Origin of the sequence: Trinickia diaoshuihuensis, assembly GCF_003390925.1 — a bacterium.
GTDB lineage: Bacteria > Pseudomonadota > Gammaproteobacteria > Burkholderiales > Burkholderiaceae > Trinickia > Trinickia diaoshuihuensis.
Map to the genome: position 1 here is coordinate 56,870 of NZ_QUBS01000014.1, position 44,856 is coordinate 101,725.

Here is a 44,856-nt window from a genome sequence, read left to right on the forward strand (position 1 = left end):
ATTGGATCATGGCCATATTTGTTTGGCAAGGCGGTGTGAGGTAATTTTCAAAAAAATGGATATCGCATACGTGATCGACTGTTCGGCGATGCCCCGACGTCTTATGTCGATTTTTGAACCCTGCTGCTATTGCCCTAACGGCAATCTAACGGGCTCACTTGTTGACAAGAACGGATAACGAAATCAATCAAAAAAACACATAATTCGTCATCGCCAACGCCTTTTGAAACGTCCCGAGCGACTGGATGTCGAGCGTGTAGTCGTCGCTGGCCGCCCCGAGCGCGGCGAACACCGGCAGCAAGTGCTCGTCAGTCGGATGCATCAAAGCCGCGTGCGGCGCGCGCAACCGATAGTCGAGCAGCGCTTGAACATCACGCTCGGCCAGCCGCGATTCAAACCAATCGGTGAATTGCGCGACGCGCGGATCCGCATCGCCCGGCTTCGCGCCGAAATCGGCCGCTCGCAGGTTATGCGTGATCTGACCGGAGCCGACGATCAGCACACCATCGTCCGCCAGCGGCCGAAGCGCTCGGCCCACTGCATAGTGGTGCGCCGGATCGCGGTGCGGCTGAATCGACAACTGCGCGACGGGGATGTCGGCTTCCGGATACATCAACAAAAGCGGCACCCAAGCGCCGTGATCGAGCCCATGCGGCTGAGTTTGCGCGGCGATACCGGCCGCATCGAGCAGTGCCGCCGCTTGTCGCGCCACATCGGGCGCGCCTGGCGCGCGGTATTGCAACTCATACAGGGCGCGCGGAAAGCCGTAAAAATCGTGGATCGTTTCAGGTGCCTCGGCCGTGCTGGCGACCGGAATGTTCGTGCCCCAATGGGCCGAAAGGACCAAGATCGAACGGGGGCGCGGCAACCGGGCGCCGAGCGTGGCGAATTCGCCCGACGGCATCGACGGATCGATCGGCAACGTGGGCGCACCGTGGGATAAGAACAGGGAAGGCAAGCGTGACATGGGATAACGGCGCGCAAGCGCGGCCGGCGATCAGTAGTGGGTCTTGACGCGACTATATGCCCCCGGGCGGCGCCGGGAAACCTGCTTTCGCGAAACGAACCGTATCGCGCCAGTTACGGATCGAAGCGCCCTCGGGACAGCGGCTTACGCGTCCCCGCGCAGACCGGTCCAGGCCGTGGCCCGTGCCGGACCGAGCGCGAACATATCGAGCACGCGCGCCACCGTATCGTCGACCATCTCGTCGATCGACGAGGGCCGGTTGTAAAAGGCGGGCAGCGGCGGGAAGATGACGCCGCCCATCTCGGTCACGGCCGTCATGTTGCGCAGATGCGCGAGGTTCAGCGGCGTTTCGCGGGCAAGCAGCACGAGACGCCGACGCTCCTTGAGCGTAACGTCCGCGGCGCGCGCGATGAGGTTATCCGAGAGACCATGGGCGATGCTCGCCAGCGTCTTCATCGAACACGGCGCGACGATCATGCCGTCGGTGGCAAACGAGCCCGACGCAATGCTCGCGCCGACCTCGCGCACGCTATGGGCGACGTCGGCTAGCGCATGGACGTCGTCCTTCGTCAATCCGAGTTCGTGCTGAAGATTGAGCCAGCCGGCGCCGGAAACGACGAGATGCGTCTCCAGCCCTTCGATGCGCCGCATCGTTTCGAGCAGGCGTACGCCATAAATGGCGCCGGTGGCGCCCGTGATCGCAACGATCAACCGGCGCGGCGCGGCACTGGGGAGCGGCATGGCTAAAGCGAGGAGAAAGCGAGGCGGCCGGCACTCGTCGCGCCGGCCAAGGTGCGCGGTTGGCAGGCTTGGAGCGAGCGCATCAACGCGCTCGAGCCGCTCATGCCACTCACGCCGCGGCGAACAACTGCTGCAGCTCGCCCGACTGATACATCTCCATCATGATGTCCGAGCCGCCGACGAATTCGCCCTTCACATAGAGTTGCGGGATGGTCGGCCAGTTCGAGAACTCCTTGATGCCCTGCCGGACTTCCTCGTCCTCCAGCACGTTGACCGTCTTGAACTGATCGACGCCGCACGCCTTCAGGATTTGGACGGCGCGGCCCGAGAAGCCGCACATCGGGAATTGCGCATTGCCCTTCATGAAGAGGACGACAGCGTTTTCGTCGATGATTTGCTTGATGCGTTGTTGCGTATCCATGACTGACCTTGGCTTAGCGCACAGGAAAATGTTAGGGGGCAATGATAGCGGATTTCAGCCCGGCAAGCCGGGCGCGCCTATTGCGGCGCGGCGGGCGCGCCGCCGAGCATCCGGTTCAATTTATCGGCCAATTCGGCGTACGTAAAAGGCTTCGACAGCAACTGAATTCCGGCATCGAGCCGGCCGTGGTGCACGATCGCGTTGCGGGCGTAGCCCGTCGTGAACAGTACCGGCAATTCGGGGCGATTGGTCCGCACGGCGTCGGCGAGTTGGCGCCCGTTCATGCCGCCCGGGAGTCCCACGTCCGTAAACAGCAGCCGGATCTCGGGCCGCTCGCCGACGAGGCGCAAGGCGGTAGGGCCATCGGGCGCCACCACGACGCGGTAGCCGAGTTCGCGCAGCATATCGCTCGTCGCCGTCCGTACGTTTTCATCGTCCTCGACGACCAAAATCGTTTCGCCGGTGTGGCTCGCGGGCACGGGCCGGTGGTCGGGCTGCTCGTCGACGGTTACGTCGCCCGCAAGGCGAGGGAGGAAGAGCTTGACCGTCGTGCCTTCCCCGACCTCGCTGTAGATCCGCAGGTGCCCACCCGATTGCTTGACGAAACCGTAGACCTGGCTGAGCCCCAGCCCCGTGCCATGGCCCACTTCCTTCGTCGTGAAGAACGGCTCCATGGCTCGTTCGAGCACGTCCTTCGTCATGCCCGAGCCGGTGTCGCTGACCGCAATCATCGCGTATTGCCCCGCGTCGAGCCCCTCGAAGCGCGAAACATACGATTCGTCGAGCGTGCAATTGGCCGTTTCGATCGTCAGCTTGCCGCCGGCCGGCATCGCATCGCGCGCATTGACGGCCAAGTTCAGCAATGCGCTTTCGAGTTGGTTCGCATCCACCAATACACGCCAAAGCTCGGCGCCATTGACCGTTTCGATCGCGATGGATTCGCCGAGCGTGCGGCGAAGCAGCTCGGACATCCCGGCAACGAGCTTGTCTACGTCGGTCGGCTTCGCGTCGAGCGTTTGGCGGCGCGAAAACGCGAGCAAACGCCGCGTCAGATTCGCGGCGCGGTCCGCCCCGCGCAGCGCGTTCTCGACGAAGCGCGACATATCCACCGCCTGCTGCGTCTGCCCCAAGCTCGCCATGCGCCGCTGGAGCCCTTCGAGGCTGCCGATGACGACTTGCAGCAAGTTGTTGAAATCGTGCGCGATACCGCCCGTCAACTGGCCGATCGCTTCCATCTTCTGAGATTGCCGAAGCTGCGCTTCGACATTGCGCTTTTCGGTCAAATCGCGCGTGACCTTCGCAAAGCCGATGACTTCACCTTCGGCGCCCATGATCGCGTCGACCAGCACGTTGGCCCAGAAATGCGTGCCGTCCTTGCGCACCCGCCAGCCTTCGCCTTCGAACTTACCGGTGCTCGCGGCGCGCGCGAGCACCGCGCTCGGCACGCCGTTACGCCGGTCTTCGTCCGTATAAAAACGCGAGAAGTGCTGGCCGATGATTTCATCGGCTTGATAGCCTTTGATCCGTTGCGCGCCCAAGTTCCAACTGGTGACATAGCCGTCGCGGTCGAGCATGAAGATCGCATAGTCGACGACGCTATCCACGAGCAAGCGAAACCGCTGTTCGCTTTCCTGCAGGCGAGCCGACGCCTCGTGGCCGCGATGCGCTTCGGCCCGGCTCGCAACGAGCGCCGCTTCGTCGCTGCGCTGCTGCGTCGCTTCGCGTGCTTCCACGAGAACGAACGCGACGCGTCCGGCGTCGTCGCGAACCGGGCGCAGCGTCGAAGCGAGGATGAGCGCGGGCGCGCCCTGTGTCGCGGGCGCCACGGGCAGATCGAGCGGCACGGTCTCACCGGCGGCAGCGTGCGCGATGGCTTGGGTCAGCGCTTCACGTGCGTGGTTATGCCCCGCCGCATAGGGGAATGCGGCGGCCAGCGGCCGGCCGATCAGTTCGCTTTGCGGCGGCAAAAACGTGGCGCGGCCGTGATCGTTGCAATCGATCACCTTGCCCGACGTATCGAGCAGGGCGACAAATGCGGAGATCTCGTTGACGATAATGTGAGCGAGCTTGTTTCGCGTAAGCTCAGCCGGCTCGTCCGGGTGAAGCTCAGTACCGCGAACGGTCACATGTTCGCCGATATACGGCAAGGGACACTTCACCGTGGGCTCCGCTTGAAATTCGGTTTAGACGCGTCCGCGGTAAGTCCGTCGCCCGCGCGCGAGCAAAGATAAATCATACCAGCGTGGACGATGCATCAATTCATCTTAGGTGGCGATAGCGGGCTTTGGAATGCACGGCTCGCAAAATGGGACGCCGCGGTTCCCGTCAAACGCGCCTTCCACCCGTCGTACGTTCGATCCCGGCCAAATCTTGGAGCGATCGAACGTCCGCGAACCCGGCGGCGGCGAACAAAGCTCGCACCTCGGCGGCTTGATCGTAGCCATGCTCGATCCATAAAGAAGCACCATTAGCTAAAAACGGGCCCGATCCCGTCACAATGGCGCGAATTGCTGTTAATCCGTCCGATTCGTCCGTCAGTGCGCCTCGGGGCTCGAAGCGCAGGTCGCCTTCGTCGAGATGCGGGTCGCCCGACGCGATGTAAGGCGGGTTGCTGACGATCAGATCGAATTCGAGGAGGGCCGGCACGGACGCACGGGCGGATGATGGACCGGCATCGAAGGCACCATACCAATCGCCTTGCAACCATGCGATCGAGCCGCCGGGTCGGCGCGGATCGAGCAGCCTTGCGGCGTTGCGCGCGGCAACGGCGATGGCGGCCGCACTGCGATCGACGGCCCATACGCGCGCATCGGGTCTCGCCGATGCGATCGCCACCGCGATCGCACCGCTGCCGGTGCCGAGATCGAGCACGCGCGCACGCGGTACCGATCCGATCGCCGCGAGCGCCGTTTCCACGAGCAATTCGGTTTCCGGACGCGGGATCAGGACATCGGGCGTGACCTCGAAGTCGAGGCCATAGAACTCGCGCACGCCGACGATCTGTGCGATGGGTTCACCCGCGACTCGTCTGGCTTCCAGCGAGCGGAACGCATCCACGGCGTTCGGATCGAGCGGTTCGTCGTTGCGCGTAATGAGCTCGGTGCGCCGCCAGCCGAGCGCATGCGCGAGCAGGACGCGCGCGTCGAGCGTCTCGAGCGGCGTGGCGCGCAGCAACGCGCTGACGGTGATCGCAGGCGGCAAGGAGCCGGAGGTCATGGCGCGGCTTCAGTCCGCGTCGCCGAGCGAGGCGAGCAGTTCGGCTTGATGCTCGCTGACGAGCGCGGCGATCAATTCGTCGAGATCGCCGTCCATGATCGCGTCGAGCTTGTATAGCGTCAGATTGATCCGGTGATCGGTCAATCGCCCTTGCGGGAAGTTATAGGTGCGAATGCGCTCGGAGCGATCGCCCGAGCCGACCAAGCTCTTGCGCGTGGCCGCTTCCTTGGCATGTTGCTCTTGATACTGTTTGTCCTTGATGCGGGCCGCCAGCACCTTCAGCGCCCGGTCCTTGTTCTTGTGCTGCGAGCGATCGTCCTGGCATTCGACGACGATTCCCGTGGGCAAGTGCGTCACGCGCACGGCCGAATCGGTCTTGTTGATGTGCTGACCGCCGGCGCCCGACGCGCGGAAGGTGTCGATGCGCAGATCGGCCGGATTGATTTCGACTTCGCCGATCTCGTCGGCTTCCGGCATGACGGCCACGGTACAGGCCGAGGTGTGAATCCGGCCTTGCGTTTCGGTGGCCGGCACGCGCTGCACGCGGTGTCCGCCCGATTCGAATTTGAGTCTCGAATAGGCGCCTTGGCCGGCGATGCGCACGATCACTTCCTTGTAGCCGCCGAGGTCGGACACGCTCTCCGACATCATCTCGACCTGCCAGCGCTGCCGTTCGGCATAGCGCAGGTACATCCGCAGCAAGTCCCCGGCGAATAGCGCCGATTCGTCGCCGCCCGTGCCGGCCCGGATTTCGAGGAAGATGTTCCGTTCGTCGTTGGGATCCTTCGGCAGCAGCATCTTGCGCAGGTCGTCCTCGAGCTGCGTCATGCGGTCGCGAGCGGTGCGCACTTCTTCTTCGGCGAATTCGCGCATCGAGGCATCGGCGAGCAACTCTTGGGCGGTGGCCGCGTCGAGCCGGGCCTGTCGCCACAGCGCGTAGTGCTCGACCACGGGACCGATTTCGGCGTGTTCGCGCGTGAGCTTGCGGTATTGCTCGAGTTTGGCCGTCACGTCGGCGCGGCTCAGAAGGTCGTTTAGTTCGGCCAGCCGCGTCGTCAACTGGTCGAGCTTGTGTTGCATGCTCGTTTTCATGTGCGGAGCGAGGCTCCCCGGAAAGAAGTGGAAAGGCGGACTTGAGGGCGCCGGACGCGCCCGAGCGGGGGAGGGCCGCTAATGTTCCGACGAATCGGGGCGTTTCGCGTGGCCGTAGAAACCGCCCAGCAGCTCCACGAGCGTCGCCCGCTCGCCGCTCGTCGCGCGGTTCAGCGCATGCGTGGGGCCGTGAATCAGCTTGTTCGTCAGCGATTGCGACAGCGCCTCGAGGACGGCGGCCGGATCGTCGCCGCGCGAGAGCATCTTCATCGCGCGCTCGAGCTCGGCTCGGCGCAAGAGATCCGCCTGCGTATGCATATGACGGATCACGGGAACGACGCTGCGTGCATCGAGCCATTGCATGAAGCTTTGCACGCGCGTCTCGATGATGGCCTCGGCCTGCGCGACGGCGGCTTGCCGCGAGGCATTGCCTTCGCGGACGATCGCGCCCAGATCGTCGACCGTGTAAAGGAAGACGTCTTGCAACTGGGCCACTTCGGGCTCGATGTCGCGCGGCACGGCTAAATCGACCATGAAGATCGGGCGGCGGCGCCGCGCCTTCACCGCGCGCTCGACGGCGCCGAGGCCGATGATCGGCAGGGTCGATGCCGTGCACGAAACGATGATGTCGAACTCGTGCATGCGGGCGGGAAGATCGGCCAGCGGCATCGCATGACCGCCCAGACGTTCGGCGAGCTTGGCGCCGCGCTCCATCGTCCGATTGGCCACGACCAGTTCACGCGGGTCTTGCGCGGCGAAATGCGTCGCGCAAAGTTCGATCATCTCGCCGGCGCCGATGAAGAGCACGCGCTGGCTCGAAATCTTGTCGAAGATGCGCTGGGCCAGGCGCACGGCGGCGGCGGCCATCGATACCGATTGCGCGCCGACCGCCGTGTTGCCGCGCACTTCCTTGGCCACGGCGAACGTGCGCTGAAAAAGCTGGTTCAGGTAGGTGCCGAGCGCGCCCGCTTCGGATGCCGAGCGCACGGCGTTCTTCATCTGCCCGAGGATCTGCGTTTCGCCGAGCACCATCGAGTCGAGGCCCGAAGCGACGCGGAAGGCGTGCCGGACCGCTTCCGACTGCGGCAGGGCGTAGACGTGGGGTGCGAGCTCGTCCACCGAGAGGCCGTGGTAGTTCGACAGCCATTGCAGCGCGGCCTCGCGAGCGGCGCGGTCGTCGGTGGCGCAGTACAGCTCGGTGCGATTGCAGGTGGACAGAATTGCGGCTTCCGGGGAGGCGAGCGACGAGCGCGTGCGCCACAGCCCTTGGAAGGCGTCGAGCGCCGGTTTCAATTGCTCGAGCGGAAACGCCACGCGCTCGCGCAATGCAACAGGCGCTGTGTGGTGATTGATTCCGATCGTGAGCAGTTGCATACGTGGGGTGCCATGTCCGCCCTCGATAGTGGGGCGGCGCTGATATTTCAGCCGGTTATTATAGCGGGTCCGCTTCGAGGCTCGCTGAGCTAGCGCAAACCGGCGCCTGCTCAGGGACCAGCCCAGGCAGGCCGCGCGCACGGGTTGCGCCGTGCGGCCGGCGCCCCTACACTCGGCCGCTTCGCCCCGTGGGGCGGGCATGGGCGGCCGGGCGCCGGCACTTGGGATATCTGGCCCCAATAGCCGGTAGGCGTTCTCGCCTCGGATCTCCTTAAATAGACACAATAAGAGACGCACCATGCAACTTGGCAGTATTGCCCGGGGCCTCGCCCCCGATCTCGACGCGATCGCCGGCGTGGGCCAGCGCTGATGGGCTGGCCTGGAACCATTGTCTTGGGACTCGCCGTCGGCTTGGCCGGATGGTGGCTGCATCCGCTGCGCCGCGCGAGCCGCGCCGGTCTCATCCTCGCTTGGGTCGCGGGCATCTTGGCTGCCGCGGCCGCCAAGATGCTGGGCGACATCTCGGGTCTTTTCCATGACGGCGAGACGCTCCAATGGCCGGTATGCACCGGGTTTGCGCTCGTTGCCGTGGCTATGACGGTGGCGCTCAAGTCTCGCCGATGAACTCAGGTATTTTTTGATGAACGATCGTCTCTCACATGATGCCCCGCCGGGCGAACCCGATGCCCCGAGCGCTGACCGGCTGGCCCGGTTGCGCGAGGCGATGGCGGCGGCGGGGCTTGCCGCCTATATCGTGCCTTCCTCCGACCCGCACCTGTCCGAGTACCTGCCCGAACGCTGGCAAGCGCGTCAATGGCTGTCGGGCTTCACGGGTTCCGCGGGGACGCTCGTCGTGACCACCGATTTCGCCGGCGTTTGGGCCGATAGCCGGTACTGGGTCCAGGCGCAGACGCAACTAGCGGGAACCGGCGTCGAACTCGTGAAGCTCCTGGGCGGCGCGCAAGGGCAGGCCCACGTCGAGTGGCTGGCCCAACGGCTCGACGCGGGCGCGCGCGTCGGCGTGGACGGCGCCGTGCTCGGTCTGACGGCCGCGCGTACGCTGCGGGACGCGCTGGAGGCGCGAGGCGTCACGCTCGTGACCGGCTTGGATCTGCTCGATTCGGTCTGGACCGACCGTCCGGCGCTGCCTGCGGGTCCTGTCTACGAGCACGCGCCGGAGCACGCCTGTGCCTCGCGATCGGAGAAGCTCGCCCTAGTGCGGGCGGCGATGCGCGAATGCGGCGCCCAGTGGCATTGGATTTCGACGCTCGACGACGTGGCTTGGCTCACGAACTTGCGCGGCGCCGACGTCAGCTTCAATCCGGTGTTCGTCGCCCATGTGCTCGTCGGATTGCACGATGCGACGCTGTTTGTCGGGGCGGGCAAGGTTTCCGCCGAAATCGGCGACGCCCTGGGGCGGGACGGCATCCGGATCGCGCCGTACGAGCAAGCTCGCGCGGCATTGGCGGCGCTGCCCGAAGGCGCGACGCTGTTGCTCGATCCGCGGCGCGTGACCCTCGGATCGCGGGAGGCCGTGCCCGCAACGGTGGCTGTCGTCGAGGCCGTGAACCCTTCGACGTTTGCGAAATCGCGCAAGACCGAGGCGCAGGCGGCGCACGTGCGGCGCACCATGGAAGAGGACGGCGCGGCGCTTGCCGAATTCTTCGCTTGGTTCGAAAGCGCGCTCGGCCGCGAGACGATCACCGAACTGACGATCGATGAGCGGCTCACGGCCGAGCGCGCTCGCCGCCCCGGGTTTATTTCGCCGAGCTTCGCCACGATCGCGGGTTTCAACGCGAACGGCGCGATGCCGCACTACCGCGCGACGCCGGCCGAGCACGCGAGGATCGAAGGCAACGGTTTGCTCCTCATCGATTCCGGCGGTCAATATGTGACGGGCACGACGGACATCACGCGCGTCGTTCCGGTCGGCACGGTCAGCGAGGCGCAGCGGCGCGATTTCACGATCGTACTGAAGAGCATGATCGCGCTATCGCGGGCGCGCTTCCCGCGCGGCATTCGCAGCCCGGCGCTCGATGCGATCGCGCGTGCGCCGATGTGGGAGGCCGGGTTCGACTACGGTCACGGCACGGGGCACGGCGTCGGCTATTTCCTCAATGTTCACGAGGGCCCGCAGGTGATTGCCCACTATGCGCAGCCCGAACCGCATACGGCCATGGAAGCGGGCATGATTACGTCTGTCGAGCCGGGCGTGTACCGGACCGGCCGATGGGGCGTGCGCATCGAGAACCTCGTGCTGAGCCGCGCCGACGGAGAAACCGAATTCGGCGCCTTCCTCGCGTTCGAAACCCTGACGCTATGTCCGATCGATACGCGCTGCGTGACGGTGTCGCTTTTGCGCGACGATGAACGCGAATGGCTCAACGCTTATCACGAAATGGTCCGCACGCGAGTCTCGCCGCTGGTCGGCGCCGGTGCGAAGGCGTGGCTGGATGCACGCACACAACCGATCTAAAGCCAAAACAACAAGGAGCTTTGCATGAAACCGAGGGTCGTCGTCTTCGATTTCGGCGGGGTGCTCATCGATTGGAACCCCGACTACCTGTATCGCAAGCTGATTCCCGATGCGGACGAGCGCCGCCGCTTTCTCACCGAAGTGTGCACGATGGACTGGGTGATGCGGCAAGACGGCGGGCATTCGATCGCCTCGGGTACCGAGGAACTGATCGAGCTGTTTCCGCACGAGGCCGAGCGGATCCGCGCCTTTTACGACCGGTGGCAAGAAATGATCGCCGGCGTGTTCGACGATAGCGTCGCGCTCGTCGATAAGCTGGAGGCCGCCGGGGTGCCGCTGTTCGGGCTCACGAATTGGTCGGACGAAACCTTTCCCTATGCGTGGGAGCGCTACGATGTCTTGCGCCGGTTTCGCGACGTGGTCGTGTCGGGCCGGGTGAAGCTGGTCAAACCCGATCCGCGGATTTACGCCGAAGCGTTTTCCCGCATCGACCGTCAACTGCCCGGCGTCGCACCGGCCGAGATCGTCTTTATCGACGACAACCTCAAGAACGCGCATGCCGCGGCGGCGGCCGGCTGGCATGCGATTCACCACACGAGCGCCGCGGCGACCGAAGCGAGGCTGCGGGAATTGGGCTTCGCCTTCGGCGAGTAAGCGGCGCCGGCCCCTTTGGCGGGCGCCGGCGCCGATCGATCAGCGCGTGATCGGCTTATAGCGCAGGCGCTTGGGCTTGGCGCCTTCTTCGCCGAGGCGCTTGCGCTTGTCGGCTTCGTACTCCTGGTAGTTGCCGTCGAAGAAGACGACTTGCGAATCGCCTTCGAACGCCAGAATATGCGTGGCGATCCGATCGAGGAACCAGCGATCGTGCGAGATCACCATCACCGAGCCCGCGAATTCGAGCAGCGCGTCTTCGAGCGCGCGCAACGTTTCGACGTCGAGGTCGTTCGACGGCTCATCGAGTAGCAGCACGTTGCCGCCCGCGATCAGCGTCTTGGCCAGATGCAAGCGGCCGCGTTCCCCACCCGACAGGTTTCCGACGTTCTTTTGCTGGTCGGCGCCCTTGAAGTTGAAGCGGCCGATGTAGGCGCGCGACGGCGTTTCGTACTTGCCGACCGTAAGCACGTCGGCGCCGCCCGAGATTTCCTCGAAGACGGTCTTCGAGCCGTCGAGGGCGTCGCGGCTTTGATCGACGTAAGCGAGCTTGACCGTCGGCCCCATCTCGATCGTGCCCGAATCGGGCGTTTCGCGGCCCGTGAGCATGCGGAACAACGTCGATTTACCGGCGCCGTTCGGGCCGATGATGCCGACGATCGCGCCGGCCGGCACCTTGAAGCTCAGATTGTCGATCAACAGCCGGTCGCCGTATGCCTTGCTGACGTTCTTGAACTCGATGACTTCGTTGCCGAGGCGATCGCCCACCGGAATGAAGATTTCCTGCGTCTCGTTGCGCTTTTGGTAGTCCTGGCTCGACAGCTCCTCGAAGCGGGCGATCCGTGCCTTCGATTTCGCCTGGCGCCCCTTCGGGTTTTGGCGGACCCACTCCAATTCCTTCTTGATCGCCTTCTGGCGCGCCGACTCGGCCGCTTCTTCTTGCTTCAGGCGGTCTTCCTTCTGGTCGAGCCAACTGCTGTAGTTGCCCTTCCAGGGGATGCCGTGGCCGCGGTCGAGTTCGAGGATCCATTCGGCCGCGTTATCGAGGAAGTAGCGATCGTGCGTGACGGCTACCACGGTGCCCGGGAAGCGCGTGAGGAACTGTTCGAGCCACTCGACCGATTCGGCGTCGAGGTGGTTGGTCGGCTCGTCGAGCAGCAGCATGTCCGGTTTTTCGAGCAGCAGCTTGCACAGCGCCACGCGGCGTTTTTCACCGCCCGAGAGGTGTCCGACCTTCGCATCCCAGGCCGGCAGGCGCAGCGCATCGGCCGCCACTTCGAGTTGCTGCTCGGGGCTGCCGCCGTCGCTGGCCGCGAGGATAGCTTCGTACTTCGCCTGCTCGGAGGCGAGCGCGTCGAAATCGGCATCGGGTTCCGCGTAGGCCGCGTAAATCTCGTCGAGCTTCTTTTGCGCTTGGAACACGTCGCCGAGGCCTTCCTCGACGGCCTCGCGCACGGTTTTTTCCGGATCGAGCTGCGGTTCTTGCGGCAAATAGCCGATGTTCAGATTCGGCATCGGCGTCGCTTCGCCTTCGATGTCGCGATCGACGCCGGCCATGATGCGAATGAGCGTCGACTTGCCCGAGCCGTTGAGGCCGAGCACGCCGATCTTTGCGCCGGGGAAGAAAGACAGCGAAATGTCTTTCAGGATCTGACGCTTGGGCGGCACGATTTTGCCGACCCGGTTCATGGTGAAGACGTATTGGGCCATGTGCTTGAATGAACGAAACGAGCCGCCGCCTTCGCGGAACGGGGCGGCGTGCGGGTGAATGGAGGTGAAACGCGGACGCTGGTCACCGCTTGCAACGCGTCATTTTATCAACCGGGCCGGCCGTGCGTCCCGGCCCCGTCCATGAAGAGCGCAACCATTTGCGTGAACTCCTCGCGCAGCGCGAGCGTCGGCTGCAAGAGCCAGCGCATCAACGTTCCGAGATATAGATGGTGAAACCAACTCGTCAGTTGAGCCGCGGAGAAGCGTTCGCTGATTTCGCCGGCCGCTTGCGCCTCGGCGATCAACGTATGCCATAGCCGTGCGATATCGCCGCGGTCGGGGTCGGTCCGCGGCGGCGTGGGCAGCGGCGCTTCGCCGAGCGACAGGAACCGATGCCGCAGATACGCGGCAAGGTGAGCCGGATGTCTCCCGCACCAGTCGGCCGACGCATCGAGTTCGGCCGACACGCGCGAGACGAAGCCGTGCCGCCGTTGCAACTCGGGCGCGAGTCGGTCGAGATCGCGCTTCAGTTCCGCCTCGAGCCAATGCGCGAGCAGGGCTTCTTTCGTCGGAAAGTGGTTATAGAGCGTGCGTTTGGCCACGTCGGCCTCGAGCGCGATTTGTTCCATCGTGACGCTGCCGTAAGGCTGAGTCTCGAATAGGCGTCCGGCGACCCCGACCAGATGGGCCACCATTTGTAAGCGCTTGCGCTCCCGGCGTCCCATGTCCTCGACAGTTGTCATGCGTGATATTCTCTGAAAAAATGCACGACGTGCATTAATATACATCGTATTCTTTTGAGCTTGGGCACGGTCCGCGACGAGTGGCCGGCGACAAACTATGAAATTTACCGTAGCTACGTATGGGACAGAAGGCGATACTCGGCCGCTGGCCGCACTTTGCCGGGCGCTGATCGACGCGGGCCATGAGGCGCGCCTGCTCGCGGATCGCGCGACGCTGCACTCGGCTCAGGCGCTGCATGTGCCATGCGCGCCGCTTTCCGGTGACATCAAGCAAGCCTTGCTGCCTGGAGAGAGCTTGGGGGCGCTCATCAAGAAGCGGAGCGGGGCGCAGGCGACGGCGAACGCGCTGGCGGCGATCGCGAACGCCAATACGGCCGCGTGGATGCGGGAAGTGAAGGAGGCCGCCGAGGACAGCGATGCCGTGATCATGTCCGCCCTCGCTTCGTTCGTGGGTTTATCGGTTGCCGAGCACTTGAGGATTCCCGCGATCGGTGTGTCGATGATCCCGATCACCCCGACGCAGGAATTCGCTTCTCCGTTCTTGCGGCCCGGTGCGGTGCCGGGTTTTATGAACCGGATGAGTCACACCTTCGTCAACGGCATGATCTGGCGCGCGTTTCGCCGGGCCACCAATGCCGCGCGCGTGGATGTTTGTTCACTGGCTCCGCGCCGCCGGAACTGGACCGACCATCCAATTTTGTATGGCGTCTCGCGGACCTTATTGCCGCAGCCGGCTGATTGGCCCGCGCAAGCGATCGTTTGCGGACAATGGACGTCGCCTTTGCCGACCGACGCTCAATGGTCGCCACCCGAGTCGCTTTCGGCGTTTTTGCAGGCCGGCGAGCCGCCGATTTACGTTGGCTTCGGCAGTATGGCCGGGTTCGATCAGGCGCGACTGCTGCCCGCGTTGATCGAGGCGATCGGTGGGCGGCGTACCGTGTTCTATCCGGGGTGGAGCGGTATCGATGCGTCGCGGTTGCCGTCGAACTTTTGTGTCGTCGGGGAAACGCCGCACGCATGGTTGTTTCCGCGGGTGGCGCTCGTGGTGCATCACGGCGGATCGGGTACGACGCATTCCGCGACCCGCGCGGGCAAGCCTTCGGTTGTCGTGCCGTTTGCGGGCGATCAATGCTTTTGGGCCGACCGGCTGCATCGGCTCGGCGTTGCGGCGCCGGCGGTGGACGGCAATGCGCCTAGCGCGCGGTCGTTTGCCCGGGCCATCGAATTCGGCTTGCTGAGCGAGACGCAAAGGTGTGCGCGGCAACTGGGCGACGCAATGCGGCAAGAAGATGGGACGCGGGCGGCCGTTGAGGCAATCGAGCGATTAGCCGAGGCCGGGCAAGAATTGAGGAATGTGGGGATTTGCCCGGTCAATGCGCATGCCTAGGGGCGAGGCTTTCGCGCGTGTGGTTGTCTATTCGTCGTCCGGCGAAAGCGGAGCCTCGAGGTCGATTTCGACATCTTTGGTGATAGCCCGTACGCGTTGTGCGAACTCGGGCGTAACCGGGCGAACCGCCTCCGGGTGCAATTCGATGTCCCGTGCGAGGAAGGCGAGGAACGGATCCAAGGCCGTATCGTTATCCCACTCGGCTGCGCAGCTCATTGTGAACCGTCCCCATCGATGAAATGAAAAGCGAGCGGCCGTGCCGCTCGCGCTGTCGTCACACGTTAAACAAGAAGTTCATGACATCGCCGTCGTGCACGACGTATTCCTTGCCTTCGGCGCGCATCTTGCCGGCTTCCTTCGCGCCTTGCTCACCCTTGTACGCCACGAAGTCGTCGAATGCGATCGTCTGCGCGCGAATGAAGCCGCGTTCGAAATCGGTGTGAATCACCCCGGCCGCTTGCGGAGCCGTATCGCCGATATGAATCGTCCACGCGCGCACTTCCTTCACGCCTGCCGTGAAGTAAGTCTGTAGACCGAGCAGCTTGAAACCCGCGCGGATCACGCGGTTCAGGCCCGGCTCGTCCATGCCCATATCGGCCAAGAACACTTCCTTGTCCTCGTCGGCCAGATCGGCGATCTCTGCCTCGATCGCGGCGCACACCGCGACGACCGGCGACTTCTCCGCTTCCGCGTGCTTGCGCACGGCGTCCAGATGCGGGTTGTTCTCGAAACCGTCTTCTTTCACGTTGGCGACGTACATCGTCGGCTTCGCGGTGATCAGGCAGAACGGCTTGAGCAGCGCCGTTTCATCGTCGGTGAGATCGAGCGCGCGAATCGGCTTCGCGGCGTCCAATTGCGCGCGCGCTTTTTCGAGCACGGCGGCGAGCTTCACCGCTTCCTTGTCGTTGCCCGACTTGGCGGCTTTCGCGTAACGCGCCAGCGATTTCTCGACGGTCGCCAGATCGGCGAGCGCGAGCTCGGTGTTGATGACTTCGATGTCGGACAGCGGATCGACCTTGCCCGCGACGTGAATCACGTTTTCGTCCTCGAAGCAGCGCACGACGTGCGTAATCGCATCGGTTTCGCGGATGTTCGCGAGGAACTGGTTGCCGAGGCCCTCGCCTTTACTCGCACCCGCGACGAGACCGGCGATGTCGACGAACTCGACGACGGCCGGCACGATCCGCTCGGGCTTGACGATTTCGGCCAGCGCCTTGAGCCGCGCATCGGGCACCTCGACGACGCCGACGTTCGGCTCGATCGTGCAGAACGGATAGTTCTCGGCGGCGATGCCGGCCTTGGTCAGCGCGTTGAACAGGGTGGACTTGCCGACGTTGGGCAAGCCGACGATGCCGCATTTGAGGCTCATGAAAGACCTTGTATATCGACGGTTTGCGGCGAGTCGTCAGGTAGGTATCCGGGCGTAACCGGATAGCGACGGCCGCAAGGTGAATTCGGGGGCGGGACAAACGGTGCCGAGCAGCGCGTTCGAGCTGCGATCTTGTGTCCGTTTGGCCGGCGGAAACCGCAATTGTAACGCGTTCGAACCGTGGGATCGGGCAGGGGCGGTTCTAGGTCCCTATCCACTTGGACAGTGCATATTACGGTCTGATCTGTTTACACCGGCTTCGGGACGTACTACCTTGCGGTGGTGCCAACACCTCACCTACCTATCACACGCTTGGCCGGGCTAACCGCCGTCAACTTCTTCAGAATCGGCTATCAGTTGGTCGTAGCTGCTTGGGCGGCTGTCCAGATTACCGGCCGCGCCGACGCCGCCCCCATGCTTTTGCTGATTGCAACCGTCGCTAGCATGGTCCTTGCGCCGATCCTAGGCGCCATGGTCGATATCGTCGCGAGAAAGAAGACGATGCTTCTTTCCGGCCATCTCGGTATCGCTCTTGCCGGGGCGACACCGCTTTTCGCCGAGAAGATGCTGGCCGGCCGCGCAACGTTCGTCGGCATCGCCGCTACCGTGGTCCTGGCTAACGTCTTCAGCGTCGTTTCGGGCGGCGCAATGGACTACTTCCTGAAGGCGCACCTGCCTCAGCCCGAGCGAACGCGCCAACTTGCGACACTGAATTCGACCGCGCAGATTGCTCTAATTGTGGGAACAGGGTTTGGCGGCTTGGTGATCTCTCGAGCCGTCTCAAGCCACGCCTTCCTCGTCGTTTCGCTATGCGGGGCAGTATTGGCCGGATGCAGCTATTGTCTGCTCCCCTCGTTGAACGTCATACGCGATGAAGCCCGATCGAGCTGGAAGCGCGGCGTGTTTTCCGCGGGACCGGCGCTTTATCTAGCGCATCGCCGCTTGTTTCTAATCGCAAGTTGCGCCGCCCTCGCGTTTTCGATCGGACAGGTCACGAATACTTTGCTGCCGGGGTTGGTCAGTGTTTATTTGCATGGCACGAGCGTCAATTATTCGATGGTCGAAGGCGCTTGGTCGGTCGGGGCGCTTCTTACCGGTGTTTGGCTCGCGAGGTTCTCGACGCATGCATCAAGCTCGATCCACCGCGATTTCATGGTGATCGGCGCGATGGCGGTAGTCCTTGCCGCCATTCCGTTTTGTCCATCTTTCCCCGCACTGTTACTCATGCATTTCCTTCTCGGTGCGGGATTCGCCTTGGTGCGGATTAGAAGCGAGACGCGATTCTTATCCGAATGCCCGGCGCAATTGCTTGGCCGCTTCCGCGCCAACAGTTCACTCATGACGAGCAGCATCGGGTTGACAATCTTCGCCGCGCCAACGCTATGTCGCGGCGCCACCGCAGCCGGTCTTTACGTCGCAATGGCCGGCGCCATAGCCATCACGGTGATCGGATTGCTCTTAGCGACACGCCAATCGGTCGTCGTGGGCAGCCCCGCGGCAACCGGCTATTGCGCGAACAAGTCCGGCCCGAATACCTCGTAATGAATTCGCGCTTCGCGCACGCCCCTGCGTTTCAACACATCGTGTTGCATCGCCCATGGTGCATCGCATGAACGCGGGCGCAATGCCCGATGCTAAACTTGCCCGCATGCGCGCGCAGATGCACCGACAGACGTCCATCGATCATGGGGCCGGCATGCAAGGAACTGGCGAGGATTCTTCGACCACTCAAGCTAGCCCGCGTGGTTTGTCCTGGCGGCGACTCCGGTTCAATCCGCTGGCGCCGCCCGCGATCGTCGCGGGTGCGATGCTCATCGCCTCCTTTATGGTCACGCTCTGCGGCGTCGTGCTGTATCAGTCGCGCGCCGACGCTTTCGCGCGCGCGAGCGAGACCTCGCGGAACGTCGCGGTGATCGCCGAACGCGATATCGAACGAAACATCGAGCTTTATTCGCTCTCGCTGCAAGCGGCCATCGACGGATTCCACGATCCCGAGATCATGGCGCTGCCGCCTCGGCTGCGGCGCGAGACGTTGTTCGATCGCGCGGCGTCGGCCAGCTACCTCGGTGCGGTCCTGTTGATCGATGCGAGCGGGCGCGTCATGCTCGATTCGCTCTCCGATACGCCTCCGGCCCTGAACTTGGCGGACCGGCGCTACTTCACCATCCAGCGGGACCACCCGAACGCGGGACTCTACATCAGCGATCCGTACGCGTCCCGGCTGCGCGGCGGCTCGCCGAGCATCGCTTTGAGCCGCCGCGTTTCGGCTCCCGACGGTTCGTTCCAAGGCGTCGCGATGGTAGCGGTCCAACTCGCTTACTTTCACGACTTGTTCTCGGGTCTGCAACTCGGGCCGCAGGGCTCGGTGGCTTTGATCGGTGAAGACGGCGTCATGGTCATGCGCCAGCCGTTCGATCCGGCGATCATCGGGCGCAATATCAGCCATGCCAGCACGTTTCGCCGATTTCTGATGGCGCAAGAAGGCACGTTTTCCGATACGTCGGCCATCGATGGCGTGCGGCGCTTCTATTACTTCAAGCATCTGCGCCATCTGCCGCTCATCATCATGGTGGCGCAGGGCGAATCGGATATCTACGCGGCGTGGAAACGGCGCGCCCTCATCATCGGCTCGTTGATGGCGACGTTCGCGCTGGCCTTCGTCGCGTTGGCCGGCGTGTTGGCCGCGCAATTGCGCCGCCGGATGCGGGCCGAGAGCGAGTTGGCGCTGCTCGCGCGCACCGACGGCCTGACCGGACTGAACAATCGCCGCACGCTCGGCGAGGTCCTCGATGCGGAGTGGCGCCGGGCGCGGCGCACGCGCAACGTGTTTTCGTTGCTGTTCGTCGATGTCGATCGCTTCAAGGCGTACAACGACTTTTACGGCCATCAAGCCGGCGACGATGCGTTGGCGGCGGTTGCCAGGTGCATCGGCGAGAACATCCGCCGGCCGGCCGACAGCGCGGCGCGTTACGGCGGCGAGGAGTTTCTGATCGTGCTGCCGGATACGGCGCAGGAAGGCGCGCTCGCCATTGCGGAAAACATCCGAACCGCCATCAGCAATTTGGGCATCGAGCACGCGGCCAGCGAGTACGGGCGCGTGACGGCCAGTATCGGCGCGGCCGCTTGGACACCCGAAACGGATGACGACGTGGCCGAAATCATCCGCGCCGCCGATCGCGCGCTCTACGACGCGAAGGCGACCGGGCGCAACCGGGTGTCGCTGTGCGGCGCGGCACAGGCGCACGCTCCGGTAGCCGGGGTCCATGAGTAGATGGATCCATCGGGGGGATTGCCGCCGCGCGATAGCATCGGATGGCAGGAATTGATTTCAAGTTGTCTCGAAAGGCGATTTCGGCGCGCGGCGGCTTAGTCGACAATGACCGTCCGGCATCGGCCATCGGCCGCTACGTCGCCACACTCCGCCTGCGAAGGACAAAGAATGAACATCATCGAAAGCCGTGCATTCACGGCATCGCGCGCCTGGGGCGCGCGAGACATCGCCACCATGAACGGCATCTCGGTGCGCTTGCACTGGACCGACGCGCCCTACGAATGGCACGTCAATGACGGCGAGGAAGTCTTCGCCGTCATGGATGGACAAGTGCGCATGGATTGGCGCGAACAGGGCGACGTGCGGTCGGTCCTGTTGAACGCCGGCGACATCTTCTTCGCCTCGGCCGGCATGGAACATGTTGCGCATCCGGTCGGCGAAGCACGCATTCTGGTCATCGAGAAGCAGGGCAGCGTTTAATCGAAAGCGTCCACGCACCGAAGCGTTCGGTGCGTGGACGCGACGGTCGCAACGGTCACGCCAGTAGGCCGCCCCGACCCCGCCTCAGTGACCGCTCGCCACGCTCACGCCGGGCGGGGGCTTGATGCCGTAGGCTTCGAGCGTGCTAGTGAAGAACTGAATCGCATCGGTTTGGTCGCTCTTGTCCGTCGGCCATTTCTGCTCGAAATCCTTCAACTGCGTCGCCACCAAGTCGGCTTGGTGCGGCGTGAGCGTATTGAGCCAGGACACCATGTCCGAGTCGGACAAATGGGCATTCTTGAAATAGCCGGCCAAGAACGGCCCCGCGCTCGGTGCGTTCGTGCTGAACGAGAATGAGTGCTTCGCCAATTGCTCGGCGATATCGGAATGCACGCCCATCGCTTCGAGTAGTGCCTGATCGCTGCCATCGAACTTGTGCGAGTGCGATTCGGCGTTGCCGATCGTGTAGATGCCCGCGCCCACCAGCATCAACGCGGCGCCCACGCCGGTCCATCCGACGGCGCCCGCGCCCAAGCCGAGGAACGTCCCGTCCACGCCCAGCACGCCCGCATCGACGGCCGCGCCGGTCAGGAAGGCCGCATCGCCGAGCGCGCTGATCGTGTCGCCGGTGCCTCGAAGGTAGTTCGCCGCCGAACCGCCTTGCGTGTAGTAGTAGATGGCGTTCGCCGTATCGACGCCGAGATACAGTCCATCGACGGTGTCTTTGGCCATCGTGCCGAGCGCCCCGTTTAGCGCGGTCTTCATCGTGTCGTTCAGGCCCGAGGCCATCACCCGGTCTTGCTGCTGGGCAATGAGCTTTTGGAACGCGGTATTGCCCGAGTAAGGGCGCACGGTGTCGAGGTTGCTCGGCAGCACGGCGTTCAAGGACTGCGTCGCGCCGAAGAACAAATGCGGGCCCACGTAGCTGCCGTCTTGGATCAGGTTGCCGATGTTGTGCGGCTCGCCGGCGAACGCGTCCATCAGGAATTGGCCGTTCGCGAGGAATAGGCTTCCGCTCACGCCCTTGTTGAATCGCTCGGCGAGATTGACGACCCAACTCGCCGCCGCGGAGCCGTCGCTGGTGAACAACTTCGACTTGATCGCATCGGGGATCAGGTTGCTCTTGCTGAGGTTGCCGATCGTATTGGGATTCAGTTCGAGATAGGCCTTGCTCGCTTGATAGGCCGCATTGCGCGTCGAGCGCATGAGCCAGAGCATGTTGGTGGGCGGCGCGTTGCCCGAGGTCGGCGACGTGGCCGCGTTCGTCGTCGATTGCATCTGCGGCGAGCTGTCGAGCGCCGAGAGTATGCTTTTCGACGACGTATGCAGCGTCGGGTTCGTGTAGCGCCCGTTGCCCACGTTCACGTTGAAGCCTTCCACGCCGTTCAAGTCGGGCGAGAATGCCGCGATCGCCGTACGCATGCCGTCGAGGCTTTCTTGCTGCGCTAAGTCGGCGAGGCCGTCGTCGTTGAGCGTCTTCGCTTGCGTGGGGTTGTCCTGCAGCATCTTTTGCAGATACTTGCTTTGCTCGGCGGGCGAACTATTGCCCCCGAAGTCGTGGAAACCGTAGGCGAAGAACGCCGCGTCTTGATCGGTTTTGGTCGTGAGGTCCTTGCTGTGGGCCGAGAATTGGTCCATCCCGATACGGGTGCCGTCGATCGCCGCCGTTTGAACCTCCGGCCGATCGATCGCGCCGGCGCGCGCCGCGACAGCCAAACCGAGCGCGATGTTGCCGCTCGATGCCATGCCCGTGAAGAGCTTCGTCGCGAACGAGGGGTCCTCCATCAACTGAGGCTGCTGATTCAGCTTGTCGTACACTGAGATGACCGAGTCGGCGATCGATTTGACCGCCTGGGTCCCGGAGCCCACGGTCCCCGAGTCCGCCTCGACGCTGTGTTGGCACGCCGCGGCGAGGTCGCTCATCATCTGATGAGACGAGTCGTCCTGCCAGTTCGCTTGTTGCAAGCTTGCTTTGACGTCGGCCTGGATCGTCTTGTCCGACATGATCTGCGCGACTTGCCCCGGCAGCGCGGTGCTCGGATCGGTGATCTTGTTCAGCAGCGCCATGGCCGCGGCGCCGCCGTGCTGCTTGAAGGCGGCGTCCACCTGGTTGACCGGATCGGTCACGAGGACTTGCTGCTCCGCCTGTACGACCCCCGCGCGGACGGCTTGCGCGAACTTCGGATCTCCCCCCGCATACGTGGCATAAACGGTGCCGCGGGCCATCATGTCGCCGAGCGCTTTGGAGCCCGTGTCCTTGCCGGCAGTCGCCGCCACTTGCTGCGCCGTCAATTGCTGCACACTCGTCCAATCGCCTTTGGCCGCCGCTTGCTGGATCTTGCCGATCTGATCGGGCGTGCGTCCTTGCGCGTCGAGCCGCGCGCTATATAGGGCGACGGCCGTTCGCACGGCGCCTTGAAAGTCCTTGTCGTCGGGGGCGCGCGCCGAGATCGATTGCGCGAGCGCTTTCACGTCGGGCACGGCCTGCTGCATCCCGGCGTAATCGAGTTCGTCCTCGATGGTGCCGGCGAGCGTGATGGTCTTGTTCGTTTTGTCGTCGGCGTTGCCGGCGTGCTCGACATCGGATAGCTGCGTGCGCTCTTGCTCGAGGTAGTTCAGGCGTGTCGAGTCGAGGATCGTGACCTGCTGGCCGTTCGGGATCTTATAGACCGCATCTTGCGGGTTGGCCGGACGCGTGCCGAATGCCTTGCGGTCGAGGTAGGGCGTGGCGGCCAAATTTTGATCGAGCGTGCCCGGCAGTCCCGTGACGCCGTTCTGCTCGTAGATGCTCCATGCCGAGCCCGTCGAGGATTCCGGGCAGTGGATGGTATATGTCTTCAGGCCGAGTTCGGGCGAGCCGGGGGCAAACGTGACGGCCGGCGTGTTGACGCTCGGAATCGCCGAGGCCTGCTGGGCCCCGTTTTGGCCAACGATGTCCACCGGCAGCGCCGCCGTGTTCGAACTCCAGACCGGCACCGTCTGCGGCGGTTTGCCGCCGGACGCGCTCGGCGCCTCGAGCACGAGGTTGCCGTCGTCTTGCATGACGAGCGAGGCGCTTCCGTGGCCGCCCGTTTTCGTTTGCCAAACGATGTCGTTGCCGTTCATCACCTGCAGGTTGCCGCCGCTGTCCAGCCGCGCGGCCTGCGCGCCGCTGCCGGCGGTTTTAGAGGACCACAGCGAGTTGCCGTTCGCCACGTCGTAGAGCACGAGGTTGCCGTCCTTTTGCATCTCGAGCTCGTACTGGCCGTTGGCCGAGCGTATCGCTTCGCCGGCCTTCAATGTTTGACCGGCGGCCAGTTGCGCGGCGATGACTTGCGCGTCGGGGATCGACGGCTTGCTCGGGGCCGTGCTCGGCTGATCGGTCTTCTTCGGCGCGGGCGGTGCGTTCGTCGCGGACGGTGGTTGCGGGGCAGGCCCCGGCGAGGGGCTCGGCGGGGTTGGGCTCGGGTAGTCCACCGGAAAGACCATTGCGCCTCCGAATACGGTCTCGACTCCGCGCCACGGGTCGTTTGGGGGGCGGATCGAGCGAGGTTGACGGGAGTTTCGGATATATCGCATAACTATCCGCCATCGAACGCGTTCGTCGGCCTGCGCGTTTCGTAGTCGGCGCGGCGCGGCGGCGCGCGGGTGCGCGCTGGTCCTACGAGCCCAACCGGTCCCGAGACGGATTGTCGCAACGACGGCCCCAACGGCGCTTTCGCCGAGCGAGTCGGGTGGCCGGACGAGGCGGCGCGCGGCGGCGCACGGCTATAATTGCCGACCATGACCGCCCATCATCAGACGTTTCATATTGCCGTCGTCGGCGGCGGCCTCGTCGGCAAGAGCGCCGCGCTGGCGCTTGCGCAAGCGGGGCTGCGTGTCGCGCTGATCGCGCAACCCGCTGCGCCGCGCCCAGCCGACGTCCCGTTCGACGCCCGCATTTATGCGCTGTCCGCGAGCTCACAGGCGCTGCTCGAGCGCCTGCGCATCTGGCAAGCGCTCGATCACGACCGGCTCGCGCCCGTGTACGACATGCGCGTATTCGGCGACGCGCTCGCCGAATTGCATTTCTCGGCATTCCAATCGGCCGTGCCGCAGCTCGCCTGGATTGCCGAGTCGTCGCTGATCGAGCATGCGCTCGACGCCGCGCTGCGTTTTCAGCCGCAGGTCAGTTGGTTCGACACGCGCGCCCAGGGGCTCGACGTGAAGGCCGATGCGGCGAGCCTCGCGCTGGCGAACGGCCGGGTCGTCGAGGCCGATCTGATCGTCGGCGCGGATGGCGCGCATTCCTGGGTGCGCGCGCAGATCGGCGCGCAGGTAATGCGGCGCGATTACCGGCAAACGGGCGTCGTCGCTAATTTCAAGGCCGAGAAACCGCATGGCGAGACGGCCTATCAATGGTTCGTCGACGGCGAGATCGTCGCGCTCTTGCCGTTGCCCGACGCGCATGTGTCGTTAGTCTGGTCCGCGCAAACCGATCATGCGCGCGAGTTGCTCGCGCTGGCGCCCGCCGAACTCGAGGCGGCTGTCGAACGAATCACGCATGCCCGGCTCGGCGCGCTCGAATGCGTCGGGCCCGCTCACGGATTTCCGCTCGCGCGCCAATCGGTCGATCGTTTGATCGCACCGCGCGTCGCGCTCGTCGGGGATGCCGCGCACCTGATTCATCCGCTCGCCGGCCAGGGCATGAACCTCGGTCTGCGCGATGTCGCGGCGCTGGCCGACGTCATCGCCAAGAAGGAAGCGTTCCGCGATCTCGGCGATCCCGTGCTGCTACGCCGCTATGAGCGCGCACGGCGCGAGGACATCGGTGCTCTGACCCTTGCCACGGATGGCTTGCAGCGCTTGTTTTCCGTGCCGGGCTCGCTCGCGCGGTCGGTACGCAACGCGGGCATGTCCTTCGTCGGCGCGCAACCGTTCGTCAAGCGTTGGCTCGTCTCGGCCGCGCTCGGATAGTGAACGCTCCGCCGGCCGGCACCGCATGGCCGGACGCAGCGTGATCCAACCTCGAATATCATCGAGTGATCGATGCGCCCCGGCGCCCCAACCCAACGACACCCGTAAGGAATCCTCATGCCCCATGTCTTGCGTATCGCAGCCGGCGCGGCGCTTGCAGCCGCCGTGATGCTCGGCTGCACGGCCCATGCCGATCAGACGACCGACAAGCTCAAATCGACACTGCAAGCGCGTCTGCCCGAAATCCAAATCAAGAGCATCTCGAAATCGCCCATCGCGGGCCTCTACGAAGTCAATCTGGGCAACCAGATGATCTACTCGGATGCCGCCGGCGATTACGTGGTCGCCGGTGAACTCGTCGATACGAAAACCCGCGCGAATTTGAGCGAGGCGCGCTTGTCGGAATTGAACAAGGTCGACTTCGCGAGCCTGCCGCTCGATCGCGCGGTCAAGGTCGTGAAGGGCAACGGCAGCCGCCGCATCGCCGTGTTCTCCGATCCGAACTGTCCGTATTGCAAGCAGTTGGAGACGACGCTGAAGTCGATCGACAACATCACCGTCTACACATTCTTGTACCCGGTCCTGACGCCGGATTCGCTGACCAAGTCGAAGGCGATCTGGTGCTCGGGCGATCGCGCGAAGGCCTGGGAAGCCTGGATGATCAATCGCCAAGCGCCGGCCAGCGCGGCCGCCAATTGCGACACCTCGGTGCTCGATAAGAATCTCGCGCTCGGTCATGGGCTGAACGTGACCGGCACGCCGACGATTATCTTGTCGGACGGCCGCCGCTTGCCCGGCGCCGTATCGGCCGGCGAACTGAACGATGCGCTGACTAGCGCGCATTGAGCGCCGGGTGGCCGGCAATCCGGCGTCCCGGCAAAAAGGCTCCTACCCATTCCAACAACCCGCTCGAGATCACGCGCCACCCGATGAAGCCCATCCGCTACGCCATCGTTCCGAAGCATCCCGCCGCGCATCTATTCGAAGTCACGCTGACGCTGGCCGATCCGGATCCGGCCGGCCAGCGCTTTACGCTGCCCACCTGGATTCCCGGCAGCTATCTGGTGCGCGAGTTTGCGCGCAACATCGTGACGCTCGGCGCGTTCAACGAGGCGGGGCGCAAGGTGCGCATCGAGAAGACCGACAAACAGACCTGGCAGGCCGCTCCCGTCAAAGGCGGCGTGCTGACGCTGCGTTACGAGGTCTACGCGTGGGATCTGTCGGTCCGGACGGCGCATCTCGACGATACGACGGGTTTCTTCAACGGCACCAGCGTCTTTTTGCTGCCGGCCGGCAGGGAAGAGGCGCCTTGCATCGTCGATATCCAAAAGCCGGCGGGCGCCGCGTTCGCCGATTGGCGCGTGGCCACGGCGCTGCCCGAGGCGCGCGGCACCAAGCGTTACGGTTTCGGCGAGTACCGTGCGGACAACTATGACGAACTCGTCGACCACCCCGTTACGCTGGGGCGGTTCGCGCTAGCGACGTTCAAGGCGCATGGCGTGCCGCACGACGTCGTCATCGCCGGCCGAACGGTGTCCCTCGACATGGATCGTCTTGCCGCGGATTTAAAGCGCATTTGCGAAGCGCAGATCGCCTTGTTCGAGCCCCGTTCTAAAAAAGCGCCGGTCGAGCGCTACGTGTTCATGACGCAGGCTGTCAGCGATGGTTACGGTGGGCTCGAGCACCGCGCTTCGACGGCGCTCATCTGCAATCGCACCGATCTACCCGTGCTCGGGCGGCCGGAAATGACCGAAGGGTATCGGACCTATCTCGGCCTGTGCAGTCACGAGTACTTTCATACTTGGAACGTCAAGCGCATCAAGCCTGCGGCGTTCGCTCCGTACGACCTCTCGCGCGAGAACTACACGTCGCTGCTTTGGCTGTTCGAAGGGTTCACCTCGTATTACGACGACCTGATGCTCGTGCGCAGCGGCGCGATCACGGAAGCCGAGTACTACACGCTCGTCGGCAAGACCGTCGCCGGCGTGCTGCGCGGCAGCGGGCGCCTGAAGCAAAGCGTCGCGGAAAGCTCGTTCGACGCCTGGATCAAGTATTACCGCCAAGACGAGAATGCGCCGAATGCCATTGTCAGCTACTACCAGAAGGGCTCGCTCGTCGCGCTGGCTTTCGATCTGGCCATTCGCGCGCGCACCGATCACCGCAAGTCGCTCGACGATGTCATGCGTCTGCTGTGGCAGCGCTATGGACGCCAGTTCTACACCGGCAAAATGGCTGGCGTCGGCGAGGACGAAGTGGCGGCGTTGATCGCCGAGGCAACGGGCGTCGAGCTCGGTTCGCTGTTCGACGAGGCGGTCCACGGCACGCGCGACTTGCCGCTCGAGGCGCTGCTCGAGCCGTTCGGCGTCACGCTAGAACCGCAATGGGGCAATGGGAACGGCAACGCTAGGAGCGGGCAGGGCGCCGACGAAAAGCGTGGCGGCAAGCCCTCGCTAGGCGCGCGGGTGCGCGGCGGTGCCGAATGCGTGCTGGCCGCCGTGCACGACGGCAGCGCGGCGCAAAAGGCGGGACTGTCGGCCGGCGACGTGTTGATTGCCGTCGACGGACTGCGCGTGACGGGATCGAACCTCGATACCCTGCTCGGGCGCTATTTGCCGGGTGCGATCGTCGAGATTCATGCTTTCCGGCGCGACGAGCTGCGCACGGCCCGGGTCAAGCTCGATGGGCCCGAGGTGACGCGTTACAAGCTCGTGGCCGCCGAAGACAAGCGCGGTGCGCCGGCACGGCGCGCGCGGGAACGTTGGCTGCACGGCTAACGGCTCCCGCTCGGGGATAGAACGGACCGATCGTTCTATCCCTGCAACAATCCGTCCTTTTTACCCTACTTTTTCCGCGTCGGCCCAATCGCGACAATGGCTTCACTCGCGCACGACTGCGCAACCCACTTGGAGCCCGACATGACGACGATCCTTCAACTGAATTCCGCCGCGCGTTCGCAGGGCGCGAACTCGACGCTGCTGGCCAACGAACTGGCCGCGAATCTGCAACGAAAGAACCCGGGCGCCAAGCTGGTGCTGCGCGACCTGTTGGCCGACGCGCTGCCCCACCTCGACGACGCCGTCCTCGGCGCGTTCTTTACCCCGGCCGAGCAACGTTCGCCCGAACAAGCGGCGATCGTCGCGCGCAGCGACGCGCTGATCGCGGAATTGCAGTCGGCCGACGTCATCATCATCGGCGCTCCGATGTACAACTTCGGGATCTCGTCGCAACTGAAGACGTATTTCGACTGGATCGCGCGCGCGGGCGTGACGTTCCGCTACACGGCGACCGGCCCCGAAGGGCTCGTGAAGGGCAAGAAGGCTTACATCGTGTCGGCGCGCGGCGGCAAGTACGCCGGCACGCCGAACGACAGCCAAACGCCGCACATCAAGGCGTTCCTGGGCCTGATCGGTATTACCGACGTCGAATTCATCTACGCCGAAGGGCTGAACCTCGGACCGGATGCGGCCAATGCCGCGCTGTCCCTGGCGCGCGAAGCGATCGAAGCCGCCGCGGTCTAAAGTTCGAGCCGGGCGGCCTGCCCGTGCTCGAGACGGCGTACCGGGTATGAGGCGCGGTATCAGCCGTCGATGGTTTCGGGCAGCCGCCAATCGATCGGCGCACGGCCGTTCGCGGCGAGATACTCGTTGGCGAGCATGAAATGCCGGCAACCTAAAAAGCCGCGGTGCGCCGAAAGCGGCGACGGATGCGGCGCCTCGAGCACGCAGTGCGGCCGCGTATCGAGCAGCGCGCGCTTGGCCTGCGCGTGCGCGCCCCATAGCATGAACACCAGATGCTCGTGTCGATGGGCGAGTTCGTGAATCAACCTGTCGGTGCAAGCTTCCCAGCCGCGTTTGGCGTGACTGGCGGCCTTGCCTTGCTCCACGGTCAGCACCGTGTTCAGCAGCAGGACGCCTTGCCGTGCCCAGGCGTCGAGACATCCGTGCGCCGGCATCGTGTGGCCGAACTCGGCCGCGATTTCCTTGAAGATGTTGCGTAGCGACGGGGGGGGCCGCACGGGCGCCGGCACCGAGAATGCCAGACCATGCGCCTGCGGGTGGCCTTTGTCGTCGCCGTGGTAGGGGTCTTGGCCGACGATGACGACTTTGACGTCATCGGGGCTCGTCAGCCGCAACGCGCGGAAGACTTCCGAGGGATAGACCGTTTTGCCAGCCGCGATTTGCTCGTCCACGAACGCGCAAAGCGGCCGATAAGCGTCGCTGCCGATGAAGCCGCCAAGATGCGCGCGCCATGCCGCCGGCAACGCGTCGAATTGCGATTCGAGCGGAGCGCAAAGACCTTTCAGCCCCTCGCACGCTTGCGGTGCAGGAACCTCGGGCGCCGCATCGAACAACAAACGTTGCGCCGGATCGCTGCCGCCTGCCGAGGACGTCGCCGGCGTCGTCTTCCCGCTTACTTTGCGCACAACCGATAACCCCGCTGCGCCTTGTTCACGTTTTCCGGCGCGAGCCCCGCGACCGCGGCCGACAATGTGTCCGCCAACGCATGAAGCGCGCGTTCGTCGCCTTCCAGCAGCTCCAACTCGATTTCGCTGATCGCCTCGCTGCGTGTTTGCCCGTCGACCATGGCCGTCACTTCGCCGCGATCGATGGCTGCCTCGATGCGCGCGCCGTCGAACTCCACACGCCACAGGCGCCGCGTGAAGCTGGTGCGGAACCGCTCGCCGAGTTCTCGTGCGGCGGCGCGCAGCGCGGCGAGCGCTAGCGCGTCGTCGCATACGGCGGCGAGCGCCTCGAATTCAAGCGCTTCTCCCGCAACGGCCGTTTCCCACTCGTGGCGGCTATGCATCCCGCCCTCGGCCGTGCCCGCCGCCTTGAGCGTTTGGAGCCAGCCTTCGGGCGTCTTGCGCAAGCGCAGCGCGATCTTCGCTTTCGCAAGCGCAAGCGCGGCCGTATCGAAGTAGATATTGACGAGCGGGATGTCGCGCCCGGGCGCACCGGCCATGCCGGCGAAAAAGCGGTCGGCCGCATCGGCCTGGCCGGGCGGAAGCGCCAGTTTGATTTCGCGTTCGATACTCATGCTTCGGTGCGGGTAGGGGGGGGCGAGTGCGTCGAAAAACGCCGGTACGCTCAGAAAAACATTTGCGAGAGTGCGGCGCCCGGATCGTCGGCCCGCATGAACGCTTCGCCGACGAGAAACGTATGAACGCCGTTTTCGCGCATGCGCTCGACGTCGGTACGCGCCAAGATGCCCGACTCGGTTACGACGATCCGGTCGTCCGGCAGCGCATCGAGCAAGCTGAGCGTCGTGTCGAGCGACGTCTCGAAGGTGCGCAAGTTGCGATTGTTGATACCGATCAGCGGGGTCTTTAGCGTCAGCGCTTGCATTAGCTCCTCGCGGTCGTGCACTTCGACGAGCACGGCGAGCCCCAGCGAGTGGGCGAACGCTTCGAGCTCTTGCATTTGCGTGAGCGAGAGGGCGGCCGCGATCAGCAAAATCGCATCGGCTCCCATCGCGCGGGCTTCGACGATCTGATAGGGATCGATGATGAAATCCTTGCGCAGCACGGGCAGCGCGCAGGCTTCGCGAGCCGCTTCGAGATATGCCGCGCTGCCTTGGAAGAACTGCACGTCGGTGAGCACCGACAAGCATGCCGCGCCGCCACGTTCGTACGAGCGAGCGATCTCGGCCGGCACGAAATGTTCGCGCAGCACGCCCTTGGACGGGCTTGCCTTTTTGACTTCGGCGATGACGGCGGATGCCCCGGCCTCATGCTTGGCGCGCAGTGCGCCGACGAAATCGCGCAAATCGCGCGAGGATGCTTCGAGACGCAGCTCTTCGAGCGGCGCGCTCAATTCGGCCGCGCGCACTTCCTCGCGCTTCACGGCGATGATCCGGTCGAGAATGTCGCTCATGGACGAAGTCCTTCTTGTCGATCGATGGTGAATGTCGCTGATGCGTGCGGCGGCATCAATGCTTGAACTGCTGTGTGAAACGCACGAGCTCGTCGACCTTCGCGCGGGCCTTGCCCGTCGCGATGGCTTCGCGCGCGATTTCGATGCCGTCGGCGATCGAGGCGACCACGTTCGCCGCGTACAGCGCCGTGCCCGCGTTGAGCGTGACGATCTCGCGCGCCACGCCGGGACGATTTTCCAGTGCTTGGAGTAGCATCGTCTTCGATTCGTTCGCGTCGTTCACCTTCAGCGTACGGTTCGATACCATCTGCAACCCGAAATCCTCGGGGTGAATCTCATATTCGTGGATCTGGCCGTCGCGCAGTTCGCCGACGAGCGTCGCGGCGCCGAGCGAAACCTCGTCCATGCCGTCCTTGCCGTAGACGACGAGCACGTGCTTGGCCCCGAGCCGCTGCATGACGCGCACCTGAATGCCGACCAGATCGGGATGGAACACACCCATCAACTGATTGGGCGCGCCGGCCGGATTCGTGAGCGGGCCTAGGATGTTGAAGATCGTGCGCACGCCGAGTTCCCGGCGTACCGGCGCGATGTTCTTCATCGCGGGATGATGATTGGGGGCGAACATGAAACCCATGCCGGTTTCTGCGATCGAGGCGGCCACTTGTTCGGGCTGCAAATCGATATTCACGCCGAGCGCTTCGAGTACGTCCGCGCTGCCCGATTTGCTCGATACGCCGCGCCCGCCGTGCTTGGCCACCTTCGCGCCTGCTCCCGCGGCAACGAACATCGTCGCCGTGGAGATGTTGAACGTATTGGCGCCGTCGCCGCCCGTGCCGACGATATCGACGAAATTCGCGTTATCGGGCACCTCGACGTGACGCGCGAACTCGCGCATGACCGTGGCGGCCGCCGCGATTTCGCCGATCGTTTCTTTCTTGACGCGCAAACCGGTGATGATCGCCGCGGCCATTACGGGCGACATGTCGCCGCGCATGATGAGCCGCATAAGGTGCAGCATCTCGTCGTGAAAGATTTCCCGGTGTTCGATCGTGCGCTGCAGTGCTTCTTGCGGTGTGATGGTCATGGTGCACCCCTGGTTCGTTCCGTCGAGTGTGCGTCGCGCGGGCGGTCTATGCGCTCGCGTCGCGCGGCCTCAAGCCGTCTGTGCCACCCTCGCTCCCTTCAAGAAATTCTCGAGCAGCGCGTGGCCGTGCTCGGACAGGATCGATTCCGGGTGGAACTGCACCCCTTCCACGGGAAGCGTCTTGTGGCGCACGCCCATGATTTCTCCGTCCTCGGTCCACGCCGAGATTTCGAGGCAATCGGGCAGCGATTCGCGTTCGATCGCGAGCGAGTGATAGCGCGTGACGTCGAAGTGCTTGGGCAGATTCGCGAACACGCCTTTGCCGTCGGTCTCGATGCGGCTCACTTTGCCGTGCATGATCGTGCGCGCGCGCACGACGCGCCCGCCGAACGCCTCGCCGATCGCCTGATGGCCGAGACAGACGCCGAGGATCGGTATCTCGCCGGAGAACCGGCGCAGCACGTCGAGCGTAATGCCCGCGTTTTGCGGATTGCTCGGCCCCGGCGACAGGCAGATTTGATCGGGCTTCATCGCTGCGATTTCGTCGAGCCCGATCTCGTCGTTGCGATAGGTGCGCACCTCCTCGCCGAGTTCGCCGAAATACTGCACGAGGTTGTACGTGAACGAATCGTAGTTATCGATCATGAGCAACATGATGTTCTCCGCTCAGAAGTCGCTGTCGAGGCCGTCTTGCACTTGTTCGGCGGCGCGTAAGACCGCGCGTGCCTTGTTCTCGGTTTCTTGCCATTCCGATTCGGGCACCGAGTCGGCGACGACGCCCGCCGCCGCTTGCACGTACAGATTGCCGTTGTGGATCAGGCCGGTGCGGATTGCGATCGCCAAATCCATCTCGCCCGTGAACGAGAGGTAGCCGACCGCGCCGCCGTACAGACCGCGCTTGACGGGTTCGAGCTCGTCGATCAGTTCCATCGCGCGCACCTTGGGCGCGCCCGACAGCGTGCCGGCGGGAAACGTCGCGCGCAGCACGTCGAAGTTCGTCATTCCCGGCTTGAGCTTGCCTTCGACCGAACTCACGATGTGCTGCACATGCGAGTATTTCTCGATGACCATTTTGTCGGTTACGGCGACCGAGCCCGTTTGCGCGATGCGGCCGACATCGTTGCGCGCCAGATCGATGAGCATGACATGCTCGGCGATTTCCTTCGGATCGTTCAGCAGTTCGGTGGCCAGTTCCGCATCGCGCTCGGGCGTGCTGCCGCGCGGACGCGTGCCCGCCAGCGGCCGAATCGTGACGATCCGGTCGTCGCCGCGTTTTTCCTGGCGCACGAGGATTTCGGGCGATGCGCCCACCACGTGGAATTCGCCGAAGTTGTAGTAATACATGTACGGCGACGGGTTGAGCGAGCGCAGCGCCCGATACAGCGAAAGCGGATTGTCGCGGTACGGCTTGGTCAAGCGCTGACCCACCTGCACTTGCATCAATTCCCCGGCAGCGATGTATTCCTTCGCGCGGCGCACGGCGTTCAGGTAGTCCTCGCGCGCGAACTCGCGGTAGATCTCGGTGCGAACGCTCGGCGAGGTGACCGGCGGCTGCACCGTGGTGCGCAAGCGCTGGCGCAGCTCGCGCAGGCGTTGCTTGGCGCGCGAGTAGGCCTCGGGCGCTTGCGGGTCGGCGTAGACGATCAGATAAAGCTTGCCGGCCAAGTTGTCGATGACGGCGACTTCCTCGGTCAACACGAGTTGAATGTCGGGCAATCCGAGATCGTCGGGCGGCGCGCTCGCCGCAAGCTTCTTCTCGATATAGCGGACCGCGTCGTACCCGAAGTACCCGGCTAGACCGCCGCAAAAGCGCGGCAGCCCTGCGCGCTGAGCGACCTTGAACCGTGCTTGGAACCCAGCGATGAACTCGAACGGATCACCCTCGTGCGTTTCGACGACTTGACCGTCGCGTACCACTTCGTTGACGCCGCCCTTCGTGCGCACCAGCGTGCGTGCCGGCAGGCCGATGAACGAGTAGCGGCCGAAGCGCTCGCCGCCGACGACCGATTCGAGCAAGAACGAGTTCGCGCCGCCCCGTTCGGGCTGGGCGAGCTTCAGATAGAGCGACAGCGGCGTTTCGAGATCGGCTAGCGCTTCGGCGATCAGCGGAATGCGGTTGTAACCCTCGCTGGCGAGGGACTGGAATTCGAGTTCGGTCATGTTCCGATCCTGTGCGAACAGCCGTCGCGTGCGTTGCTCGTCGACGAGCGAAGCGAGGCGGGCGGCGAGCCGAATGTGAACGTACGCAGCGACAGTCAAGCAACGGCGCTTGCGATCGTTTCGACAATACGGCGAATGGTGCGCGAATGCGCGGAGAAACCAAAAAAACGGCGCTAAAGACGAGCTTCAGCGTACCTCGAAAGAGGTTAGCGCGACGAGCGACGCCAGGGCCAGGCTCCCCGGTCGATACTGCTCGGACTCCGTTTTTTGTTCAGAAACATGAGGTGAATGACTTTTGGGTCGTCAGCGATTGAGCGTTGCGCCGGAGCCGGAAACAGGGTTCGCGATGAACCTCGCGGCCTCGAGCAACGTGGCGACTATACCATCCGAATTTATCGTTTGTATAGCTTTGCCGTGGTTGTAGCCATAGGGGACCGTCAAAGTGGCCATTCCCGCCGCGCGGCCCGCGAGCGCATCGTTCTCCGAGTCGCCGATCGCCACCGCCTCGCTTGGTGCGACGCCCATCGCCTCGCACGCGGTGAGCATCGGCAGCGGATCGGGCTTTTTGCGCGTCACGCTGTCGCCGCCGAGAACGACCGAAAAATATCCGGCGAGCCCATACTTTTCGAGCAGCGCCACGGCGAACCGATGCGGCTTGTTCGTGACGCAGGCGAGCTTCACGCCTGCTTGCGCGAGCGCGGCGAGACCCGGCTCGACGTCGGGATAAAGCTCGGTGTGACGGCCGTTGACCTCGGCATAGTGCGCCTGATAGCGATCGAGCGCGTGAGCGAAGCGCGCGTCGGTTTCCTCAGCGGAAAAGCGTGCCGAGAGCACGGTGCGCACCAAATGTTCCGAGCCCTTGCCGATATAGCCGATGACCTCCTCGCGCGAGATCGGCCGCGCGCCCAATTCGGCCAGCATGCCGTTCAAGCTTGCCGTGAAGTCGTCGAGCGTATCGACCATCGTGCCGTCCAGGTCGACGACGGCCGCCTTGAGCCGGCGCGCGGTCATGCGCGTGCGGCGCCGGCCGACGCCAGTTCGCGGCGCATCTCGTCGATGACGGCGCGATAGTCGGGCTTGCCGAAGATCGCCGAGCCGGCGACGAACGTATCGGCACCCGCTTGCGCGATCTGGGCGATATTCTCGACCTTGACGCCGCCGTCCACCTCCAGATGGATTTCGCGGCCGGTGCGCGCCTGGTAGGCATCGATTCGCGCCCGCGCCTCGCGCAGCTTGTTGAGTGCCTCGGGGATGAACGATTGACCGCCGAAGCCGGGATTGACCGACATGATGAGGACCAGGTCGACGCGATCCATCACATGGTCCAGATAGTTCAGCGGCGTCGCGGGATTGAATACGAGGCCTGCCTTGCAGCCGTGATCGCGAATCAGCGACAGCGTGCGGTCGATATGGTCCGACGCTTCCGGATGAAAGCTGATGACGTTCGCGCCTGCCTTGGCGAAGTCGGGGATGATCCGATCGACGGGGCGGACCATCAAGTGAACGTCGATGGGCGCTTGGACGTGCGGCCGGATCGCTTCGCACACGAGCGGGCCGATCGTCAGATTCGGCACGTAGTGGTTGTCCATTACGTCGAAGTGGATCCAGTCGGCGCCGGCGTCGATGACGGTGCGCACTTCCTCGCCGAGTTTGGCGAAGTCGGCGGAAAGGATGCTGGGAGCGATGCGAAATTGCGTCATGGCGTGAAAAGCGAGATGGCTGGGTACGGCCGCAAGGAACAAGACCGTGCCGCGTATGCCCGATAGGCGGAAAACTCGCATTTTACCGCGTTGGGGGCAGGCGGCTTGGGCGCCGCGCGGCGCCGGTTGCGGCCGGGGGCCGCATCGATCAGAATGCGAAACCGAGGCGGCGGCCAGGCAAGCGCCAGATGGTTGGGCTGGCCTCGATTCTCGAGAGAACGAAAGAGCGATGAGTCCGTATGAATTCAGCGTGTCCGCGCAGACGCGCTACTTGCCCGAGCAGTCCAACCCCGAGCGCCGGCAGTACGCGTTCGCCTATACATTGACGATCCGCAACACCGGGCAGGTGGCCGCGCAACTGATCGCGCGCCATTGGATCATCACCGACAGCGAGAACCGCGTGCAGGAAGTGAAGGGCCTCGGGGTGGTGGGCCATCAGCCGTTGCTGCAGCCGGGCGAGCAATTCGAGTACACGAGCTGGGCCGTGATCGAAACGCCGGTTGGGACGATGCGCGGCGCTTATTTTTGTGTGGCCGACGATGGCGAGCGATTCGAGGCGCCCGTGCCTGAATTCGCGTTGCAGATGCCGCGCACGCTGCATTGAGCGCGCCGCCTAACCGTTCTTCTTCCGGCCGGACATCGTCCAGACGACGATGATGACGAGCAAAACGAGCGCCGCCAGCGCTTCGAGCGCAAAAATCAACATCGGGTATTCGTCGAATAGTTCGGACATGGCGATTTCCATCAAGAGCGAACATTGTATGCGTATTTCTTCGTCTTTCCTTGGGCGGGCGGTGGCTGTCCTAGCTGCGGTGCTGTTGGCCGCCTGCGGGGGAGGCGCGATCGTTCGGCCCGCCGTCCCGCCCGTTGCCGGCGGACCCGCGCTGAGCGGCGTGGTGTCGCCGGGCCGGCTGACGCCCGTGGCGTGGCAACAGATTCCGGGCTGGCAAGACGATTCGCTGATCGGCGCGGCCGCCGCGCTGCGCGAGAACTGCCTGCGCGTGGCGCAACTGGTCACTTGGCGGCGCGCCTGCGCGGCTGCGGCGCAACTGGACGATCTCGACGCCGGCGCCACGCGCTCGTTCTTCGAAACGTATTTCACGCCGTTTCAGCTCGCCAACGGCGATGGCTCCGTCGATGGGCTCGTTACCGGATACTACGAACCGCTGCTGCACGGTTCGCACACCCGCGGTGGCCCTTACCAGTTCCCGCTTTATCGCTGGCCGTCCCGTTACCGGCCGGGAGCCGCGTTGCCGCCGCGCGCGGAGCTAGAGCGCTCGGGCGCGCTCGACGGTAACGAGCTCGTCTGGGTCGACGACCCGATCGAGGCATTCTTCTTACAGGTACAGGGCTCGGGACGGATCGTGCTCGACGACGGCAGCGTCATGCGCGTCGGTTTCGGCGGCTCGAACAACCAGCCTTATCGATCGATCGGCCGCTGGTTGCTCGATCATGGCGAAATCACCCCGGCTCAGGCCACGATGCAAGGCATCAAGGCGTGGGCGCGCGCGAATCCGGGCCGCGTGACGAGCTTGCTGGATACGAACCCACGCTTTGTTTTCTTCCGCGACATGTCATCGACGCAAACGGCATCGGCCGGAGGGGACGGCCCGATCGGGGCATTGGGCGTGCCTCTGACGCCCGAGCGCTCGATTGCGGTCGACCCCGCTTCGATCCCGCTCGGCTCGGCCGTGTTCTTATCGACGACGCGGCCGTTTTCGAACACGCCGATGAACCGGGTCGTGTTCGCTCAGGACACGGGCAGCGCGATTCGAGGGGGCGTGCGTGCCGACTACTTCTGGGGACTCGGCGACGACGCCGGCGATCTCGCCGGTAAGATGAAGCAGGCCGGGCGGATGTGGCTGTTGCTGCCTAATTCTTGATGGCAGCGGCGCGTCCGCCCGCCTCGCTGTCTTGTCGGCGCATCGGCTCCGCTATCTGCTCGGCCGTTAGGCCGTGCCGTTAGCTCGCGCGCTTGTCCACAATGCGCTTGGCCTTGCCGACCGATCGCTCGATGCCGTTGACCGGCAACACGTTGACGACGGCGGTCACGCCGATTAGCGCCTTGATATCGTAGGTGAGCGCTGCTTTCGCCGCCGCGAGCGCCGCGTCGTCGGCTCGCGTGTCCGGGCATGGCTCTACGTTCAGTGTCATGACATCGAGCGGCCCCTCCTTCGAGAGCACGATCTGATAGTGCGGTGCGAGCGCCGGCTGCTTGAGCAGCAACTCCTCGATTTGAGTCGGGAAGACGTTGACGCCGCGCACGATCATCATATCGTCCGAGCGCCCCGTGATTTTTTCCATTCGCCGCATCGTGCGGGCCGTGCCCGGCAGCAGGCGCGTCAAGTCGCGCGTGCGGTAGCGGACGATCGGCAGCGCTTCCTTGGTCAGCGACGTGAACACCAGTTCGCCGAATTCGCCGTCGGGCAATACGTCGCCCGTGACCGGATCGATGATCTCGGGGTAGAAATGGTCTTCCCAGATCGTCGGGCCGTCTTTCGTCTCGACGCATTCGCATGCCACGCCCGGGCCGATGACTTCGGAGAGGCCATAGATATCGACCGCATCGATGCCCATGCGCGCCTCGATTGCACGGCGCATGTCGTTCGTCCAAGGTTCGGCGCCAAAAATGCCGATGCGCAGCGAGCTGCTAGCCGGTTCGACGCCTTGGCGCTCGAGTTCATCGGCGATCGAGAGCATGTAGCTCGGCGTCACCATGATGATGTCGGGCTTGAAATCTTGGATGAGTTGAACCTGTTTTTCGGTTTGACCGCCGCCGAACGGGATGACCGTCAACCCCGCGCGTTCCGCTCCGTAGTGGGCGCCGAGCCCGCCGGTGAACAACCCATAGCCGTAGCTGATATGCACCTTGTCGCCGCGGCGCGCACCCGCTGCGCGGATCGACCGGGCAACCAGATTGGCCCACGTATCGATATCGCGAGCGGTATAGCCGACGACGGTCGGCTTACCGGTGGTGCCGGACGACGCGTGGATGCGTGAAATCCGCTCTTGCGGGACGGCGAACATCCCGAACGGATAGTTATCGCGCAGGTCGCTCTTCGTCGTGAACGGAAAGCGCGAGAGGTCCGCTAGTGTCTTCAGGTCGTCGGGATGGACGCCCGCTTCGTCGAACTTGCGTCGATAGACGACCGAGTTCTCATAGGCGTGCTTGAGCGTCCATTTGAGCCGTTCGAGCTGCAGGGCGGCGAGCTCGTCTCGGCTCGCGGTCTCGATCGGATCGAGCGGCAGCGCGGTGTTCATCGCATGTCTCCTCTGTCATAAAAATAACTGCCGGCGGACATGCCCAAGGGCTTGCCCGTCGCGTACGACGCGTGCCGTGTTCACGAGCCGCTGTTTTCGCAGCCGGTCCCGTGCCGACGGCGAAAACGGTCCGAGCGTTACGCGGGCGAGATCACATGGCCCTTGATGTGGGCGGATTTGCCGCGAAACAGGGCGACGGTTTCACCCTCGCGGTTCGTGACGCGAATGTCGTAGATGCCGGTGCGCCCACTGACCGTTTGTTCGACGGCTTCCGCCGTGAGAACGTCGTTGCCGTGTACCGGGCGCAAGAATTCGATCGAGCAACCCGACGCGACGGTATTCACGTTATAGGAGTTGCAAGCGAAAGCGAAGGTGGAATCGGCGAGCGTAAAAATGAGTCCGCCGTGGCAGATGGCGTGGCCGTTGAGAAAATCCGGCCGAACGGTGGCGCGCATGCGCGCATAGCCGGGCCGCACCTCGACGAGTTCGAAGCCGAGTGCACGGCTGCAGGCATCCGCTTCGTACATGGCTTGTCCGACCGCGCGCGCCAATTCGTCGGGAGAAAGCGACTGCGGTGAAGCTTCGCCGGCTGTAGCGTGTAAATCCGACGGCATATCAACGTCCCTCGAAACGCGGCGCGCGCTTTTGGATAAATGCCTGAACGCCCTCGGCATAATCGAACGAATTGCCGAGTTCCCGCTGTAGATCGCGCTCGAGATCGAGCTGCTGGTCGAGCGTATGCGTCGTGCTCGCCCGCATCGCGCGTTTGATCGCGGCGATGGCTCGCGTCGGCTGCTGCGCGAGCTTGCCGGCCAGCTCGGTGGCTCGCTCGAGCAATTCGGCATCATCCACGACCTGCCAGATGAGCCCCCACCGTTCGGCTTGCTCGGCGCCGATCTTCTCTCCCGTGATGGCGAGTCCAAGCGCGCGCGCCATACCCACGCGCTGCGGCAGGAATGCCGTTCCGCCCGAATCCGGCACGAGACCGATTTTGACGAAGGATTGCGCGAAGCTGGCCGAACGCGCGGCGAGGGCAATGTCGCAGGCGAGCGCGAGATTCGCACCCGCTCCCGCCGCGATGCCGTTGACGGCGGCGATCACTGGCAACGGCAATGCCTGAAGCCGGCGCACGAGCGGATTGAATTGTTCCTCGATCACGGCTCCGAGGTCGGTGCTCGCGCCTGGTTCCAAGTTCAGATCGGCGAGATCCTGCCCCGCGCAAAATCCGCGTCCGGCGCCGGTGAGCACCAGCGCGCGAACGCCCGCGGCCAGCACTTCGTCGAGCCCCGCATGTAACTGCTCATGCATCGCGCGCGTGAAGCTGTTCAGCTTCTCCGGGCGGTTCAGCGTGATGATCCCGAGGTGCGCCGCCGCGTCGATTTCGACACGAATTGCTTCATATTGCATCGATCGTCTCCCCATTCGCTCCGATTCCCGGTCGGCGTGCACCCCGCCGGCCGGGTCATGTCGATCACACGCGTTCGATAGCGAGCGCGATACCTTGGCCCACGCCGATGCACATCGTGCACAGCGCGTAGCGGCCGCCGATACGCTCGAGCTGGTGAAGCGCGGTGGTGATGAGGCGCGCGCCCGATGCGCCCAGCGGATGGCCGAGCGCGATCGCACCGCCGTTCGGGTTGACGCGTGCATCGTCGTCGGCGAGACCGAGCATGCGCAGCACGGCCAGGCCCTGCGAGGCAAACGCTTCGTTCAACTCGATCACGTCGAATTGCGAGAGCGACATCTCGAGCCGCTGCAGCAGTTTTTGCGTGGCGGGCGCAGGCCCGATACCCATAATGCGCGGTTCGACACCGGCCGTGGCCATGCCGAGGACGCGCGCGCGCCGACGCAATCCATATTGCGACGCGGCTTGTTCGTTGGCGAGCAGTAACGCGCATGCACCGTCGTTGACACCCGACGCGTTGCCGGCCGTAACGGTGCCGTCGGGACGCACGACGCCCTTTAGCTTGGCCAACGCCTCGAGCGACGTTTCGCGCGGATGCTCGTCGCGCGTGACGCGCAACGGATCGCCTTTCTTCTGCGCGATCTCCACGGGGACGATCTCTTGCGCTAGCGTGCCGTCTTGTTGCGCGCGTGCCGCCTTCTGCTGGCTGCGCAGCGCAAAGGCGTCCTGATCCGCCCGGCTAATGGAGAATTGCGCGGCGACATTTTCGCCCGTCTCGGGCATCGAATCGATGCCGTACTGCGCTTTTAGACGCGAATTGACGAAGCGCCAGCCGATCGTCGTGTCGAAGATGTCGGCTTGCCGCGAAAACGCGGTCGCGGCTTTGCCCATCACAAACGGTGCGCGCGTCATGCTTTCCACGCCGCCCGCGATCATCAGCCGCGCTTCGCCGGCTTTGAGCGCGCGCGCGGCGGACCCGACGGCATCCATGCCCGAGCCGCAGAGCCGGTTGATCGTCGAGCCGGGCGCATCGGTCGGCAAGCCGGCGAGCAGCGCGGCCATACGCGCGACGTTGCGATTGTCCTCGCCGGCTTGATTTGCGCACCCGTAGATGATGTCGTCCAGCGCGCGCCAGTCGACGCCCGGATTGCGCTCGATGAGCGCCTTGATGGGGAGGGCGGCGAGATCGTCCGCGCGGACGTCTTTCAGTGCGCCGCCGTAGCGGCCGATCGGAGTGCGAATGGCATCGCAGATGTAGGCATCGGTCATTGGATGGCTTCCAGCGAACGGGGTCCCGTCACGGCGACGGGACCGATCGACTTGATATTAGTGCGAGCCGGCGCGCGGCTCTATTCGGCCGGCCGGACTATGCCGTTCGGCCGACTTCCGCGGGCAACTCGCGCGGTGCAACATGGATCCTGCTTTGAACCACGCGGAAGCGGTTGGCGACGAATGCGGCGTCGGTCAACGCCGCGTTGGCTGCCGGATTGGCGCCGGTGCCGTGGAAGTCGGAGAACGCGGCCGATTGATTCACGAACACGCCGCCCGTGAGGTTGATCGACAGCGCAACGCCACCTTCGATCGCCGCCTCGTGCGCCGCCTCGATCGTCGCTTCGTCGGTGCTATAGACGGACAGCGTGAGCGCGCCGTGCTGGGCCGCGAGCGAGCCGGCCAACTCGAGCGATTGGCGTGTCGAATCCGTTGCGATCACGAAAGAGATTGGGCCGAACCATTCGCCGCTGAATTTCGCCAAATCCTTCGATGCATCCAATTGGAGCAGCAACGGCGTGCGCACGCGTGCGTTCGGGAAGGCGGGATGTTCGAGCGTTTGGCTATCGGCGAGCACGCGGCCGAGCGAGCGGGCTTCGTCGATCCGGCGAACGATGCCTTCGTTCTGAATGGCGCCGAGCAGTTCGACCGCGCGTGCCGGGTCCGCGCCGAGCTTTTGAACCGCGTTTGCGAGCGCGCCGGCAACCTGGTCGAAGCTCATGTGGCCTTCGGCGGTTTCGATACCATCGCGCGGCACGTAGATGTTTTGCGGAGCCGTGCACATCTGGCCCGAGTAAAGCGCAAGCGAGAACGCGATGTTGCGAACGGCCGCTTTTAGATCGTCGACGGAATCGATGACGATCTGATTGACGCCGGCCTTTTCGGTGAACACGTGGGCCTGGTGCGCGTGGTGTTCGAGCCAGGTGCCGTTTTGCGTGCTGCCCGTGAAGTCGATCAGTTTGATTTCGGGGCGCACGGCGAGATCTTGCACGAGTGCGCCGTCGTTGGGGTCCGTGGCGAGCAGCGTCACGACGTTCGGGTCGAAACCGGCTTCGCGCAGCACCTCGCGGGCGATACGAACGGTGATCGCGAGCGGCAAGATCGCGCCGGGGTGCGGCTTGACGATCACGGCGTTGCCGGTGGCGAGATCGGCGAAGAGGCCGGGGTAGCCGTTCCAGGTCGGGAACGTGCAGCAACCAAGGACGAGCCCGATGCCGCGGGGTACGACCGTGTAGCGCTTGTGCATCGCCAGCGGGGGATTCTTGCCCTGCGGTTTTTCCCAATGCGCGTTGGTCGGCACGCGGCGCAATTCGTTCCACGCGTAGGCCACGGCCTCGAGTGCGCGATCCTGGGCGTGCGGGCCTCCGGCTTGAAACGCCATCATGAACGCTTGCCCGGTGGTATGCATCACGCTGTAGGCGATTTCGAAGCTCGCCCGGTTCAGTCGGGACAGAATTTCGAGGCTAACGCCTATCCATGCCTCGGGGCCGGCTTTGCGCCAGGTTTGCTCCGCGAGGGCGGCCGCGCCGATCAGCGCATCGACATCGGCTTTCGGGTAGCGGACGTTAAGCGGGAAGCCGAAAGGCGATTGCTCTTGGCCGACCCATTCGCCTGTGCTGGGCTGATCGAGCATGAACGATTGGTCGAGTTGGGCCTTGAAGGCCGCTTCTCCGTCCGCGTTGCCGGTTTCCCCGTACACTTTGGGACTCGGCATTTCCGCGAAAGGGCTCCAGTAGCCGCGCGAGTCGATGGCCTCGAGGGCGTGCTTGAGCGTGTCTTCGTGCTTCGCAAATAGAGAATGGGTCATAGCGAGACAGGGGGCAGGCCAGACGTTGGTGGGAGACGGCCGGCAGTCCAAGGAATCATACCAATTAACCGACCGACCGGTTGGTTGGCGAATGTTAGCATTGTTTCCGAGCGGGCGCGAAAGCTTTTCGCGCCTTATCGATACTTAAGACTTGGAGGATGGATGAGCTACGAAAACATCTTGGTCGAGACGCGCGGGCGCGTCGGTTTGGTGACGTTGAATCGTCCGAAGGCGCTGAATGCGCTGAACGACGCGCTGATGGACGAGTTGGGCACGGCGCTCAAGGCGTTCGACGCGGACGAGAACATCGGCGCGATCGTCGTGACGGGCAGCGAAAAGGCATTCGCCGCCGGGGCCGACATCGGCATGATGGCCACGTATACCTACATGGATGTGTACAAAGGCGATTACATCACGCGCAATTGGGAGACGATGCGCTCCATCCGCAAGCCGATCATTGCCGCGGTGGCCGGATTCGCGCTCGGCGGCGGCTGCGAGTTGGCGATGATGTGCGACATCGTCATCGCAGCGGACACGGCGAAGTTCGGGCAGCCCGAGATCAAACTTGGTGTAATGCCCGGTGCCGGTGGCACACAACGCTTGCCGCGCGCCGTCTCGAAAGCGAAGGCGATGGATATGTGTCTGACCGCGCGCTTCATGGATGCGGCGGAAGCGGAGCGGGCCGGGCTCGTGTCGCGCATCGTTCCGGCGGCTTCGTTGCTCGACGAGGCGTTGGCGGCGGCGAACACGATCGCCGAGTTTCCGCTGCCCGCTGTAATGATGGTGAAGGAGTCCGTGAACAGCGCATACGAAACGACGCTCGCCGAAGGCATCCGCTTCGAGCGGCGGCTGTTCCACTCGCTGTTTGCGACCGAGGACCAGAAAGAGGGGATGGCGGCGTTCCTCGAAAAGCGCAAACCGGTCTTCAAGAACCGCTGAGATAAATCGTTCGAAATACCGCTTGCACGCTGCGCGGAAGGGGCCTAGAATTGCGCCCTTTCGTGCAGTCAGTGCGACTGAACGAAGAGAAGCGAGGCCTTGTGGCAAGCGGTTTTCCGCGAGGTTGAGCGTCAACGGTTCGAGAGCCAGCAGATGTAAGCGACGCTAAAAAAACTGTTGACGAGATGCAAAAGGTTCTGCATAATTGAGCGTCAACGGTTCGAGAGCCAGCAGATGTAAGCGACGCTAAAAAAACTGTTGACGAGATGCAAAAGGTTCTGCATAATCTCGTTTCTCTGCTGCTGACGCAGCAACGCAAGACGGGCGGTACTGAGAAGCAGGTGTTCCGGTGCTGTCGACGGTTGAGCGGCGCGATCTTTAAAAATTTACAGCCGATAAGTGTGGGCGCTTGATGGCGATGCGAAGCTTCGATCCTCGGATTGAAGCGAAGCGAAAGTATCAAGTCTCACACAGTATTGAGGAAGGTTTTTGTTCGTCGAGAGACGAATTTGAACTGTCAGT

38 protein-coding genes and 1 pseudogene are annotated in these 44,856 nt (G+C 64.1%); 14 read left to right on the plus strand and 25 right to left on the minus strand.

What is annotated here, in order from left to right; all coding sequences use genetic code 11:
• Positions 1-187: 187 nt before the first annotated feature.
• The 7 genes from DXT59_RS02585 to hemA all read right to left on the minus strand — a co-directional run bounded on the left by DXT59_RS02585 (position 188) and on the right by hemA (position 7,811).
• Positions 188-967, minus strand: a complete 780-nt coding sequence (locus DXT59_RS02585) for a DODA-type extradiol aromatic ring-opening family dioxygenase (protein WP_116135370.1) — start codon at positions 965-967, stop codon at positions 188-190.
• Between the two features lie 144 nt (positions 968-1,111).
• On the minus strand, positions 1,112-1,708 hold the full coding sequence (locus tag DXT59_RS02590; protein WP_116135371.1) for a UbiX family flavin prenyltransferase: 597 nt from the start codon (positions 1,706-1,708) through the stop codon (positions 1,112-1,114).
• A 109-nt stretch (positions 1,709-1,817) separates the two neighbouring features.
• Positions 1,818-2,129 carry a Grx4 family monothiol glutaredoxin gene (gene grxD / locus DXT59_RS02595; protein WP_116135372.1) on the minus strand — a complete coding sequence of 104 codons (312 nt, stop codon included), beginning with the start codon at positions 2,127-2,129 and terminating at the stop codon, positions 1,818-1,820.
• A 77-nt stretch (positions 2,130-2,206) separates the two neighbouring features.
• Positions 2,207-4,288: a hybrid sensor histidine kinase/response regulator gene (locus DXT59_RS02600; protein WP_116135373.1), complete on the minus strand. Its 2,082-nt coding sequence runs from the start codon at positions 4,286-4,288 to the stop codon at positions 2,207-2,209.
• Between the two features lie 166 nt (positions 4,289-4,454).
• The gene (gene prmC, locus DXT59_RS02605; protein ID WP_116135374.1) at positions 4,455-5,345 is read right to left on the minus strand and encodes a peptide chain release factor N(5)-glutamine methyltransferase; all 891 of its coding nucleotides are present in this window, start codon (positions 5,343-5,345) and stop codon (positions 4,455-4,457) included.
• Between the two features lie 9 nt (positions 5,346-5,354).
• Positions 5,355-6,437, minus strand: coding sequence for a peptide chain release factor 1 (gene prfA / locus DXT59_RS02610; protein ID WP_116135375.1), 1,083 nt, complete (start codon positions 6,435-6,437; stop codon positions 5,355-5,357).
• Positions 6,438-6,515: 78 nt separating this feature from the next.
• Entirely contained in the window at positions 6,516-7,811 is a 1,296-nt protein-coding gene (gene hemA, locus DXT59_RS02615; protein WP_116135376.1) for a glutamyl-tRNA reductase, read from the minus strand.
• A gap of 393 nt (positions 7,812-8,204) precedes the next feature.
• Between hemA and DXT59_RS02620 the strand changes: the two genes are divergently transcribed.
• Genes DXT59_RS02620 through DXT59_RS02630 form a run of 3 tightly spaced genes read left to right on the plus strand, consistent with a single transcriptional unit; the run spans position 8,205 to position 10,941 of the window.
• Positions 8,205-8,435, plus strand: a complete 231-nt coding sequence (locus DXT59_RS02620) for a hypothetical protein (protein ID WP_240324369.1) — start codon at positions 8,205-8,207, stop codon at positions 8,433-8,435.
• A 16-nt stretch (positions 8,436-8,451) separates the two neighbouring features.
• Positions 8,452-10,287 carry an aminopeptidase P family protein gene (locus DXT59_RS02625; protein ID WP_116135378.1) on the plus strand — a complete coding sequence of 612 codons (1,836 nt, stop codon included), beginning with the start codon at positions 8,452-8,454 and terminating at the stop codon, positions 10,285-10,287.
• Positions 10,288-10,311: 24 nt separating this feature from the next.
• Positions 10,312-10,941 carry an HAD family hydrolase gene (locus tag DXT59_RS02630; protein ID WP_116135379.1) on the plus strand — a complete coding sequence of 210 codons (630 nt, stop codon included), beginning with the start codon at positions 10,312-10,314 and terminating at the stop codon, positions 10,939-10,941.
• Positions 10,942-10,980: 39 nt separating this feature from the next.
• On the opposite strand, the gene ettA is transcribed toward DXT59_RS02630, so the two are convergent.
• Together ettA and DXT59_RS02640 are read right to left on the minus strand one after the other, a co-directional pair.
• Positions 10,981-12,648, minus strand: a complete 1,668-nt coding sequence (ettA, locus tag DXT59_RS02635; protein WP_116135380.1) for an energy-dependent translational throttle protein EttA — start codon at positions 12,646-12,648, stop codon at positions 10,981-10,983.
• A gap of 107 nt (positions 12,649-12,755) precedes the next feature.
• Positions 12,756-13,391: a TetR/AcrR family transcriptional regulator gene (locus DXT59_RS02640; RefSeq protein WP_116135381.1), complete on the minus strand. Its 636-nt coding sequence runs from the start codon at positions 13,389-13,391 to the stop codon at positions 12,756-12,758.
• 97 nt (positions 13,392-13,488) lie between these two features.
• On the opposite strand from DXT59_RS02640, the gene DXT59_RS02645 reads away from it, so the two are divergent.
• The gene (locus DXT59_RS02645; RefSeq protein ID WP_116135382.1) at positions 13,489-14,778 is read left to right on the plus strand and encodes a glycosyltransferase; all 1,290 of its coding nucleotides are present in this window, start codon (positions 13,489-13,491) and stop codon (positions 14,776-14,778) included.
• Positions 14,779-14,805: 27 nt separating this feature from the next.
• Here DXT59_RS02645 and DXT59_RS02650 read toward each other — a convergent pair.
• Both DXT59_RS02650 and ychF read right to left on the minus strand, forming a co-directional pair.
• Positions 14,806-15,003: pseudogene (locus DXT59_RS02650) on the minus strand (type II toxin-antitoxin system PrlF family antitoxin); the annotation flags it as partial.
• Positions 15,004-15,052: 49 nt separating this feature from the next.
• Complete coding sequence (gene ychF / locus DXT59_RS02655; protein ID WP_116135384.1) at positions 15,053-16,147, minus strand: redox-regulated ATPase YchF; 1,095 nt, start codon at positions 16,145-16,147, stop codon at positions 15,053-15,055.
• Between the two features lie 282 nt (positions 16,148-16,429).
• Between ychF and DXT59_RS02660 the strand changes: the two genes are divergently transcribed.
• The 3 genes from DXT59_RS02660 to DXT59_RS02670 all read left to right on the plus strand — a co-directional run bounded on the left by DXT59_RS02660 (position 16,430) and on the right by DXT59_RS02670 (position 19,898).
• The gene (locus tag DXT59_RS02660; protein ID WP_240324370.1) at positions 16,430-17,689 is read left to right on the plus strand and encodes an MFS transporter; all 1,260 of its coding nucleotides are present in this window, start codon (positions 16,430-16,432) and stop codon (positions 17,687-17,689) included.
• Positions 17,690-17,954: 265 nt separating this feature from the next.
• A complete protein-coding gene (locus DXT59_RS02665; RefSeq protein ID WP_240324372.1) occupies positions 17,955-19,418 on the plus strand; it encodes a sensor domain-containing diguanylate cyclase in 1,464 nt (487 codons plus the stop codon).
• A 168-nt stretch (positions 19,419-19,586) separates the two neighbouring features.
• Positions 19,587-19,898 carry a cupin domain-containing protein gene (locus DXT59_RS02670; protein WP_116135386.1) on the plus strand — a complete coding sequence of 104 codons (312 nt, stop codon included), beginning with the start codon at positions 19,587-19,589 and terminating at the stop codon, positions 19,896-19,898.
• A gap of 84 nt (positions 19,899-19,982) precedes the next feature.
• Here the strand turns inward: DXT59_RS02670 and DXT59_RS02675 are convergent, their stop codons facing one another.
• On the minus strand, positions 19,983-23,366 hold the full coding sequence (locus DXT59_RS02675; RefSeq protein WP_116135387.1) for a hypothetical protein: 3,384 nt from the start codon (positions 23,364-23,366) through the stop codon (positions 19,983-19,985).
• A 294-nt stretch (positions 23,367-23,660) separates the two neighbouring features.
• Between DXT59_RS02675 and DXT59_RS02685 the strand changes: the two genes are divergently transcribed.
• From DXT59_RS02685 to DXT59_RS02700, 4 genes are all read left to right on the plus strand, one after another.
• Positions 23,661-24,833, plus strand: coding sequence for a UbiH/UbiF family hydroxylase (locus DXT59_RS02685; RefSeq protein ID WP_116135389.1), 1,173 nt, complete (start codon positions 23,661-23,663; stop codon positions 24,831-24,833).
• Positions 24,834-24,950: 117 nt separating this feature from the next.
• Positions 24,951-25,679, plus strand: a complete 729-nt coding sequence (locus DXT59_RS02690) for a DsbC family protein (RefSeq protein WP_116135390.1) — start codon at positions 24,951-24,953, stop codon at positions 25,677-25,679.
• Positions 25,680-25,762: 83 nt separating this feature from the next.
• Complete coding sequence (locus DXT59_RS02695) at positions 25,763-27,607, plus strand: M61 family metallopeptidase (RefSeq protein ID WP_116135391.1); 1,845 nt, start codon at positions 25,763-25,765, stop codon at positions 27,605-27,607.
• A 141-nt stretch (positions 27,608-27,748) separates the two neighbouring features.
• Positions 27,749-28,351: an FMN-dependent NADH-azoreductase gene (locus tag DXT59_RS02700; protein WP_116135392.1), complete on the plus strand. Its 603-nt coding sequence runs from the start codon at positions 27,749-27,751 to the stop codon at positions 28,349-28,351.
• Between the two features lie 59 nt (positions 28,352-28,410).
• Here the strand turns inward: DXT59_RS02700 and DXT59_RS02705 are convergent, their stop codons facing one another.
• The 8 genes from DXT59_RS02705 to rpe all read right to left on the minus strand — a co-directional run bounded on the left by DXT59_RS02705 (position 28,411) and on the right by rpe (position 35,653).
• Positions 28,411-29,187 carry a uracil-DNA glycosylase gene (locus DXT59_RS02705; protein WP_420823354.1) on the minus strand — a complete coding sequence of 259 codons (777 nt, stop codon included), beginning with the start codon at positions 29,185-29,187 and terminating at the stop codon, positions 28,411-28,413.
• Positions 29,188-29,243: 56 nt separating this feature from the next.
• Positions 29,244-29,870, minus strand: coding sequence for a CYTH domain-containing protein (locus tag DXT59_RS02710; RefSeq protein ID WP_116135394.1), 627 nt, complete (start codon positions 29,868-29,870; stop codon positions 29,244-29,246).
• Positions 29,871-29,920: 50 nt separating this feature from the next.
• Complete coding sequence (gene trpC, locus DXT59_RS02715) at positions 29,921-30,706, minus strand: indole-3-glycerol phosphate synthase TrpC (protein ID WP_116135395.1); 786 nt, start codon at positions 30,704-30,706, stop codon at positions 29,921-29,923.
• Between the two features lie 55 nt (positions 30,707-30,761).
• Positions 30,762-31,793 carry an anthranilate phosphoribosyltransferase gene (trpD, locus tag DXT59_RS02720; protein ID WP_116135396.1) on the minus strand — a complete coding sequence of 344 codons (1,032 nt, stop codon included), beginning with the start codon at positions 31,791-31,793 and terminating at the stop codon, positions 30,762-30,764.
• 69 nt (positions 31,794-31,862) lie between these two features.
• Positions 31,863-32,447: an anthranilate synthase component II gene (locus DXT59_RS02725; RefSeq protein ID WP_116135397.1), complete on the minus strand. Its 585-nt coding sequence runs from the start codon at positions 32,445-32,447 to the stop codon at positions 31,863-31,865.
• A gap of 12 nt (positions 32,448-32,459) precedes the next feature.
• A complete protein-coding gene (trpE, locus tag DXT59_RS02730) occupies positions 32,460-33,953 on the minus strand; it encodes an anthranilate synthase component I (RefSeq protein WP_116135418.1) in 1,494 nt (497 codons plus the stop codon).
• 303 nt (positions 33,954-34,256) lie between these two features.
• Positions 34,257-34,964 (minus strand): phosphoglycolate phosphatase, encoded by a 708-nt coding sequence (locus tag DXT59_RS02735; RefSeq protein WP_116135398.1) that lies wholly within the window; start codon positions 34,962-34,964, stop codon positions 34,257-34,259.
• A complete protein-coding gene (gene rpe / locus DXT59_RS02740) occupies positions 34,961-35,653 on the minus strand; it encodes a ribulose-phosphate 3-epimerase (RefSeq protein WP_116135399.1) in 693 nt (230 codons plus the stop codon). The genes DXT59_RS02735 and rpe overlap by 4 nt, the downstream gene beginning before the upstream one ends.
• A 229-nt stretch (positions 35,654-35,882) precedes the next feature.
• On the opposite strand from rpe, the gene apaG reads away from it, so the two are divergent.
• Together apaG and mltA are read left to right on the plus strand one after the other, a co-directional pair.
• Positions 35,883-36,257, plus strand: a complete 375-nt coding sequence (apaG, locus tag DXT59_RS02745) for a Co2+/Mg2+ efflux protein ApaG (RefSeq protein ID WP_116135400.1) — start codon at positions 35,883-35,885, stop codon at positions 36,255-36,257.
• A 100-nt stretch (positions 36,258-36,357) separates the two neighbouring features.
• Positions 36,358-37,536, plus strand: coding sequence for a murein transglycosylase A (mltA, locus tag DXT59_RS02750; RefSeq protein WP_240324374.1), 1,179 nt, complete (start codon positions 36,358-36,360; stop codon positions 37,534-37,536).
• A gap of 79 nt (positions 37,537-37,615) precedes the next feature.
• Here the strand turns inward: mltA and paaK are convergent, their stop codons facing one another.
• From paaK to paaN, 5 genes are all read right to left on the minus strand, one after another.
• A complete protein-coding gene (paaK, locus tag DXT59_RS02755) occupies positions 37,616-38,914 on the minus strand; it encodes a phenylacetate--CoA ligase PaaK (protein ID WP_116135402.1) in 1,299 nt (432 codons plus the stop codon).
• Positions 38,915-39,051: 137 nt separating this feature from the next.
• Positions 39,052-39,528 carry a hydroxyphenylacetyl-CoA thioesterase PaaI gene (gene paaI, locus DXT59_RS02760; protein ID WP_116135403.1) on the minus strand — a complete coding sequence of 159 codons (477 nt, stop codon included), beginning with the start codon at positions 39,526-39,528 and terminating at the stop codon, positions 39,052-39,054.
• Position 39,529: 1 nt separating this feature from the next.
• Complete coding sequence (gene paaG, locus DXT59_RS02765) at positions 39,530-40,321, minus strand: 2-(1,2-epoxy-1,2-dihydrophenyl)acetyl-CoA isomerase PaaG (protein WP_116135404.1); 792 nt, start codon at positions 40,319-40,321, stop codon at positions 39,530-39,532.
• Between the two features lie 64 nt (positions 40,322-40,385).
• Positions 40,386-41,588: a 3-oxoadipyl-CoA thiolase gene (gene pcaF / locus DXT59_RS02770; RefSeq protein ID WP_116135405.1), complete on the minus strand. Its 1,203-nt coding sequence runs from the start codon at positions 41,586-41,588 to the stop codon at positions 40,386-40,388.
• Positions 41,589-41,685: 97 nt separating this feature from the next.
• A complete protein-coding gene (gene paaN, locus DXT59_RS02775; RefSeq protein ID WP_116135406.1) occupies positions 41,686-43,395 on the minus strand; it encodes a phenylacetic acid degradation protein PaaN in 1,710 nt (569 codons plus the stop codon).
• A 162-nt stretch (positions 43,396-43,557) separates the two neighbouring features.
• On the opposite strand from paaN, the gene DXT59_RS02780 reads away from it, so the two are divergent.
• Entirely contained in the window at positions 43,558-44,334 is a 777-nt protein-coding gene (locus DXT59_RS02780) for an enoyl-CoA hydratase (RefSeq protein WP_116135407.1), read from the plus strand.
• Positions 44,335-44,856 lie beyond the last annotated feature (522 nt).

Excerpts from the sequence above, each read along its gene's own strand:
- grxD (WP_116135372.1), bottom strand. The coding sequence starts at position 2,129 with ATGGATACGCAACAACGCATCAAGCAAATCATCGACGAAAACGCTGTC.
- trpC (WP_116135395.1), bottom strand. The coding sequence starts at position 30,706 with ATGAGCGACATTCTCGACCGGATCATCGCCGTGAAGCGCGAGGAAGTG.
- trpD (WP_116135396.1), bottom strand. The coding sequence starts at position 31,793 with ATGACCATCACACCGCAAGAAGCACTGCAGCGCACGATCGAACACCGG.
- DXT59_RS02695 (WP_116135391.1), top strand. The coding sequence starts at position 25,763 with ATGAAGCCCATCCGCTACGCCATCGTTCCGAAGCATCCCGCCGCGCAT.
- DXT59_RS02640 (WP_116135381.1), bottom strand. The coding sequence starts at position 13,391 with ATGACAACTGTCGAGGACATGGGACGCCGGGAGCGCAAGCGCTTACAA.
- DXT59_RS02700 (WP_116135392.1), top strand. The coding sequence starts at position 27,749 with ATGACGACGATCCTTCAACTGAATTCCGCCGCGCGTTCGCAGGGCGCG.
- paaI (WP_116135403.1), bottom strand. The coding sequence starts at position 39,528 with ATGCCGTCGGATTTACACGCTACAGCCGGCGAAGCTTCACCGCAGTCG.
- trpE (WP_116135418.1), bottom strand. The coding sequence starts at position 33,953 with ATGACCGAACTCGAATTCCAGTCCCTCGCCAGCGAGGGTTACAACCGC.
- DXT59_RS02725 (WP_116135397.1), bottom strand. The coding sequence starts at position 32,447 with ATGTTGCTCATGATCGATAACTACGATTCGTTCACGTACAACCTCGTG.
- DXT59_RS02590 (WP_116135371.1), bottom strand. The coding sequence starts at position 1,708 with ATGCCGCTCCCCAGTGCCGCGCCGCGCCGGTTGATCGTTGCGATCACG.
- DXT59_RS02690 (WP_116135390.1), top strand. The coding sequence starts at position 24,951 with ATGCCCCATGTCTTGCGTATCGCAGCCGGCGCGGCGCTTGCAGCCGCC.
- DXT59_RS02670 (WP_116135386.1), top strand. The coding sequence starts at position 19,587 with ATGAACATCATCGAAAGCCGTGCATTCACGGCATCGCGCGCCTGGGGC.
- DXT59_RS02585 (WP_116135370.1), bottom strand. The coding sequence starts at position 967 with ATGTCACGCTTGCCTTCCCTGTTCTTATCCCACGGTGCGCCCACGTTG.
- DXT59_RS02735 (WP_116135398.1), bottom strand. The coding sequence starts at position 34,964 with ATGACCGCGCGCCGGCTCAAGGCGGCCGTCGTCGACCTGGACGGCACG.
- paaK (WP_116135402.1), bottom strand. The coding sequence starts at position 38,914 with ATGAACACCGCGCTGCCGCTCGATCCGATCGAGACCGCGAGCCGAGAC.
- DXT59_RS02645 (WP_116135382.1), top strand. The coding sequence starts at position 13,489 with ATGAAATTTACCGTAGCTACGTATGGGACAGAAGGCGATACTCGGCCG.
- DXT59_RS02685 (WP_116135389.1), top strand. The coding sequence starts at position 23,661 with ATGACCGCCCATCATCAGACGTTTCATATTGCCGTCGTCGGCGGCGGC.
- apaG (WP_116135400.1), top strand. The coding sequence starts at position 35,883 with ATGAGTCCGTATGAATTCAGCGTGTCCGCGCAGACGCGCTACTTGCCC.
- DXT59_RS02675 (WP_116135387.1), bottom strand. The coding sequence starts at position 23,366 with ATGGTCTTTCCGGTGGACTACCCGAGCCCAACCCCGCCGAGCCCCTCG.
- ettA (WP_116135380.1), bottom strand. The coding sequence starts at position 12,648 with ATGGCCCAATACGTCTTCACCATGAACCGGGTCGGCAAAATCGTGCCG.
- paaG (WP_116135404.1), bottom strand. The coding sequence starts at position 40,321 with ATGCAATATGAAGCAATTCGTGTCGAAATCGACGCGGCGGCGCACCTC.
- DXT59_RS02780 (WP_116135407.1), top strand. The coding sequence starts at position 43,558 with ATGAGCTACGAAAACATCTTGGTCGAGACGCGCGGGCGCGTCGGTTTG.
- DXT59_RS02630 (WP_116135379.1), top strand. The coding sequence starts at position 10,312 with ATGAAACCGAGGGTCGTCGTCTTCGATTTCGGCGGGGTGCTCATCGAT.
- pcaF (WP_116135405.1), bottom strand. The coding sequence starts at position 41,588 with ATGACCGATGCCTACATCTGCGATGCCATTCGCACTCCGATCGGCCGC.
- DXT59_RS02710 (WP_116135394.1), bottom strand. The coding sequence starts at position 29,870 with ATGAGTATCGAACGCGAAATCAAACTGGCGCTTCCGCCCGGCCAGGCC.
- DXT59_RS02625 (WP_116135378.1), top strand. The coding sequence starts at position 8,452 with ATGAACGATCGTCTCTCACATGATGCCCCGCCGGGCGAACCCGATGCC.
- ychF (WP_116135384.1), bottom strand. The coding sequence starts at position 16,147 with ATGAGCCTCAAATGCGGCATCGTCGGCTTGCCCAACGTCGGCAAGTCC.
- paaN (WP_116135406.1), bottom strand. The coding sequence starts at position 43,395 with ATGACCCATTCTCTATTTGCGAAGCACGAAGACACGCTCAAGCACGCC.
- prmC (WP_116135374.1), bottom strand. The coding sequence starts at position 5,345 with ATGACCTCCGGCTCCTTGCCGCCTGCGATCACCGTCAGCGCGTTGCTG.
- rpe (WP_116135399.1), bottom strand. The coding sequence starts at position 35,653 with ATGACGCAATTTCGCATCGCTCCCAGCATCCTTTCCGCCGACTTCGCC.
- prfA (WP_116135375.1), bottom strand. The coding sequence starts at position 6,437 with ATGAAAACGAGCATGCAACACAAGCTCGACCAGTTGACGACGCGGCTG.
- hemA (WP_116135376.1), bottom strand. The coding sequence starts at position 7,811 with ATGCAACTGCTCACGATCGGAATCAATCACCACACAGCGCCTGTTGCA.
- DXT59_RS02665 (WP_240324372.1), top strand. The coding sequence starts at position 17,955 with ATGCTCATCGCCTCCTTTATGGTCACGCTCTGCGGCGTCGTGCTGTAT.